Genomic DNA, 57,169 nt, shown 5'->3' with positions numbered 1-57,169 from the left:
AGCAGCTCGTCCGGCGGGGTGCCGTCCAGGCCGAGCAGGCCGTGCACGCCCTCGGCGGGCGCGTTGCGGGGCGTGCCGCTGTCGACCACGACGACGGAACGGCGCGAGCGGGCCAGCACCAGCGCGCCGTTCAGCCCCGCCGCGCCACCGCCGATCACCACGGCGTCGACCGTCCGGTCCGGCAACGGGTCTGTCGGTGTCACGGGCATGGCGCACTCCACTTCGTCGGGCCGGGGTCCCTGCGCCACGACCGTATGCGCACCTTGCCACTAGCGCATACACTCTTGCGCATGGAGCAAGAAGATGGCGAGCTGGACAGCCTGGTGCGCAAGCGGATCCGGGCGCTGCGGATGGCGCAGGGCTGGTCCCTGGACGACCTGGCCGCCCGTGCGCGGATGAGCCCGTCCTCGCTCAGCCGCATCGAGAACGGGCGGCGGCGCCTCGCGCTCGACCAGCTCGTCGTCCTCGCCCGCGCCCTGGACACCTCGCTCGACCAGCTCGTCGAGACGGCCACCGACGACGTGGTCTCCAACCCGATCGTCGACGGCGCCCACGGGCAGCTGCGGTGGCCCGTCAAGGCGGACCCCGGCATGACCGTCGTGCGCCAGCGCATGACGACCCCGCCGCCGGACAACCCCGCCCGCCTGCGCGCCCACCCCGGTCGCGAGTGGCTGGTCGTGCTGTCCGGCACCGCCGTGCTGCTGCTGGGAAACCGCCGCTTCCGCGTGGAGACCGACCAGGCCGCGGAGTTCCCGACCATGCTCCCGCACGCGATCGGCGCCGAGGGCGGACCGTGCGAGGTCATGGGCATCTTCGACCGCGACGCCCGCCGGGGACACCGCTCCTCCCCCGAGGAGCCCGTGCCGAGTTGACCTTGCGCGTGCGGCAGCGGGAGCACCCACCTTCTTGCGTTTTACGCAAACCCCCGTGCGCATGGCGCATGACCGACCTACCGTGGTCGCATGACCCACACGCACCACACCCACCAGCACGGCCACGGTCACGGCCACCAGCACGGCGACACCCAGGCCGAGGTGCTCGACCTCGACGCGGAGGTCCTCGCCGAGCACACCGCGTCCATCACCGCGTGGCTGCCCGTGCGCACGAGCCCCCGGCGGATCGTGGACCTGGGCTGCGGCACGGGTGCGGGCACCTTCGCCCTGCTCACCCGCTTCCCCGACGCCCACGTCACCGCCGTCGACTCCTCGGCCGACCACCTGCACCGCCTGCGCGACAAGGCCGAGGCGGCCGGCGTGGCGGACCGGGTGGACCTCGTCCAGGCCGATCTCGACGCGGACTGGCCGGACCTCGGCTCCCCCGAGCTGGTGTGGGCGTCGGCCTCCATGCACCACATGGCCGACCCCGACCGGGCGCTGCGCCGGGTCCACGACGCGCTCGCGCCGGGCGGCCTGTTCGCCGTCGTCGAGCTCGCGGGCTTCCCCCTGTTCCTGCCCTCCGACGCCCCCGCCGAGCGCCCTGGCCTGGAGGAGCGCTGCCACGCCGTGAGCGACCGCTTCCACGCGGAGCACATGCCCCACCGCGGCGCCGACTGGGGACCCAAGCTGACCGGCGCCGGGTTCACCCTCGAAGGCGAGCGCACGATCACCGTCCACATCGAGCGGTCGGGGTCGGAGGTGATCGGCCGCTACGCGCTGAACAGCCTCCAGCGCCTGCGCGGCTCCGTCGCCGACGCGCTCCCGGCCGACGACCTCGCCGCGCTGGACCGGCTGCTCGACGCCGACGCCCCGGACAGCGTGCTGCGCCGCGACGACCTCGTCGTGCGCACCGAGCGCAAGGTGTGGGCCGCACGCCGAGCCTGACCGCGCCCCGGCGGAGGTCGGCTTAGGCTGTCGGGGTGGCAGGCCCCGGAATCCGCGAGATCAAGAAGGCGCGCACCCGACGGCTCATCGCCGACACCGCGGCCAGGCTGTTCGCCGAGCGCGGCTACGAGAACGTGTCGGTCGGCGACGTGGCGCGCGCGGCCGAGGTCGCCGAGCAGACGGTCTACAACTACTTCCGGTCCAAGGAGCACCTGGTCACCGACCGCGAGCAGCAGGTCCAGGACCGGCTGTGCGACCTGGTCCGCTCCCGGCCGCCCGGCACGAGCCCGGCGGCGGCCATCCGCGAGTTCACGCTCCGGTCGGTCGCCGCGATCCGCGACGTCCCGCCGGAGGTGTGGCGGGGCGAGCTCGGCCACCTGGCGGCGGTCAGCCCCGCCGTGCACCGACTGGCGCTGGAGCTGACCGACCGCCAGGCCGCCGCGCTCGCCGCCGCCGTCGCCGAGACCACCGACGTCGCACCGGAGGTGGCCGAGGTGCGTGGGATCGCGCTCGCGGGCGTGTTCCGGATCATCATCGGCGACGCCGGGCGGCGCACCCGCGAGGGGCAGGACCAGGAGCGGATCGCCGCCGAGCTGTACCCGGTCGTCGAGAACGTCCTCGACGAGCTCGACCGGTGGTTCGGCGGCGCGGCACCGCGGTGATCGTCAGACCTCGCTGACGACCTCCCCCTATCACCCGATCGGGCCACAGGGGTCGTGGCAACGCGTCCGGTGGTTCGCGCGTCCTCTTCCCGGACGCTGACCGCGTCGTGGACAAGCGGCTCCGCAGGGGGATCTGCGCGGGGCCGCGCCATCGAGGGGGAACTCGATCATGAGGACTACCGCACTGCTGCTCGCTCTCGTCGCCTCCGCCACGTTCGCCGCGCCGGCGAACGCGGCGGTCCAGGAGTCCGTCCAGGCCGACCTGGACGGGGACGGCGTCCTGGAGACCGTCACCACCGAACAGGTCGCGGGCGACTCGACCAAGCAGCTCCTGAGCACCACCATCCGGGGCTTGCGACTGACCGCGCTCGTGCCGCTCGACTCACACGTGGGCCCGCTTCCGTTGCGGGTGGTCGACCTGGGCGGTGACGGCACCGACGAGGTCGTGGTGGCCGAGTCGGTCGGCGCGAACACCGTGGGCTTCGGCGTCTGGGGGCTGTTCGGCGGACTTCGGCCGGTGACGGCGTCCGACGGTTCGGCGCTGCGGGTTTGGGAGGGCGGCGGCATCAGCGCCCTCAACGGGTACGGCTGCGAGGACAGCGGAGGTGGCCGCTCGCTCGTCACCGTCGACGCGCGGCTGACCAACCGGCCGCAGGGCATCTACACCGGCAAGCGCGTGACCTACTCCGTCGTGGACGGCGTGGCGACCGAGACGTCGCGTGCCGCGGTCGCCGGAGCGTGGGACGCGCCGGGCTTCCAGGTGGACCCGGCCGCCTGCGCGTGACACCGGGCCACGGCCGCCGCGGGACGCCGCGGCGGCTGTGGCGCCGGTCACAACGAGAACCGCAGCATCGGAACCCGGCGTCTTGCCGGGCATGACCACCACGAGCACCTCGCGACGAGCGCTCGCCGCCGTCGCCGCACTGACCGCGGGTCTCCTCACCGCGACCGCCCCGACCGCGTCCGCCACCGGGCACCCCCTTCAGTGGGCGGCCTGCCCGGACGTCCCGGAGGCGGACTGCGCGACCCTCACCGTCCCGGTCGACTGGTCGGACCCGCACGGTCCGACCGTCGACCTCGCCGTGGCCAGGCGCGCGGCCACCGACCCGGCCCGCCGGATCGGCGTGGTGGTGGTGAACCCCGGCGGCCCTGGGGGCTCGGGCGTGGAGTTCGCCCAGGACGCCCCGTCGACGTTCAGCCCGGAGGTGCTGGCCCGGTTCGACGTCGTCGGGTTCGACCCGCGCGGTGTCGGCGCGAGCAGCCCGATCCTCTGCGACCTCGGCGCGGTCGGCGTCGCCTACCCCGACGGCAGGCCGGACACTCCCGAGCGGTTCGACCAGCTGGCCGCCTACAACCGGGCGCTGGCCGCCGAGTGCCGCACGCACACCGGTCCCGTCTTCGACCGCGTCGACGCGCAGAGCGCCGTGCGGGACATGGACGCGCTGCGCGCGGCACTGGGCGAGCGGAAGATCAGCTACTTCGGGCAGTCCTACGGCACGCTCTACGGCCAGGAGTACGCCGAGCGCTACGGCGACCGGCTGCGCGCCATGGTCGTCGACAGCGTCGTCGACGCCGGCTCGGGCCAGCCCGGCCTGCTCGTCGCGAGCGCGCGGGCGGCCGAGGACGTCTTCGCCACGTTCACCCGCTGGTGCGACGCGACCCCGTCCTGCGCGCTGCACGGCCGGGACGTCCCGGCCCTGTACACCGACCTGCGGGGCAGGGCAGGGCGCGGCGAGCTGCACGAGCCGGGCAGGCCGGACTACCCGCTCACCGCCGCGAAGCTGGCCGACCGGACCGTCCGCGCGGGCTACGGCCCCGACTGGGCGCGGCTCGCCGACTTCCTCGTCGAGCTGGAGACGCAGACCCCCGAGACCGCGTCGGTCGAGAGCTCCGGGCCCGACGAGCCCCAGCTGTCGCGCAAGCCGGGGTTCGCCGTGCTGTGCCAGGACTTCGGCGGGCACGCCGGGTCCGCCGCGGACGTCGCCCGGCTCGACGCCGAGGTCCGCGCGGCCGCTCCGACGATCCAGGCCGCGCCGATCTGGGACCTCGCCCTGCTCTCCTGCGTCGGCTGGCAGGGCCCCGAGCTCAACCCCGCCGCCCCGTGGACGCCGCGCCGCGCGCCGGAGGTCCTGATGCTCAACTCCCTGCACGACCCGGCGACCGGCTACGAGGGCGCGGTCGAGGCGGCCCGGCAGGCTCGCGGCAAGGCGACCCTGGTGACCTACGAGGGGTCCGGCCACGGCGTCTACACCCGCACCGACTGCACCCGCGCCACCGTGGACGCCTACCTGCTCGACCTGACCGTCCCCGCCGCGGGCACCCGCTGCCCCGCGGCCGGATGAGCACGGGCCGGGCCCGTCGGCTTCCCGACGGGCCCGGCCCGGTTTCCGTTTCGGTCACACGGTTCCCAGCACGGGCTCCGGTCCACTGTGGAGCCTTGGGGCGAGGAGCACGAGGAGCAGGTTCGCCGCCGCGGCCGCGCCGAGGATGGCCGTGAGCGGAGCCATCAGACCGGGAAGCGCGGCGGAACCGAGGAAAGCGCCCACGAGCGCCGCGCCGACCGAACCGGCGAGAGCGGCCCGGCGGGCCTGGACGGGCACGTCACGGCGGACCCAGGTGAGGTAGGCACCACCGCCGATCAGCAGACCCACGCCGGGCGCGATGACGGTCGCGCTGGCGACGAAGTCGTCCGGGTTGACCGTCCACACCAGCAGGACGCCCAGGAACCACCCGCCCAACCCCAGCGGCACCACCGTCAGGACCCGCAGCCACACACCCGCCCGCGGCCCGAACCCACCACGGCGACGCCGCCTGCGGGCCATCAGTCCGAGCACGGCCAGCCCCAGGACCACACCCGCGAGCGCGACACCGACCAGCAGCCTGGCGATCGTGGACATGCTCAGCGGCACGGCGCCGAAGTCGACGGGTCGGGTGTCGTACTTCGAGCTGTCGGCCTGCCCGGTGTCGTAGAAGCTCGTCAGCAGCTGCTTGCTCGCCTCCGGGCGGTGCTCCCAGAAGTCCGCGGTGTGCCCCAGCTCCGGCAGGACGACCTGCTTGCCGCGCGTCAACGACGGCAGCAGCTCCTTGGCCGCCAGCTGCGACGGGGTCGAGAAGTCCACCGAGCCGCTGACCAGCAGGGTCTCGACGTCCGTCGGCCGCACGGTGCGGTACTGCGCGTTGTCCGGGCTGTCCGGCCACACCGTCGGAAACCCCGAGGGCCCCGTCCACAGGAAGTCCGTCGACGCGTTGCCGAGGATCGACCCCGGATCGCCACCCGCGGCGTAGTACGCCTTGGCCGCCGGGGCGTCGATCATCGCGAACGAGGCGAACTCGCCCCACACGATCGAGCTGGGCAGCGTGACGTCGCCGAGGAACGACATCGCCCACAGGGCACCGGCGTCACCGCTGAGGTAGGCGTCGATGAGCGTGGGCGCGTTGTTGGGCGCCGAACCGGGACCGTTGTGGTGCATGGCGTACTGGCTCAGCACCCGCACGTTGGTGTCCTTGATCCGGAACGGCCCCCACCGGTCGGGGATGGCCGCGGCGGCCTGCCGGACCGTCGCCGCAAGGTCCGGGGTGCGCGCGGCGCAGCCCGCGTCCGCCCGGCACAGCTCGGCGTACTGCGCGAACTGCGAGTCGGTGATGCGCGGGTCCCAGACGAAGTGGCCGGGCGGGTTGACCGACACCATCGCCGAGCGGTGCAGCGAGTCGGGGTGGCGCCAGGAGTAGACCATCGCGGTCCGCGTCCCGGCGCTGGAGCTGAGCAGGTCGATCCGCGAGTACCCCAGCGCGGTGCGGGCGGACTCCATGTCCTCGACCCGTTGCACCACCGAGTAGGCGTTCAGGTCGACGCCTTCGCGGGTCAGCCGGTCCGCGCACAGCTTGAACGCGCGGGTGGTCGCGGGCAGGGCCTTGGCGGCGGTGAGGTCGTCTGCCCCCTGCATCGCGCCCGCGACCTCGGGGCAGTCCAGGCGGCGCGACCCGTCGACACCGCGGTAGCCGACCAGGACGACGTCGTGCTTGTCGGTCAGCCGACTCGCCTGCGGGAACACCATGTTCGTGCCGCCGGGACCGCCCGCCAGCCGGAAGACCGGCTCGCCGGGATCGGACCCGGTGGCGCGGATCCTCGTCACCGGCAGCGCGATCAGCTCGGACGACGGGTCGTCCCTGGTCTCCCGGACGACGAGCGTGCCGCACTCGGCATCGACGGTCCCCGACTCGGCGGCGAAGTCGCACGGCCGCAGGGAGATCGACCCCGGAGCGGCACCGTCGGGCACCGCCAGTGCCTGCTCGGGGCGGACGGCGAGGTAGCCGAGGGACAGGAGGGCGACGCCGGTGACCACCAGGGCGACGACGCGGGAACTGGGCTTGGACAGGGCCATGGGAGAACCGTAGGAACTCCGCCCGGTCCGATCTTCCCTCCGCGGGTTTACCACCTCTCCCCCGCGAGGGTGACGCGCTCCGGGCCGGTGATCGGGACGGCGACGGGCTTGTCCGCCGTGCAGACGTCCGGACCGGCTCTTTTCACCGCGCGCTCAAGCCTTTCCGGCACGGCGGCCTCGACAATCCCCACCATGGCACGTCAGCGCGTCCTCATCATCGGCGGTGGCATGGCGGGGGTCTCCCTCGGCAGCGAGCTCGCCCTCGACCACGACGTGGTCCTGCTCGAGGCGGAGTCCTCGCTCGGCGTCCACAGCACCGGCCGGTCGGCCGCCCTGTTCCTGTCCGGGTACGGCCCGCCGCCGGTGCGGGAGCTGACCCGGCGCAGCGAGGCGGCCTTCGCCCGGCTGTCGGACCTGCCCGGAGTGCCCGCGCTGCTCCGGCCGCGCGGCGGGCTGTTCACCGCGTGGGACGAGCCCGCCGCGGCCGCGCTGGCTGCCACCGTCTCGCGCCGCCCGACCATGACCGTGCCGACGGCCGACCGGGTCCGGGAGCTGTGTCCGGTGCTGCGCGTGGACGACGTGGTGGCGTGCGCCTTCGACGAGGACGTGCGGGACATCGACGTCGCCGCCCTGCACGGCCACTACGCGACCGCGCTGCGGCGGCGCGGCGGGCGGATCACGACCGGTGCGCGCGTGGTGGGGGCGACCAGGTCGGGGTCCGGGTGGGAGGTCCGCACCGCCGACGGCCGGACGTGGCGGGCCGACGCCGTGGTGAACGCCGCGGGCGCGTGGGGCGACCGGGTCGCCGAGCTGTGCGCCGGGATCGGACACGGGCTGTCGCCGCGGCGGCGGACCGTGGTCGTCGCCCGCACGTCCGCCCCGGTCCCGGCCGACTGGCCGGTCGTCGCGGAGGCCGGGGAGGCCTGGTACTTCCGCCCCGAGGGCGGGGCGCTGCTGATGTCCCCCGGCGACGAGACCGAGGTGCCGCCGGGGGACGTCCACCCCGACCCGCTCGACGTGGCGCTGGTGCTGGAGCGGGTGAACGCCGCGACGACGTTGGACCTGCGCGGCGTGCGGACGAGCTGGGCCGGGCTGCGGACGTTCACACCGGACCGGGCGCCGGTGGTCGGCCCGCACCCCGAGGAGCCGACGCTGTTCTGCTTCGTCGGCCAGGGCGGCTACGGGATCCAGACGGCACCGGCGCTGGCCGAGGTCGGGGCCGAGCTCTTCCGGACCGGCACCCTCGCCGACACCGCGCTCGCCGCCGCCATCGACCCCGACCGGACGCGGGTCCTGGTCGCGGAGGAGCTGGCACGACCGGCAAGTCCGCGCTCACCAGCGTGATCCACGACGGGACCGTCCACAACGGACTCGGCGACGAACCGCGCCGCGCCGACGTCGGGATCGCGGCGCCCGCCACCGGGCTGGTCGTCGCGCCCGACCTGGTCACCGTGCTCAGCCGCGCCCGGCAGTCGGTCCAGCTCGACGGCGGCTGCCGGCCGGACCTCGCGCGGGGCGTCACGACGGAGGACTTCGGGGAAGCGGTTTCCCTGGGCCCCAGCGGTGAGGTGCTGCTGGACAAGGTGCCGGTGCTCGCCCACGGTGAGGTGCTGCCCGTCCCGGCAGACGGCTGCGCCGCGGGACCGTCAGCCGCGGCCGGACAGGTGCGCCTTGAGCCGGATGTCCACCATCAGCGCGAACCGGGTGTCGGCGTCGGTCAGGTCGAGGCCGAAGATCTCGTGCAGCCTGCGCAGCCGGTAGCGCAGGGTGTTGGTGTGCACGTTCAGCGCCTTCGACGCCGCGGTCGGGTCGCCGAACGAGGCCAGGTACACCCGGAGCGTGCGGCCGTAGTCGGCGGCGTGCGCGGCGTCGTGGTCGTCGATGTCGTCGAGCACGTTGCGCTGCCCGGCACGCCGGGCCGACTCCAGGTCCGCCAGGCGCAGCACGCTGACCGCCAGCCCGACCTCGCCCACCTCGGCGCACCCCTCGTGGCTCCGGTCGCGGGCCAGGACCTGCAGGACGCGGTCGGCCTCCTCCCTGGCCTCGCCCAGCTCGGCCAGGGTCGTGACCGGTCCGCTCATCCCGATGGTGACCAGCTCCGGGGAGTCGGGACGGGCCGCGGTCCGGACGGCCAGCAGCACCGCGCGCAGCTCCCGCAGGCTCCTGGCCGGGTCGGCGGGACCGGGGACCACGCCGTACACGGTGTCCGCGATCCGCGCGGTCGCCCCGACCGTGCGGGCCAGCGACAGCCTCCGCACCAGAGCGGTCGCGCACTGGTCGAGCAGCCGGTCGTCGCGCCCGCCGCCCGCGCGGACGGCCGTGATGGCCGCCAGCCGGTAGCCGGGGCCGGTCATCCCCAGCCGGTGGCCCGCCTCCACCGCCGCGGACCCGCCGCGCAGCAGCAGTCCCATGGTCGCGGTCCGCTGCTGGTGCTGGAGGTCGGTGGTGAGCCGGTGGTGGGCAAGCCGGATCGCGATGTTGCGCGCCGCCTCGGCCAGCGCCGCGGTGCGCGGCTCGTCCAGCGGGGTGTCGGTGACGGCCCAGATCGAGCCCAGCAGCTCGTCGTGCGCGCGCAGCGCGACCACCGTGCGGGAGCAGATGCCGGGGGTCGTGGAGAGCAGGAAGAAGGGCTCGGTCTCGGTCAGCAGCCTCTTGACCACGCCGAGGCGGCGCACCTGCCTGAGGAACGCGTCGGGCACCCGGTGGCCGAGGATCGTCCCGGACCGGGCCACGTCCGCCACGTCGTGCAGCGCGGAGTAGGCCAGCAGCCGCGACTGGTTGTCCTCGATGGTGACCGGCGCGCCGAGGGCGTCGGCGAGCGCGTTGGCGACCACGAACAGGTCGCTGACCAGCTCCGAGCCGGACAAGGAGTCTGCGCGCACCGGTGGCATCCGCACGGGCAGCGAGGTCGCGATGGTGTGCAGGTGCGACCAGCCGCACCCGGCGGGCACGACGAGCAGGCACACGCCCGCGCTCAGCGCCTCGGCCAGCAGCGCCTGCCCCAGCGGACCGTCGTGGCGCAGCACCAGCACCGCGGGCCTGGCCGCCGCCAGCCGGAGCGCCTGCGGCGACGCCTCGTGCACCCCGACGGCCAGCACCAGGTCGCCGGGGTCGAACGCGGGCACGTCCAGCGGGTCGTGCACGACCACCGAGGTGAAGTCGACCGCGAGGTCGGCGGGGCCGACCGGTGCGGTGACCAGGTCGGGTCCGAGCCGCGTCACGAGATCGCGCACGGATGGCAACTGGCCCCCTCCTCGACAGCCGCGACGCGGCCACTCGTCCACAGCCGCGACGCGACTCCTGCCGGAGGCAGCGAACCACCTTCGACGGTCAGGCGCTCCCCTGGGTCTCCACCCCACGCCATAGACCCCCACGCGCGCTTGGTGGCGAGGCACAAACCCCGACCGCCGGAGTTGTGCCCGCGCACAAGGACGCTGGTGGGGCCTCGCGGATAGCTTGCCTGCATGACCCTCCGCACCGGGGAGCCGCCGATGACCACGGCGTTCCGGTGCCCCCGCCCGACCGGGCATCGGCGTCCCGGCCGAGCTCGGCCAGGACGGCGCGGTGGCCGGGCTGGTGGTCGACACCGTCGGTATCTTCGTCAGGGAGGCGTGATGGACCAGCTCGCACTGCGGGACCGGCTCGCCGGGCTCGCCGAACGGCACCACGTCGTCGGCGCGAGCGTCGCCGTCGCGGTCGGCGACGACACCGCGACCGCCGCGACGGGCGTGCTCAACCTGCGGACCGGCACGCCCGCGACCGTCGACAGCGTGTTCCAGATCGGGAGCATCACCAAGATCTGGACCACCACGCTGGCGCTGCAGCTCGTCGACGAGGGCCTGCTCGACCTGGACAGGCCGCTGGTCACCTACCTGCCCGACTTCCGCGTCCTCGACGAGGCGACCACGGCGGCGGTGACCGCCCGGCACCTGCTCAACCACACCAGCGGCATCGCCGGGGACTTCTTCCCCGACACCGGCCGCGGCGACGACACCCTGGCCCGCTTCACCGCCGAGCTGGCCGACCTCGCCCCGAGCCACCCGCTGGGCGCGACGATGAGCTACAGCAACTCCGGGTTCACGCTGCTGGGCAGGCTCGTCGAGGTGCTGCGCGGGGCGACGTGGGACGCGGTGCTGCGCGACCGCCTCCTCGACCCGCTCGGCCTCGACGCCGTGGGCACCCTCCCGGAGGAGGCCCTGCTCCGGGGCGCGGCCGTCGGCCACATCGGCGGCGAGGTCACGCCGACGTGGGGGCTGCCCCGGTGCGTCGGCCCGGCCGGGCTCATCCACGCCCGCGCCGCCGACCTGGTCACCTTCGCCCGGCTGCACCTCGCCGACGGCGTGACGGCCTCCGGCGAACGGCTGCTCTCGGCGGAGTCCGCGGCGGCCATGCGCGAGCCCGAGGTGGCGATCCCGGAACCGTGGACGTCCGGTTCGCACGTCGGGCTCGGCTGGATGCTGTTCGACTGGGGCACATCGGTGTACGGCCACGACGGGTCGACGCTCGGGCAGCACGCCTACCTGCGGGTCGTCCCCGGACCGGTGCCGGTGGTCGTCGCGCTGCTCACCAACGGCGGCGACCACGACCAGCTCTACCAGGACCTGTTCACCGAGCTGCTGGCCGAGCACGCGGGTGTCGCCGTGCCGCCGCCGCTGCGACCGCCGCCGGGGCCGTCGGACCGGACCGCCGACGACATCGCGGGCACCTACGAACGCCCCTCCATGACGCTGGTCGTGCGGGAGCACACCGACGGGCCGGTGCTCATCGCCCGGCCCAGCGGCGTGGTCGCCGCCTCCCTGGGCACCGACGAGATCCGGGGCCCGCTGGTCCCGTTCGCGCCGGACGCCTTCCTCACCCGCTTCCCCGGCCACCCCGGCTGGCTGCCGGTGGTGTTCCACCGGCTCGACGACGGGACCCGCTACGTGCACGTCAGCGGTCAGGCCACCGCACGCAAGGAGACGTGATGACCTCGCTCGACCAGCGCTACCTCGCCACCGAGGGCGTCGTGCACCTGACCGGCGTCCAGGCGCTGGCGCGGCTCGCGCTGGACGTCCGGCGGGCCGACGAACGGGCGGGCCACGACTCCGCGGTGTTCGTCTCCGGCTACGAGGGCTCGCCCCTGGGCGGCTACGACCTGGAGCTCAACCGGCACGGCGACCTGCTCGACGCCCACCGCGTGGTCTTCCGGCCGGGGGTGAACGAGGAGCTGGCCGCGACCGCCGTGCAGGGCACCCAGCTCGCCGCGACGATGGCCGACAAGGTCGTCGAGGGCGTCACCGGCTTCTGGTACGGCAAGTCGCCCGGTGTCGACCGCGCCTCCGACGCGCTGCGGCACGCCAACCTGTGCGGCACCCACCACTCGGGCGGCGCCGTCGCGTTCGTCGGCGACGACCCCAGCGCCAAGTCCTCCACCGTGCCCGGCGCCTCCGAGATGCTGCTCGCCGACCTGGGAATCCCGACGCTGTACCCGGCCGACCCGCAGGAGGTCCTCGACTTCGGCCTGCACGCGGTCGCGATGTCGCGCGCCAGCGGGCTGTGGACGGCGTTGAAGATCGTCACGAACGTCGCCGACGGCTCCGGCACCGTCCGCGTGGACCCCGACCGGCTGACCCGGCGGGCACCCGACCGCGAGGTGGACGGCGAGCCGTTCGCGCACACCGTCACCGCGAAGCTGCTCGGGCCCACCCTGCTCGCGCTCGAACGCACCCGCAACGGGCAGCGGCTGGAGCTCGCCCGCCGCTACGCCGCGCTCAACCACCTCGACACCATCAGCGGCGCCACCGCGGGCGCGCGGGTGGGGATCGTCGCCGCGGGCAAGACGTTCGCCGACGTGCGGCAGAGCCTGCGGACGCTCGGGCTGGACGAGGCCGAGCTGGCCGCGCGCGGCATCAGGCTGCTGAAGCTGGGCATGATCCACCCGCTGGAACCGGGCATCGTCACCAGGTTCGCCGACGGGCTCGCGGAGATCGTCGTCGTCGAGGAGAAGCGGCCGTTCATCGAGGCCGCGGTCAAGGACCTGCTCTACGGCCGTCCCGACGCCCCGGTCGTGACCGGCAAGAGGACCCCCGACGGCGGTGAACTCCTGGCAGCGCAAGGAGAGCTGGGCCCGGACGCCATCGCCACCGCGCTCGCGGCGCGGATCCTGGCCACCGTGGACGCGCCGACCGTCACGGCCTGGCGGGAGAACCGCCGCCCGCTCACCCCCCGCTTCCCCCTCCCCCTCGCGGTCCGCACCCCGTACTTCTGCTCGGGGTGCCCGCACAACAGCTCCACCAAGACGCCCGCCGGGTCGATGGTGGGCGCCGGGATCGGCTGCCACGCGCTGACCCTGGTGATGAGCCCCGACCTGGTCGGCGACGTCACCGGGCTGACCCAGATGGGCGGCGAGGGCGCGCAGTGGCTCGGGATGGCGCCGTTCCTGTCCCGCGACCACCTGCTGCAGAACCTCGGCGACGGCACGTTCCACCACTCCGGCAGCCTGGCCGTGCGCGCGGCCGTGGCGGGCGGCGCGAACATCACCTACAAGCTGCTCTACAACTCCGCCGTCGCCATGACCGGCGGGCAGCGGGCCGAGGGGCAGATGACCGTCGCCGAGATCACCAGGGCGATGACCGCCGAGGGGGTCAGGAGGATCATCGTCACCACCGAGGACACCAGGGCCTACCGGCGTCAGCGGCTCGCGCGCGGGGTGGAGGTGTGGCACCGCGACCGGCTCGTCGAGGCGCAGGAGGCCCTGGCCGCGGTCGAGGGCGTGACCATGCTCATCCACGACCAGGAGTGCGCGACCGAGCTGCGCCGCAAGCGCAAGCGCGGCCTGGCACCGGATCCGGCCGAGCGGGTCGTGGTCAACGAGCGCGTGTGCGAGGGCTGCGGGGACTGCGGCGTCCAGTCGAACTGCCTGTCCGTGCAGCCGGTCGACACCGAGTTCGGCCGCAAGACCCGGATCGACCAGTCCTCGTGCAACAAGGACTACTCCTGCCTCAAGGGCGACTGCCCGTCGTTCCTCACCGTCACCCCGGCGAAGAACGGGTCCGCGCGACCGGCCGCGTCCACTGTGGACAGTTCTTCGCTGCCGCAGCCGCCGACGACCCTGCCCCGGACCGGCCATCACACCACCCGCGTGCTCGGCATCGGCGGGACCGGGGTCGTCACGGTCGCCCAGATCCTCGGCACCGCCGCCACCCACGCCGGTCTGCACGTCCAGGCGCTCGACCAGACCGGTCTGGCGCAGAAGGGCGGCGCGGTCGTGTCCGACGTGAAGATCGGTCGCAGCGCACCCGACGGCGCCAACAAGGCCGCGGCCCGCGAGGTGGACCTCTACCTCGGCGCCGACCTGCTCGTCGCGGCCGACCCTGCCCACCTGGGCGCGGCGGACCCCGGCCGCACCGCCGCCGTCGTCTCCACCGGGAAGGTCGCGACCGGCGGCATGGTCTCCGACCCCAGCAGGACGTTCCCGGACGTGGCGGCGCTCGTCGACCGGGTCCGCGAGTCGACCGACGGCGAGCGGGGCGTGTTCCTCGACGCCCGCGCGGTGTCGAGCGCGTTGTTCGGCCACGACCAGTACGCCACGCTGCTGCTGGTCGGCGCCGCCCACCAGTCCGGCGCGCTGCCGATCCCGGCGGAGTCGATCGAGCACGCCATCGGGCTCAACGGCGTGCAGGTCGCGACCAACGTGCAGGCGTTCCGCCGGGGCAGGCAGCTCGTGAGCGACCCCGCCGCCTTCCACGCCGCGGTCGGCCCGCTGCCGGGAGGCGCGCTCCCCGCCCCCGCCGTCCCGCCGGAGGTGCGGCGGGTGGTCGACCTCGTGGCCGCGCCGCCGGACTCCGAGCTGGCCAGGCTGGTCGCGATCCGCGTCCCCGACCTCGTCGGCTACCAGGACGCCCGCTACGCCGAGGAGTACGCCCGCCTCGTCGAACGGGTTCGCGGCGTCGAGGCCCAGCGGGTCCCCGGATCCACCGCCTTCACCGAGGCCGTCGCCCACCACCTGCACCGGCTGATGGCGTACAAGGACGAGTACGAGGTGGCGCGGCTCTCGTTGCTGCCCGACGTGCTCGACTCCGTGCGCGCCCAGTTCGGTCCCGACGCCCGGATCTCCTACCGCCTGCACCCACCGGTGCTGCGGGCGATGGGCCTGCGCGGCAAGATCACCCTCGGCCCGTGGTTCCGCCCCGTCTTCCGGCTGCTGGCCGCCATGCGGCGCGTCCGGGGCACGCGGTTCGACCTCTTCGGCTACGCCGGGGTCAGGAAGGTCGAGCGCGCGCTCGTCACCGAGTACCGGGAGGTCGTCGAGGCGTTGTCGGCGACGCTGAGCCCGGAGAACGTCGACCGGGTCGTCCGGATCGCGAACCTGCCGGACGGCGTGCGCGGCTACGAGGGGATCAAGCTCGCCAACGTCGAGACCTACCGGCGCGAGCTCGCCGCAGCCCGCCACGAGCTCGACGCCGTCCTCCACTAGCGGTTCCCCTTGCCCGGCATCGCCTGCCGGGCAAGGGTTCCAGTCCGGTCGACGTACGGTCAGCCCAACATCCACAAGCGACCCGCCCGCCCGTCCCCCGCCGAACAGGCCGCGGCAGAACCACCCCCGTGGTCCACTGTGGACCCGTCAGGTCGGAAGCCGCCTCAGCGGTCCCGCGTGATGAACTCCATCACGAGCTTCGCCCCGTCCGGAGTCGACGTGGGCGTGTGCCCGGCGTCCCGCACCTCCGCGAACTCCGCGTGCGGGAACTGCCCTGCCGCCTCCTTCGACGACGCGGTGGACGTGTTCGCGTCCAGATCCCCGGACAGCACCAGCACGGGCACGTCCGGCAGCTTCGTCCCCTTGGCGACCGGAGCCGTCGCCGTCGGGTCGTCGGGCCACTCCAGGCAGGCGCCGACGTCGTAGAGGTCCCTCGTCAGCCAGGCCGTGGCCGAGAAGGGCGCGAAGTCCTGGGAACCCTGCCGCCCCAACGACTCCGCGAGGTCCCGCTTGCGGTCCTCGGCGCCGTCGGAGTAGGCGAAGTCGCGCGGGTAGTCGTGGCACGAGGTGGCCCACAGCTGCGCCACCGACAGCGCCCCCGGCCCCAGGGCGAAGATGTCCGCGATCTCGACCAGGTGCGCGGTCACCAGCGCCCGCACGGGTCCGAGGTCACCGGTCCTGGCCACGGCCAGTGCCTCGACCAGCTCCTGCTGCTTCGCCGGATCGGCGGGTCCCGAGTGGATCTTGCCGACCACCCCGGCCAGCCGCGCCTCGTCCAGGAGCACCGGGTGGCTCTTCCCACCGTGGGTCACGTCCACGGTCACCGGTGCGGTGCGGAGCGCGGCCGCCAGTGCGCCGAGGTCGTCGAGCACCGCGGCGCCGGAACACGAGCCGGACCTCTCGCACACCAGCCCGACCGCGCGCTTCAACGCCGCCAGGGCGAACGGGCCGGAGGGGTTGTTGTCGGTGTTCACCGGGTACGCTCCGGACAGCACGACGGACCGCACGTGCTCCGGGTGCCGCGCGGCGTAGGTCGCCATCAGGTACGTCCCGTAGGAGTCGCCGAGGAGGTCGACCCGGTCCAGCCCCAGCGAAGCGCGCACGTCGTCGAAGTCGTCGGCGACGGCCGCGGTCCCGTAGTAGCGGGCCTTGTCCCCCAACTGCTTCCCGCACTCCCCGATCGCCGCGCGCTGCGCGTCCACCGGGCCGAAGAAGAAGTCCGGTGTGGACAGTGCCGGACAGGAGAGCGGATCGGACCTCCCCACACCGCGGGTGTCCACCAGCAGCAGGTCACGCCGGTCCAGGATCGGCTTGAGGCCTTCCGCGTAGCGGTGGCCGACGAGGTCGACGGTCGCGGTGCCGGGCCCTCCGGGGTTGATCACGACGGTGCCCAGCGAGGGGCGGGACTGGTCGGTGCGCGGGACCAGGGCGAACCCCACCTCCGTGGTCCCCACGTCCGGATGGGCGCGGCCGAGCGGGACCGCGATGCTGCCGCACCTCGCCGTGGGGATCTCCGGGACCTCGCACGGGGACAGCTCGACGGGCGCGGCCGAGGACACCGGGGCGGCGGGCGACACCGCGTCCTCACCGCAGCCCGCCACCACCAGGACGACGGCGCCGAGGACAGCCGCGACTCTTCTGCTCATGGGGAATCCCTTGTGGTCGTTCGTCGGACAGCGTCGGACCCCGCTGGGTCCGCGCCGGGTGATCGCACGGCGGCACCAGGGCTCGCCGGCTCCTCCGAACCTATCGAGCCGATCACCGCGGCGGTTTGGGCTCGGGCGCAAACCCGCGCGGCCGGGTTGTGCGCGGACGACCAGCCGCGCCGGCCAGATCCCGGTGCGGGCCTCCCCGGCGGCGCGCTCCCGTCCTCACACCGCGCGGTGGCCCCGTCTCACCCGCGGGGGTGACTACCGGCAAGTGGTGGGGAGGCAGACTGTGCCGCGGAAGACGAGCGCCGAGCGGGAGAACGCCCAGATGACCACGACAGCGAGCACCATCGACCGGTTCGTCGAGAGCTTCAACGTGCAGGACCTCGACCGGGCCATGGAGTTCTTCGCCGAGGACGCCGAGTACCTGCCCGGCGACGGGAAGACCCACCGCGGGCGCGGTGAGATCAGGGCGGCGTTCGAGCCGCTGTTCTCGGGGCGGTTCGGCCTGATCACGTTCGACGAGCACGACCGGCTCATCGACGAGCCCGCCCGGCGGGCGGCCATCCGCTGGACGTGCAGGATCGACCTCGCGCCCGAGCACACCCGCGGTTCCGGTGCGGTGCTGCGCTGGTTCCTCCGCGCGGGCTACGGCAGGCGGATGAGCTGGGAGGGCACGGACCTTTTCCACTTCGACGAACAGCTGCGGATCACCGGGAAGTACACCTACGGCAGCTTCCGCCGTCCGATCATGAACCGGGAGCGCTGACGGCGACGGGGTGGCGCGGACCGCCCGCGCCACCCCGTCCACCACGCGCCCCGACCGGGAGCGCGCGGCCCGGTCAGAACCTGATGTCGCGCAGGTACTTGTACCCGACCTCGGCCGTCACGAGCGCGTCTACCGGCTCGTCGTTCTCGACGATGTACTCGTCCACGTGCTGGTGCCAGGTGCCGCGGAAGATGCGGGCGAAGTCGATCGTGCCCTTGCCCAGGTCGGCGAAGCTCCCGTCGGGCTTGCGGTCCTTGACGTGGAACTGGCGCACGCGCGGCAGGTTCTGCCGGAACACCTCCACCGGGTCGACCCCGGCCGTGATCGCCCAGTACAGGTCGATCTCGAGGTGGACGTCCCGGCGGGACGTGCCCTTGGTGATCACGTCGTAGGGGCGCTTGCCCTCCAGGAGCGCGAACTCGTGTGCGTGGTTGTGGTACCCCAGCTTCAGCCCGGCCTTGCGCAGCACCTTCGACGCCGCGTCCAGCCGCTGGGTGAACGACACCCACTCGGCCAGCGTCGGGTAGTTCACGTAGGGCACCACGACGTAGGTGTTGCGCAGCGCCTTCGCGTCGGCGACGACCTTGTCCAGGTCACCGTCGATGCCCACGTGCGCGGACGTCGACGCCAGGTGGTAGCGGCGCAGCAGCTTCGCCAGCTCCTCCGCGGTGCGGCCGTAGGTCCCGGCCAGCTCCACCTTGCGGTAGCCGATGTCGGCCAGCGCCTCGAAGACCGGCGCCGGGTTGTCGCCGATGATCCCGCGCAGCGTGTAGAGCTGGATGCTGATCGACTCGCGGGGCACGCGGTGGTGGCCGCCGCCGGTCGCGGCGGCGGCGCCGGGGAGCGCCGCGACGGCCGCGGCCGCCCCCAGTGCGCCGAGAACTGCTCTTCTGGACGGGCTGTGCGTCATTGCAGGCTGTCCTCTCAGGATTCTTCGCGGGTGGCGAACGCGGCGTCGAACGCCGCGGCGGGCGGGTCGAACACGAGCCCCCTGATGAACTTCACGGCCTCCTCGGCGCCGCGCAGCCGGTCCATCCCGGCGTCCTCCCACTCGACCGAGATGGGTCCGGTGTAGCCGATGGCGTTGAGCGCGCGGAACGACTGCTCCCACGGGACGTCGCCGTGGCCGGTCGACACGAAGTCCCAGCCGCGCCGCGGGTCCGCCCAGGCGAGGTGGGAACCGAGGCGGCCGTTGCGGCCGTCGAACCGCTTCTTCGTGTCCTTGCAGTCGACGTGGTAGATCCGGTCGGCGAAGTCGAGGATGAAGCCGACCGGGTCGAGGTCCTGCCACACGAAGTGCGACGGGTCCCAGTTCAGGCCGAAGGCCGGGCGGTTGCCCAGCGCGTCCAGCGACTTGCGGGTCGTCCAGTAGTCGTAGGCGATCTCGGACGGGTGGACCTCGTGGGCGAAGCGGACGCCCACCTCGTCGAACACGTCGAGGATCGGGTTCCACCGGTTGGCGAAGTCGGTGTAGCCGTCGTCGATCACGGCCTGCGACACCGGCGGGAACATCGCCACGTACTTCCAGATCTTCGACCCGGTGAAGCCGACGACGGTGTCCACGCCCAGCTTCGCCGCCGCGCGGGCGGTGTCGGCGATCTCGGCGGCGGCGCGCTTGCGCACGCCCTCGGGCTCGCCGTCGCCCCAGATGCGGGCGGGCAGGATGTTGCGGTGCCGCTCGTCGATCGGGTCGTCGCACACGGCCTGGCCGACGAGGTGGTTGGAGATCGCGAACACCTTGAGCCCGTGCGACTCCAGCTGCGCCAGCTTGGCGGGCACGTAGTCGGGCTCGGCCAGCGCCCGGTCGACCTCGAAGTGGTCGCCGGAGCAGGCGATCTCCAGCCCGTCGTAGCCCCACCCGGCGGCGAGACGGCAGACCTCCTCGAACGGCAGGTCGGCCCACTGGCCCGTGAACAGGGTGACGGGTCGGCTCATCACAGCTCTCCTCTCGTGTGCACCGCGGGTGCCCGCAGTCCCTGCAGTTCCAGCAGGAAGTCCTTGACCTCGGTCGCGGCGATCCTCTCGCGCGGCCCGACGGTGGTGTCCGAACACAGCAGCACAGGTCCGTCGGCGGCGCTGTCCGGGAGGCGGCCGTGGGTGCCGCGCACGGGTGCGGGGTCGAGCGGCACGACGTTCATCGCGTACCGCAGCCCGACCTTCTTGCGCACGAGGTTCAGCCCCGCCTTGGCCTTGGCCAACGGGTCGGCGGGGTCGAAGAACAGCTCGGCCGGGTCGTAGCCGGGTTTGCGGTGGATCTCCACGCCGCGCGCGAAGTCCGGCGCGCGGTCGTCGTCGAGCCAGTAGTAGTAGGTGAACCACGCGTCGGGCTCGGCGATGGCGACGAGCTCGCCGGAGCGATCGTGGTCGAGCCCCTCCGCGGCTTGCCCGGCGCGGTCCAGGACGCGGTCGACGCCGGGCAGCGCCTCGACGACCGCCTTGGTCCTGGGCAGGTCGGCGGGGTCGGCGACGTAGACGTGCGCGACCTGGTGGTCGGCGACGGCGAAGGCCCGCGACGTCCACGGGTCCAGGTACTCCATGCCCGCCTGGGTGTAGACCTCCAGCAGGCCCTCCGCGCGCAGCGCCCGGTTCACGTCCACCGACCGGCGCGCCGCGGTGATGCCGTACTCGGACAGGGCGACCACGGTGGCGCCCGCGCCGAGCGCGTCGACCAGCAGGGGCGTGACCTCCGCGTCCACGGCCCTCGCGGCGGCCACCGCCTCCGGCGAGTCGGGGCCGAAGCGCTGGAGGTCGTAGTCCAGGTGCGGCACGTAGACCAGGAGCAGGTCGGGGTGCTGCTCGGCGAGGATCTTGCGGGCCGCGCCGACGATCCAGCGGCTGGAGGCGATCGACGCCGTCGGCCCCCAGTACTGGAACAGCGGGAACTCGCCGAGGTCCGCCACGAGCCGGTCGTGCAGCTCGGGCGGCCGGACGTAGGCGTCGGGCGACTTGCGGCCGTCGGCGTGGTAGATCGGCCTCGGGGTGATCGTCACGTCGGTGGTCGCGCCCATCGCGTACCACCAGCAGACGTTGGCGGCGGTGTAGCCGGGGTGCGCGCGGCGCGCGGTCTCCCACAGCTTCTCCCCGCCCACCAGGCGGTTGTGCTGCCGCCACAGGTGCACCTCGCCGACGTCGCGGAAGTACCAGCCGTTGCCGACGATCCCGTGCTCGGCGGGCGTGAGGCCGGTGAGGAACGTGGACTGGGCGCTGCACGTGACGGCGGGCAGCACGGTGCCCAGCTCCGCCCGCCAGCCCAGTCCGGCGAGGTTGGGCATGTGCGGCAGCAGCGCCGGGGTCATCCCGACGACGTCGATCACGACCAGCGGTTTCACGGGCGCGCTCCTTCTCCTGCTGTCGACGGGACGGTCTCCAGTGCGCCGAGGTGCTCGCGCGCCCAGCGCAGCTCGGCGGCGATGCCGCGCACCAGCCCGGTGTCGTCCTGCCCGACGGCACCGGGCAGGACGCTCCACGTGTAGGTCTCGACCTCCACGTGCGGCAGCGGCCCGGTGGCGGCCAGCGCCCGCACGGCCTCGCGCAGCACGTCGGTGGTCGCCGACAGGGGCGCGGCGGGGCGGGCGTGCAGCGGCACGTGGAAGTGCACCCGCCACGGGTCGCGGCCGGGCAGCTCGCGGCGGGCCTGCGGCAGGTCGTCGGAGGCCAGTACCACTCCCCCGCTGAGTTCGCGGACCTGGTGCAGGTAGCGCGGTTCGGTGAACGCGGCCAGCGCGCGGCGGCCCTCCGGCGTGCCGGGCCGGGTGACCTCCAGCGCCGCGGACGCCTGCACCTTGACCACGCGCAGCCCGGCGGCGGCGATCTCGGCCACGGCGGCGGCCGGGTCGGCGAAGGACACAGCGAGGTGGCAGGTGTCCAGGCAGATCCCGATGTGGTCGGGGTCCACCCGTCCGGCGAGCCGGGTCACCGCGTCGTGCACGGTGTCCAGCACGCACCCCGGTTCGGGTTCCACGGCCAGCGCGATCGGCTTGCCTGTCCACGCCGCCTGCGCGCGCAGCACCCGCGTCAGCTCGTCGAGCGCGGCGAACGCGGCGGCGTCGTCGGCGGAGGTCCACGGGGTGCGCCAGCCCAGCGGCAGCGTGGAGATCGTGCCGTCCACGGCGGTGTCGGGCAGCAGGTCGGCGAGCACGGTGGCGCAGTCGGTGGTGTAGCGCAGCCGTTCCGGGTCGGTCCAGCGCGGCCGGTACACCGAGTGCTTCACCACGGCGTCGTGGAAACCGCCGTAGGGGAAGGCGTTGAGGGTGCGGACCTCCAGTCCGCGCGCGTCCAGCTCGGCGCGCAGCCGCCGCCGCGACGCCGGGTCCCCGGCGAGGCCCCCGGCGACGTCGGCGGACAGCCACAGGCCGAGGCCGAGGTGGTCGGTGCCGAGCAGGCGGCGCACCGGCAGGGCGAACCGGTCGAGCTGGGCGAGGACGCCGCGCAGGTCCTCGGCGGGGTGGACGTTGGTGCAGTAGGACAGGTCCATCACCGGTCACCCCCGCGCGGCGCGAAACCGGGGAACAGGGCCGCGGCGCCGGGCAGGTCGTCCGGCACCGGCCTGCCGCTCCACCCCGGGAAGCCGGCGGGATCGGGTCGCGGCGCGCCGTCCACTTCGGACTGGACGAGGCCGTCCGCCGGTGCCGTCACGGGCAGGTCGGCATGGCACATCTCACTCACCCCTCCCGAGCAGGCGGGCCGCGTCGGCGGGCACGTCGCGCCCCGCGGCGGTGCGTTCGGCGGCGTAGTCGGAGACCATGCGCAGCAGCTCGTCGTCGGTGCGCCGGTCCAGCCCGGCCACCGCGGTCAGCGGCACACCGGTGAACAGGCACTTGAGCACGCCGTGCCGCCAGCCGTGGTCGTCGAGGTGCCCGGCGGCGAACGGGCCGAGCGCGGCGGCGACCAGCCGGGTGTCGTTGGCGCGCAACGCGTCCCGGACGATCTCCAGGCCCGCGGCCACGGCCCGGTCGCCGACCAGGGCGAGCCCCCGCAGCACGCCGCGCTTCTCCGCGTCGTCGCCCTGCCGGTAGAGCGAGAGCAGCTCGGCGGACAGCGCGGCGTCGTCCAGCACGGTGGCCAGCGCGCCGAGCAGCTCGGCGCGGGCGGCGTCCTCCACGCCGCCGTGCACCAGGCCCTGCGGGTCGTCGTCGGGCCGGGCGGGACCGCGGCCGACCCGGCGGCCCACCGCCGGGAACAGCCTGCCGACCACGGCGGGGTCGCGGCGCACCGCGCGCTGGGCGTCGGCCAGCCACGGGTGCCGGGGCCGGGCGGGCTCGTCGGGCATGGCCGCGCGCAACGCCTCCACCGCCCGCCGCGCCACGTCGGGCGCGGCGTGGCTGTGCCGGGGCAGCTCCACCGCGGCCACGCCGACGTAGCCGACGGAGGCCAGCGCGGCGAGGGTGCCGCGCAGGTCCAGCTCGCCCTCGCCGAACTCCAGGTGCTCGTGCACGCCGGGCAGCATGTCGTCGAGCTGCACGTTGACCAGCAGCCCGCCGGCGCGGCGCACGCAGGTGGCCGCGTCGTCGGGTTCCACGGCCACGCAGTGCCCCACGTCGAGGGTGACGCCGAACAGCGGCGGCGCGCCCAGCTCCTCGCGCAGCCGCAGCGCCTGGGTGAGGTGCTGCACGAACATCCCCGGCTCGGGTTCCAGGCCGAGGGTGACGCCGAGCGGTTCGGCGCCCTCCAGGACGGCGGCGACGCCGGAGCGCATCCGCCGCCACGCCTCGTCGGCGGGCACGTCGGAGGGTTTGATGCCGGACCAGAACGACACGCAGTCGGCGTTGAGCTCGGCGGCGATCCGCACCGCGCGCAGCAGGAAGTCCACCCGGACCTCCTGCGCCTCGCTGACCAGCGTCGGGTGGTGCTTGCGCAGCGGGTCGAGCAGGAACCGGGCGCCGGTCTCCACGACGCAGCGCAGCCCGAGCCGGTCGAGCTTCGCGGCGACGTGGGCCACCCGCGCGGGCAGGTCGTCGGCGAACGGGTCGAGGTGGTGGTGGTCCAGCGTCAGGGCAACCGACGTGCAGCCGAGGCCGGCGATGATGTCGAGGGCGTCGTCGAGGCGGTGGTTGGCGAAGCCGTTGGTGCCGTAGCCGAGGTGGAAGGTCATGTCGGGCTCACCTTCCGGCTCAGCCGCCGGGCCAGCGGCAGCGCCAGCGCCACGGCGGCGGCCGCCACGACCGACCCGGCGCGCGCCGCGAGCGCGGACTGGAGCGGGACCATGCCGTGGATGCCCGCCTTGGTGGCGGTCCGCACGGACGCCGCGTCGGGCGTGCGCGCGGCGGCGAGCTGGGCGCGGCCGACGGTGACGGCGTAGCCGGTGGCGGCGGTGAGCCCGGCGAGGCGGTGCCGCCAGGACGCCGACGGCCCGACGACGGCGGCGACCGCGCTGAGCGCCGTGCCGCCGAGCACCGCGCGGGCCACCGACGCGGACGCGCCGTGCACCTCGCCGCGCGACAGCGCCGTCACGCCGAGGGTGTGCCCGGCCACGGCCGCCGCGGCGGGCAGCGCTCCCCCTGCCCCGCTCGCGCCGAGCAGGACGTCCAGTCCCCGGCACGCGGCCATGCCGAGCGGTCCGGCCGGAGTGGACTTCAGCACGGTGTCGTAGGACCAGATGGCCAGCGCGAGCGGCACGGCGACGCTCAGCGAGTCCCGGCCGCCCGCCCACGCCGCGATCCCGAGACCGGTGGCGCTGAGCCCGGCGGCCACGGCCAGTGCGCGGTTCGGCGTGATCCGCCCGGACGGCACCGGCCGCTCCGGGCGTTCCACGGCGTCCAGGTCGCGGTCGGCCCAGTCGTTGAGGGCCATGCCCGACCAGTACAGCGCCACCGACGCCAGCGGCAGCAGCACCCGCCTGCCGCGCAACGGGTTCCCGGACGCGGCGGCCCCGGCGACGGTGTCGCCCAGGACGGTGAGCGCGGCGGGCGCGCGGACGAGCTCGACGTAGGCCCTCACGCGCCGTACCTCCCCAGCCCGCGGGCCCACGCGTGCAGCTCGCGGGTCTGCTCGGCGAAGCGGTGCTCGTCGTGGCCGAGCGGGTCCTTGAAGAAGAACGCCAGCGCGCCCAGCGCGCCGGACTGCCCGTCGGCGTGCGCGGCGGCCACCAGCCGGGCCAGGTCGAGCACGAGCGGCGCGGCCAGCGAGGAGTCCAGGCCGGTCCAGGTGAACTGGAGGCTCATCCGCGCGCCGAGGAACCCCTCGAACGACACGTGGTCCCACGCGGTCTTCTGCTCGCCGAGGTCGGGCACGTTGTCGATGTGCAGCGGCGCGGTCACCGGCTCGCCGAGCAGCGCGGCCAGGCCGCGCGCCTTGGACTCCAGCTTGCTCGCGGCGTGCTCCGCGTCCTGCAACGTCGCGCCGTCGCCGCCGCCGAGCAGGTTGGTGCCCGACCACGAGCGCACGCGCAGGCCGCGCGCGGTGAACATGGGCGCGAGGACGGTGCGCAGCAGCGTCTCGCCGGTCTTGCCGTCGCGGCCCGCATAAGGCAGACCGAGGTCCACGGCCAGCCGGTCCAGCGCGGGCAGCGCGACGCCGGCGGACGGGGTGAAGTCGACGAACGGGCAGCCCGCGCGCAGCGCCGCGTAGGCGGCCAGCGAGCTGGGCGGCAGGACGGCCCGCTCCGGGTCGGCCAGCGCGGCCTCCAGCAGCGCGAGGTCGTCGTGCTCTGGCACGTGCGGCACGGGCGGTTCGGTGGAGGACACGTTGACCACGACGACGCGCGCCAGGCCGTGCCGCTCCCGGAAGGACACGAGGTCGGCGGTGAGCCGGTCGGCCGCGGTCGCCTGGGCGCCGCGGTGGGTGGCCGGGTGGTAGCCGTCGCGGATCTCCGCGTCGGCCGCGCGCAGGCCCTCGGCCAGCGACGGCAGCAGGTGGTGCGGCAGCACGCCCGCGTGCGCGAGCTGCTCGGCGCGCTTGTCCAGCGAGGTGGTCACGACGTCGTGGCCGCCGACAACGATGTCGTCCCACGACGGCAGGTCCACCTCGGCCAGCTCCGGTCTCGCGGTGACGCACCCCGTGGGCGGCGCGAGCCCGGCCCGCAGCGCGAGCAGCCCGCTCACGGCGGTGGTCGCCACCGATCCGCGCGCCCCGATCAGCCACAGCCCGGTCCGTTGGTCCGACATCACGACCGCCCTTCTCGCAGGGGAAAGCTGGGTGGTGCCGGGTCGGGCGGACGCGGGGTGACCGCGCCCGCCCGACCCTGTGTGCGACCTACTCCCGTCGCAACGGCGCAGGGTCGCCGTTGATCAGGGCGATCACCGCGTCGGTGTCGCGGACCAGCACGGAGCGCACGCCCGTGTCCGCGACGCCGACGGCCAGGGTGCGGAACGCCCGCAGCTCCTGGAGCGCCTTGTTGTCCTTGCCCTCCGCCTCGGCCTTGCGCGCCTTCGCCAGCTGCTTGGTCAGCTGGTCGTAGGAGGCCTTCGGCAGCCTGTTGGTGGCCTTGAACCGGTCGAGCAGCTGGGACACGTCCCGCAGCGACGTGGTGACCGCGAACGGCACCGTCCTGGTGGTGGTGTTGCCCGCGACGTCGGCCGCGGTCACCCGCAGCTCGTGCACGCCCAGCGGCAGCTCGTGCAGCGCCACCGCGTACCCGGAGGTCAGCGTCCGCCCGGCGAGGGTCGCGGTGACCGCGCCGACGCCGGAGGTGGCGTCACCGGCCTCCCACGACACCACCACGTCGGTCGCGTCCCCGTACACCCGGCCGTCGGCCACGCCCGTGAGGAGCAGCGTGGGTGCCGTGCCGTCGATCTCGATCGTCGCGGCCCGGTCGACCTCGGCGTTGCCCGCGGTGTCCACGGACCGGTGCAGCAGGGTGTGCGAGCCGTCGCCGGACACCGGGACCGGGCGCAGGTAGCCCGTCCACGGCCCGCCGTCCAGGCTCCACTCGGTCCGCGCCACCCCGGAGGTCGGGTCGGCGGCGGTCAGCACCACGGACACCGCGCCGGTGTGCCAGCCGCTCTCGCCGGGCGCGGCGAATGTGGCGGTGGTGACCGGGGCCGTGCCGTCGAGCTTGACCTCCAGGGACTTGACCTGCTCGACGTTGCCCGACGTGTCGGTCGAGCGGTACTCCACCTTGTGCACGCCGTCGCCGGTCAGCACGACCGCCTCGGTGTAGGTGGTCCAGGCACCGCCGTCGACCCGGTACTCGGTGCGGGCGACCGCGCCGCCGGCGTCGGTGGCCGACAGCTCCACCGAGACCGGAGCCGCCGTGTACCAGCCGGAGCCGCCGGGGGCGGTGCCGGTCGTGGCGGTGGTCACCGGGGCCACCACGTCGAGGTCCTTGACCCGCACGTTGCGGAACTTCACGTCGTCGGAGGCGCCGTGGTTCTGCAGCCCGATGAAGCCCTTCGTCAGGTCGCGGGCCGGATCCGTGCTCGTGTAGTCGTTGATCTTCACCCCGTTGAGCAGCACCTCGATGCGCTGGCCGGTGACCACGATCTCGTAGGCGTTCCACTGCCCCGCGGGCTTGAGCGCGGCGTCGCGGGCGGCCAGGTCGGCGGCCTTGAAGGTGTAGACCGACCCGGTGGTGCGGTCGTCGGCGTCGGTCGGGTCGATCTGGATCTCGTAGCCGTGGTCCACCGCCACCCACGGGTCGTCGCCGGGGTCGGGGAACCCGATGAACACGCCGGAGTTGTCGTCACCGGCGAGCATCCAGTCGAGCTTGAGGCTGTAGGAGCCCAGCTCGGCCTCGTGCCACAGCAGGCCCATCCCGCCCTCGGAGCGGATGGAGCAGTCCGGCTGGTGCACGAAACGACCGGGACCGGCCTGGTTCCACGCCTCCAGGCTGCCGGGCGTGCCGTCGTAGAGGCTGCGGTAGCCCTCCTCGGGCACCACCGGCGTGCAGCTGGCGGGCGGGTCCGTGCTGAAGGTGAACGAGTCCACGTCGAACAGCGCGCCCGAGCCGCCCTTGAACACGAAGTACATCTCGTGCGTGCCACCGGGGTCGCTGACCGGTGTCGGCGCGAGGTCGACGTAGTTGTCCCAGCCCCCGGTGTTGGCCACGTACGTGGACTGCACCAGCGGGCCGTCCGGCGCGTCGAGGCGCACCTCGAGCGTGCCGCCGGAACCGTCCGAGGAGACCCGGTAGCCGATGCCGGTGACACCGACGAGGTTGACCGGGCCGAACTTGATCCAGTCGCCGTTCTCGATCTCGCCGACCCGCTTGCGGCCCTCCGCGGTGTCGCGTTCCAGCGCCCGCGCGCCCTGCGCGCCGGTGTAGAACTCGGCCTGCTTGTGCTTGGGCTGCAGCACGGCCTCGTCGGACCCGGTCAGCGCCGGGGCGCCCGGCGCGCCGTTGTCGGTGTAGGTGGCGTTGATGACGCCGAAGACGTTGGCGTCCGCGCCGTGACCGCCGTCGGCCGGGGTCGGGATGGTGCCCTCGCAGCCGGTGGCCCGGCTGAGCGGGTGGCCGTGGCTGTCGTGGCCGAGGATGTACTCCACGACCACCTTGGAGCAGTCGACCGGCTGGTCCTCGGGGTCGACGACCGTGACCGAGAACGGCACCTGGTCGCCGAAGCTGAACACCGAGCCGTCGAGCGGGGTGTTGAGCGTGACCACCGGCGCGGTGTTGCCGACGTTGACCACCACGCTGGCCGAGCCGGTCAGCCCGGTCGGGTCGGTCACCGACAGCTTCGCGCTGTACTGGCCCACCGTGGTGTAGGTGTGGCTCACCGGTCCGGCCTGCGTGGAGTCGGTGGTGCCGTCACCGTCGAAGTCCCACGCCCAGGTGAGGTCGGGGCCGTCCTCGTCGGTCGTGCCGGCGGGGTCGAAGTTGACCGTCAGCGGCGCCGGGCCCGACGTCTTGTCGGCCGCCAGCTTCGCCACGGGCGTGTGGTTGCCCTGGGTGTAGTCGATCCGGTAGACCGCCGAGTCCGCGGCCCCGCCGAAGTAGCCGCTGCCGTAGTCCAGGACGTAGAGCGAGCCGTCCGGCCCGAACTCCAGGTTCATCGGCCTGGTCAGCGTCATCGAGTCGAAGAACGGGGTGATGTCGCCGCGCTCGCCGTCCGGGCCGACGTCGATGGTCTTGATCCAGCCGCGGTCCCACTCGTAGGCGAAGTTCTTGCCGTCGAAGTACTCCGGGAACTTCGTGACCTTGTTCAGGCCGGGGTCGAAGTGGTAGGTCGGGCCGCCCATCGGCGACTCGCCGCCGGTGCCGAACTCCGGCACGGACCCGCCGTCGTAGGGGATCCACGCGGCCTTGGCGGGCGGCAGGTCCACCAGCCCGGTGTTGTGCGGGCTGTCGTTGCGCGGGTGGGCGCAGTCGAACTTCGGGCCCGACGTGCCGGTGGCGAAGTCGTAGTCGTTGTAGGCCAGGTTGTCCCCGACGCACAGCGGCCAGCCGTAGTTGCCGGGCTCCTTGATCAGGTTGAACTCGACCGTCCCACCGGGACCGCGGTCGGGGTTCGCCGCACCGGCGTCGGGACCGTAGTCGCCGAGGTGGATCCAGCCGGTCTGCCTGTCCACGGAGAACCGGAACGGGTTGCGGAAGCCCATCGCGTAGATCTCGGGACGGGTCTTGTCCGTGCCCGGCGCGAACAGGTTGCCCGCGGGCACCGAGTACGAGCCGTCCGCGGCCACCGCGATCCGGACGATCTTGCCGCGCAGGTCGTTGGTGTTGGCCGAGGAGCGGCGGGCGTCGAACGCGGGGTTGCGGTCGGCGCGCTCGTCGATCGGGTTGTAGCCGTCCGAGGCGAACGGGTTGGTGTCGTCGCCGGTGGACAGCAGCAGGTTGCCCTGCGCGTCGAAGTCGATCTCGCCGCCTGCGTGGCAGCACAGGCCGCGGTCGGCCGGGATCTGGATGATCCGCTGCTCGCTGCCCAGGTCGAGGGTGCCGTTGTCGGCCAGCTTGAACCTCGACAGCTGGTTGTGGCCCTTGAACGGCGCGAAGTCCGCCGCGGTGCCGTTCTCCGGCGCGTCACCGGCCGGGGTGTCCAGCGGTGGCGCGTAGTACAGGTAGACCCACTTGTTCGTGGCGAAGTCCGGGTCGACGGCGATGCCCTGCAGGCCGTCCTCGTCGTGGTTGTAGACCGCCAGCGTCCCGGCCAGCGACGTCGTCGCCTCCGGCGTCGTCAGCCACACGCGACCGTCGCGGGAGGTGTGCAGCACCCGGCGGTCGGGCAGGACGGCGAGCGCGATCGGCTCACCGGTCTTCTCCTCGCCCAGCGCCAGGGTGATCTGGTCGAAGTCGGCGTCGGTCGGCGGCTGGTTCGGCGTCGTGCCGTCCGGCGCGCAGTCGGCCGCGACGGCCCCCGCGGCGTACCTGATGCCGCCCAGCAGGTGCTGCCGGAACGCGGGGTCCGAGTAGGACTCCTTGGTGTGCCCCATCCCCGTGTACCAGGACCGGCCCGAGCCCTGCGGGTGGCACCACGCGATGGGGTGGTCGCCCGCGGGGTCGGTGGGCGTGTAGCTGTGCTCGTCCAGCGCCGCCAGCACGTGCACGTCGGTGCGCGGGTTGCTGCGGTAGCTGTACCACTCGTCGGTGCGGGTCCACTTGTCCGGCAGGTGCGCCGTGGACGGGTGGTCGTGGTCCTCGACCACGACGTCGGCCTGCTGGATGGCCGGGTGGGACTTGAAGTAGGCGCCCACGAGGTCGCCGTACCAGGGCCACGAGTACTCGGTGTCCGCCGCGGCGTGCACCCCGGCGTAGCCGCCGCCGTCCTGCACGAACCGCTCGAACGCGGCCTGCTGCTGGTCGTCGAGCACGTCACCGGTCGTGGACAGCCACACGACCGCGTCGAACCGGTCCAGGTTGGCGTCGGTGAACGCGCCCGCGTCCTCGGTGGCCTCCACCGAGAACTCGTTGGCCGCCCCGAGCGCCTGGATGGCGGCGATGCCGTCCGGGATGGAGTCGTGCCGGAAGCCCGCGGTCTTGGAGAACACCAGGACGTGCTCGCCGTCCGGGTGGGCCGCGGCGGGCGCGGCGGCGCCGACGAGAGCGGTGCCCACTCCGGTCAGCAGGGCGAGAGCGGCGACGCCGAGCCGCCGCACCGATCGGGTTGGGTTCGGGGGTGGAGGTCGCAACTGCGGTTCGTGATGGACGCTTCGGTTACCACGCACGGGTACTCTCTCCTCGTTCTCACGGAACTGGGGACCGCGGAAGGCAGGGCTTTCCTTCGGGGAGACCTCCTCTCGTGTCGCGGTACCGACCCGGCCCGTCCGCCGGGTCGGTACCGCCTTCTCAGCAGGGCGTGCGATTCCGTCGTCTCAGGCGGGGACCGACTGCCAGCTCCCCGCCGCCGCGCTGTCCTCGACCGCGGCGAGCACCCGCTGCACCCGGAGCCCGTCGGCGAAGCTCGGCGCCGGGTCGGTCCCGGCGGCGATGGCGCCCACCAGGTCCACGACCTCGTGGACGAACGTGTGCTCGTAGCCGAGCAGGTGGCCGGGCGGCCACCACGCGCCGACGTAGGGGTGGTCGCCCTCGGTGACCAGCACCCGGCGGAACCCCGCCTCCGCGCCGGGGGCGTCGCCGTCGAAGAACTGGAGCTCGTTCATGGACTCGAAGTCGAAGGCCAGGCTGCCGCGCGACCCGTTGACCTCCAGCCGCATCGCGTTCTTGCGGCCCAGCGCGTAGCGGGTGGCCTCGAAGCTGCCGACCGCGCCGCCGTCGAAGCGGGCCAGGAACAGCGCCGCGTCGTCCACGGTGACCTCGCCGGTGCCGCCCGCGCCGTCCGGGCGCGTGGTCGTGAACGTCTCGGTCAGCGCCGACACCCCGGTGATGGTCAGGCCGGTGACGAACTGCGCGGCGTCCACGATGTGCGCGCCGAGGTCGCCCAGCGCGCCGGAGCCCGCCTTCTCCCTGTCCAGCCGCCACGTCAGCGGCGAGGCCGGGTCGGACAGCCAGTCCTGGAGGTACACGGCCCGGACGTGCCGCACCTCGCCGATCCGGCCGTCGGCCACCAGCCTGCGGGCCAGCGCCAGCGCGGGCACCCGGCGGTAGTTGAACGCCACCATCGACCGCACACCGCGCGCGGCGGCGGCCTCCGCGGCCGCGGCCATCTTCTCGGCCTCCGCGACCGAGTTCGCCAGCGGCTTCTCGCACAGCACGTGCTTGCCCGCCTCCAGCGCCGCCACCGCGATGTCGCAGTGCGTGTCGCCGGGCGTGCAGATGTCGACCACCTGCACGTCGTCGCGGCGGACCAGCGCGGCCCAGTCCGTCTCCACGTCGGCCCAGCCGTACTTGTCCGCCGCGGCCCGCGTGCGGGCCTCGTCCCGTCCGCCGAGCACCGAGAGCCTCGGCACCAGCGGAAGGTCGAAGAAGCGGTGCGCGTTGCGCCAGGCCTGGGAGTGCACCGCGCCCATGAACGCGTGCCCCACCATCCCGACGCCGATCTGCTCGTTCATCCCTGGCCCTTCGTCGATCGTGTGTTCCCACCACGGCCCGGAAGGCCCCGGCGCCGCCGCGCTGCGACGCCGGGACCCGGTCAGGAGTCGAAGCCGACGTCGAGGTAGGAGTCCACGTTCTCCTTGCTCACGACGGCGGAGTAGGTCGTGATGAGCGCCGGGATCTCGTGCTCGGCGAGGTCGCCGATCCCCTTGGCCTGGCCCAGCATCCGGGCCAGCGCGATCGCGGAGGAGGCCATCGACGGGCTGTAGAGCACCGTCGCCTTGACCACGCCGCTGTCGGCCTTGATCAGGTTCATCATGTTCCGCGACCCGGCGCCGCCCACCATGATGAAGTCCTTGCGGCCCGCGCCGTCGATCGCCGCCAGGACGCCGATGCCCTGGTCGTCGTCGTGGTTCCACAGCGCGTCGAGCTTGCTCGCGCCCTGGAGCAGGTTCGCGGTCTGCTGCTCGCCGGACTCCGGGGTGAACTGGGCGGACACCCGCGGGCCGACGGAGAAGCCCGCGCGGGCCAGCGCGTCCTTGAAGCCCTTGCTGCGCTCCTGGGTCAGCGGCAGCGAGTCGATGCCCGCGACCTCGCCGATCACCGGGCTGGAGATGTTCTTCGCCTTCATCTGCGCGGCGATGTAGTTGCCCGCGTTGACGCCCATCCGGTAGTTGTCACCGCCGATCCACGCCCGGTAGGCCAGCGGCGTGTCGAAGATCCGGTCCACGTTGACGACCTGGATGCCCGCGTCGGTGGCCTGCCTGCCGACCTCGGTGAGCGCCTTGCCGTCGAACGGCAGGATCACCAGCACGTCGACCTTGTCGTTGATCAGCGTCTCGACCTGGGCGATCTGCTGGTTGACGTCGTTGGTGCCCTCGGTGGCCTTCAGCGTCACGTCGGAGAACTGCCCCGCCTGCGCCTTGGCGTTCTTCGTCATGGCCGCCATCCAGCCGTGGTCGGCGGCGGGCGCGGAGAAGCCGATGGTGACGGCCTTGCCGGGCTGGCTGTTCGCCCCCGACGCCCCGGCCACGGCGGCGTTGGAGGCGCCCGCCTGCGGCGCCTCGTTGGACGTGCAGCCGGCCAGGACGGCGGTGGCGCCGAGCGCCGTGGTGCCCCACAGGAAGCGGCGGCGGTCGAGTGATGGCATGGCGAACTCCAGCGGTGTGAGGTGGTGAGCGGAGCGGTCGGGCGGGTGCGGGCCGTGCCCGGTGGGCGGGCCGGGGTCGCGCGGGTCAGGTCTTGCGGATCCGGCGGCGCAGCTTCGTGCTCTGCAGCAGCACGGCGGCGACGATGATCACGCCCTTGGCGATGTTCTGGATGTCGGTGTCCAGGTTGTTCTGGGTGAAGATGCTGTTGAGCACCGTGAAGATCAGGACGCCGACCAGGGTGCCGATGAGGCTGCCCCGGCCGCCGGTGAGCAGGGTGCCGCCGATGACGACGGCCGCGATGGCGTCCAGCTCGTAGAACAGGCCGTTGGTGGAGGCACCGGAGGTGGTGCGGGCCACGACCATGATCGCGGCGATGCCGCAGCACAGGCCCGCGATGCCGTAGACGAGCGCGGTGTGCCGCTTGACGTCGATGCCCGCCAGGCGGGCGGCCTCGGCGTTGCCGCCGACCGCGAGCGTGCGGCGGCCGAAGTTGGTGCGGTTGAGCAGGACCCAGCCGACCGCGAACACCAGCGCCAGCATCCAGATGAGCACCGGGATGCCGAGGAAGGCGCCGCGGAAGAAGGTGGTGAAGCCCGTCTCGGACACGACCTGCGTGCGCCGCCCGGACAGCCGTTCGGCCAGGCCGCGCGCCGAGGCGTACATGGCGAGGGTGGCGATGAACGGCACGATCTTGCCGTAGGAGATCAGCAGCCCGTTGACCAGACCGCAGGCCAGGCCCACGAGCAGCCCGCAGAGCACCATCACCACGGGCCCGTAGGACTGGGTCGCGAGCGTGGTCATCCACACGCTGCTCAGCGCCACGATCGACCCGACGGACAGGTCGATGCCGCCGCTGATGATCACGAACGTCATGCCGACGCTCACCACGCCGATGGCCGCGGCGAGGCGCAGCATCGTGGAGATGTTGGCCTCGGTCAGGAAGCCGTCCGGGCGGGTGATGTAGCCGACCAGGCACAGCAGGAGCAGCACGCCCACCAGGCCCGCGAGGCGCACGTCCACGGGGAAGCCGCCGCGGCGCGGGCGTTCCCGCTGCCGCGGTGGTGGTGTCGGGTCGTCGGTGCCGGTGGCCAGCACCGGGGTCGAGGACTTGCTGGTCACGACGAAGCCTCCTCTGCGACGCCCGCGAGCTCGGTCGCGGCGCTGCCTTCCATCACGATGTCGAGCACGTCCGCCTCGGTCAGCTCGGCGGCCGGTCGGTCGGCGAGCACCTCGCCCTCGCGCAGCACCAGGACCCGGTCGGCGAGGCCGAGCACCTCGGGCACCTCGCTGGACACCAGGACCACGGCCACCCCGTCGGCGGCCAGCTCGTGCACGAGCCGGTACAGCTCCGCCCGCGCGCCGACGTCGACACCGCGGGTGGGCTCGTCGAGCAGCAGGACCCGGCAGCCGCGCACCAGCCAGCGCGCGACGACGGCCTTCTGCTGGTTGCCGCCGGAGAACGTGCCCACCAGCCGACGCGGGTCGGCGGGCCGCAGCTCCAGCTTCTCCAGCACCGCGCGCGAGTCCGCCATCTCCCGCGCCCGGTCGGTGAACCCGGCCGTGCTGTAGGTGCCCAGGCTGGCCAGCGTCACGTTGTGCGCGACCGGCAGGTCCAGCAGCAGGCCCTGGCTCTTGCGCTCCTCGGGGGCCAGCCCGATCCCGGCCTTGACGGCGGCGGAGACGCTGCCCGGTTTGAGCCGGACCCCGTCGACGCTCACCGTGCCCGCGTCGGGCCTGCGGGCCCCGAACACGGTCTCCAGGATCTCGCTGCGCCCGGCGCCGACGAGCCCGGCGATGCCGAGCACCTCCCCCGCGTGCACGGTGAAGCTGACGTCGGCGAACTCGCCCGCCCTGGTCAGCCCCTCGACCTTGAGCACCTCGACCCGCTCGTCGGCCGCGGACTCCTCGCGGACCGGAAACACCGTGCTGACCTGGCGGCCCGACATGAGGTTCACCAGCTCCCCGGTCGGCGTGCCCGCCGGGAGTCCGGAAGCGACGGTGCGGCCGTCCTTGAGGACGGTCACGCGGCTGCCGATGCGGCGGATCTCCTCCAGCCGGTGCGAGATGTAGACGACGGACACCCCGTCGGCCGCCAGCTCGCCGACGATGCGGAACAGGTTGTCCACCTCGTCGGAGGCCAGCGCGGCGGTCGGCTCGTCCATGACGATGAGCCGCGCGTCGTGGGCCAGCGCCCGCGCCATCGACACGAGCTGCTGCCCGGCGGCGGACAGCAGGCCGACCTCGCGCTCCGGCGGGATCTCGGCGTGCCCGAGCCTGCGCATCAGCGCGGCGGCCTCGGCGCGCGCGGCGCCCCGGCGGCTGAACCCGAACCGGGACCTCTCGTGCCCGAGGAACACGTTCTCCGCGACGGAGAGCCCCGGCACGAGGTCGAGCTCCTGGTACATCGTCGCGATCCCCAGGCGCAGGGCCGCGACCGGCGACGCCAGCACCGCGGGCTCGCCCCGCCACAGGATCTCGCCGTGGTCGGGCCGGTGCGCCCCGGCGAGGACCTTGATCAGCGTCGACTTGCCCGCGCCGTTCTGGCCCAGCAGGCAGTGCACCTCGCCCGGCAGCACGCTCAGCTCCACGCCGTCGAGCGCCCGGACACCGGGGAACTCCTTCACGATGCCGGTCATCCTCAGCAGCGGCTGCCCGAGGTCGTCCGGTCCGACGTCCTGCCCTGGGTGGGCCAGTACGGGGTCGTCCGCGCCAGCGGTCACGGGGCCACCATCCCTTCCGGCACGTTCGCCGTGTTCTCAGCGTGTTCGTCGACCGGGACCACGGCCGGCTCGTCCAGCACCCGGCGCAGCGCGTGCACGGCGCCACCGGTGGACGGGCCCCGGAACCCCAGCCGGGACGCGACGACCGTCGCGCCCCCGGCGCCCTCGGCGAGGACGCGCGCGGCGACCTCGGAGCGGACCGGTTCCACCAGCCACTCGGGCAGGGCGGCGAAGTAGCCGCCCAGCACCACGGCGGCCGGGTTGAGCAGGTTGACCAGCACCGCGGCGCCCGCGCCGAGCGCCGCGCCGATCTGGTGCAGGGCGTCGAGGGTGCGCCGGTCGCCGGTCTCGGCCCGCGCCCTGACCAGCACCATCCGGGCGTCCGGGTCGAGCGCCGGGTCGTGGACCGGGTCGTCGGGGGTGGCGCAGGCGTGCAGCAGCGCGCCGAGGCCGACCTGCGTCTCCCAGCAGCCGCGCCGTCCGCACGAGCACCACGGGCCCAGCGGGTCGAGCATCATGTGGCCGACCTCGCCCGCGTAGCCGAGGTGGCCGCGCACGAGCTCGCCGCGCGAGAAGACCCCCGCGCCGACGCCGTGGCCGCCCGCGAGGTGCACGAAGTCGTCGAGGCCCGCCGCCGCGCCCGCGTCGTGCTCGGCGACGGCAGCCAGGTTGGCGTCGTTGTCGGCGCCGAAGAAGTCGAGGGCGAGCCCGGTGCGGGCGGCCAGCCCGTCGCGCAGGGCGACCTCGCGCCACCGCAGCCGGGAGGCGAACCGCACCACGGCGCCGTCGGTGTCGACCAGACCCGGCACGGCGGCCGTGGCCCCGACGACCCAGCCGCCGCGCGCCCGCACGTCGTCCAGCACGCCGGTCAGCACGTCCGCGAGCAGGTCCAGCACGCGCTCGTGGCCGGAGGAGGGGACGTCGCAGGCGATCCGCCTGCGCAGCAGCACCTCGCCGGTGAGGTCCACGACGGTCGCGCCGACGTGGTCGACCTGGAGGTCGAGACCGACGCCGCAGGCCGCGGCCGGTCGCAGCTCGACCAGCTCACCGGGCCTGCCCTGCCCGCCCGCGGTGATGCCCGCGGGCCGGACGACGCCGCGCCGGGCCAGGTCGCCGACCAGGGAGGAGACCGTCGCCTTGGAGAGCCCGGAGTGCACCGCGAGCTGCGCGCGGGAGACCTGACCGCGCTCGCGCAGCATTCGCACGAGGAGGTCCAGGTTCGCCCTGCGCAGACCTGCGCGGTCCGCCGGGCCCGGGGTGTGCGGCACGGACGCTCCACTTCGTTGAGGAGCCGATCGAACTTGGGTGTTTCAGCTCACAAAGGAGCCTGACCTACTGCCCATATCGGACGCAATAGGCCATCCAGAGCAAGAAGTAGGGGGTACTTTCGCTTTTTTTAGACGAAAGCCGGTCGGAAAGGCGCGAAACTTCTCACCGATGCCGGGAACACCCCGTCGACCGCCCTGGCGATGACAACGTTGTCAAGATCCAGGCCCGCACGCCGGGAGTCCACCGGGAGGGGAATCAGGTGACGGTGCTGAACGCCCGGTCGGTCGCGGACCAGGCCGCGCCCGTCACGCCCGCCAGGTCGCCCAGCTCGGACAGCACGATCGGCAGGTTGCCCGTGGCCAGCGGCAACGAGCGGCGGTAGACGGCGCCGCGGACCTCGGCGAGCAGCGAGTGCCCGAGCCGGGACACGCCGCCGCCGATCACGACCATGCCGGGGTTGAGGAAGCTGACCAGCGACGCCACGACGTGGCCGAGCCGCCTGCCGCCCTCGCGCACGAGGCTGGCCGCGGCGAAGTCGCCGGACCTGGCCGCCATGCCCACGTCCTCCGCCGTCAGCTGGCCGCGCTCCTCCAGCACGGCGGCGAGCAGCGTCGACCGGCCGCTGCGGGCCAGCGTGAGCCCTTCGCGGGCCAGCGCGGCACCGCCGAAGTACGCCTCCAGGCAGCCGACCTCGCCGCACACGCACGCGGGGCCGAAGTCGTCCAGCCTGATGTGGCCGATGTCCCCGGCCGTGCCCGCGACGCCCCGGTAGACCCGGCCGCCGAGCACGATGCCGCAGCCGATGCCCGTGCCGACCTTCACGAAGATCAGGTCGTCGAGGGACCGCGCGACCCCGGCGTGCCGCTCCCCCAGCGCCATCACGTTGACGTCGTTGTCGACGGTCACCGGGCAGCCCCACTTGCCCGCCAGCTCGTCGCGCACCGGGTAGCGGTCCCAGCCCGGCATGATCGGCGGCGCCACGGGCATGCCGTCCCGGAAGCTCACCGGCCCCGGAAGCCCTATCCCGGCCCCGATCAGCCGCCCCGGCGCCTGCGCGAGCACCTGCTCGGCCAGCGCGGTCACCCGGCCCAGCACGGCCACCGGCCCTTCGCGGACCGCGCACTCCTCGCTCAGGTGGGCCAGCACCTCGCAGCGCCCGTCGGTGACCGCCACGGTGATCGAGGTCGCCCCGACGTCCACGCCGAGCAGGCGCAGGTCGTCGGCGAGGTGCACGAAGTTCGAGCGCCGCCCGCCCCGGCTGGCCGCCGGGCCGCCGACCTCCACCAGGCCCGTGTCCACCAGCTTGCCCAGCTCCGCGGTCAGCTTCGCGCGCGGCAGACCGACCCGTTCACCGAGCGCGACCCTGGAGGTGGCGCCCTCGTCGCGCAGCAGTGCGAGCAGGTCCGCCTGCTGGCGCGACCCGACCCGCGGCTGCCGCGCCGTGCCCGCTGCGCCCATCGCGCCGCCCTCCCGAGTGCTGCTGATCACCGTCCAGTGTGCAGGTTCCCCGCCCGTCCGCGACGACACGGCCCTCGCCACGCCGCCAGGACGACCCGAACAGAGCACGGCCGGGGCCCTCGCGACCCCGGTCCCGCACCGCTCGGCGGCGCGGCCGCGTGGCCGTGGCCACCGGTCCGCCGCCACCGGGTCGGCGCAGGTCACCCGGTCGGGTGACACCACCGGGGCCGCCCGTCCACAGAGGACCGATCGGTCGGTGCGCGACCGGAAGGCCGCGCACCGACCGGGAGCCGGCCCGCGCGTCCTGTGTGGGCGATGGACGTGGCGCGGCTCACCAGGCGTTCCCGACGCCGTGCCGGAGTTGATCATCCGTAGGATGGAGGCGGCCTCACCGGGGCGCGTTCCGCACGACGGACGCCGGAGCACCGGGACCGGGGCACCAGCCGACCTGCTCGAAGGGGTTAAGCGTGAAGCCGCTCGGAGCGTCCGACCCGACCACGATCGGGCGGTACCGGATCCTGGCCGAGCTCGGCCGGGGCGGGATGGGCCGCGTGCTGCTGGGGTCCGGCCCGGACGGGCGGCTGGTCGCGGTCAAGCTGATCCACGGCGCGCTCGTCGCCGACGAGGGGTTCCGGGTCCGGTTCAGCCGCGAGGTGGAGGCGTCCCGGAAGGTCTCCGGGGCCTACACCGCGGCCGTCGTCGAGGCCGACGCGGACGCGGACGTGCCGTGGCTGGCGTCGGTGTTCGTGCCCGGCCCGTCGCTGCACGACGCCGTCGCGGTGGCCGGCCGGCTGCCGGAGGCGTCGGCGCTGCGCCTGGCGGCCGGGCTGGCGACGGCGTTGCAGGAGATCCACCGGGTCGGGCTGGTCCACCGCGACCTCAAGCCGTCGAACGTGCTGCTGACCGACGACGGCCTGCGGGTGATCGACTTCGGCATCGCCAAGGCCGTGGACGACCCCGGCAACAACCTCACCCACACCGGCTCGATGGTCGGCTCGCCGGGGTTCATGTCCCCGGAGCAGGTCGAGGAGGGCGTGGTCGGCCCGGCGAGCGACGTGTTCGCCCTGGGCGCCGTGCTCGCCGCCGCCTGCACCGGGCGGAGCCCGTTCACCGGCGCGTCCACGTTGCAGACGCTGAACAACGTGGTCGGCGTGCGACACGACCTCTCGGCGCTGCCGCCGCGGGTGCGCCTGATCGTGGAACGCTGCCTGCAGAAGGACGCGAGCAGGCGCCCCACACCGGACCAGGTCCTCGACCTCGCCCACCCGGTCCCGCCGTCGGTGCAGCCGTGGCTGCCCGCCGTGCACCGGATGATCGACGACCAGCGCGCCGCCGTGGCCCGGTTCCTGCCGCCCGGCCCGCACAACGTGCCGATCGCGGAGCGGACGGACCGCATCGCCGTGCCGCCCCCGCCCCGCCCGAACCCCACGTCGATCTTCGCCCCCGGCGAGCAGCTGCGCACCGGCGCCCCCGCCACGCCGCCACCGCCGGCCCGCCGCCGCCCCGGCTGGGTGGTGCCCACGGTCTCGGCCGTCGCCGTCGTCGCCGTGGTGGGCGCGGCCGCCGTCGTGTGGCAGACCTGGCCGTGGTCGGCCACCGCCAGCGGCGGCCCCGCCCCGACGTCGCAGAGCACGACCTCCTCCAGCACGACCAAGTCGTCCGCGTCGTCGGCGTCGTCCTCGGCGCCACCGTCGTCCTCGTCGAAGCCCACGCCGACGTCCGCCTCCAACGCGCCCGCCCAGAAGGAGCTGCGGCTCTACTGGAACGGCACCCTCCAGGACAACGCGACCTGCTTCGACGAGGGCTGTCTCGGCAAGCACCGCGCCGAGTACGGCGTGGCCACCGCCGAGGGGCGGCTGCTGTCCTCGCGGCAGGACGGCGCCGTGCCGCTGAAGACGTACTGGAACGAGGCCCGCGGCGACATCGCGAGCTGCGCCACCGACGCGTGCGTCCACGAGCAGGAGCTCGTCGGGTACGTCTTCGTGCGGGACGAGGGTTTCGTGTACCCCACCCAGCGTCCCGGCACGGTCCCGCTGCGGCTGTTCTGGCACTCCGGGCGCGAGGACAACGCGACCTGCGTGTCGGACAAGTGCGCGGCGGACCAGACCGAGGTCGGCTACACCTACGTGCGCGACGAGGGTTTCGTCTACCCGGCCCCGTGACCGGTCAGTCGAGCCGGTAGACCACTTCGGTGATGGTCTGCTGCCGCGCCTCGGCGAACCCCTCCGCGGTGCCGATCCGGACGAACCCGTTGCGCTCCAACACCCGGATCGACCCTTCGTTGTCGTGCGCGGCGCTCGCGTGCACCGGCCGCACCGCCAGCTCGGCGAGCAGCAGCGCCAACGCCCCGGTCGCCACGCCCTGACCCCAGCAGTCCTTGCGGATCCAGTAGGTGACCTCGGTGCGACCCTCCAGCGGGAAGGCGGACACGCTGCCGACGACCTCGCCGTCGCGCTCGACCACCTTGTTCACGGTGGCCTCGGCCGCCAGGTTCCGCCGCGCCTTGACCAGGTAGGACTCGCGTTCACGGGCGGCCTCGCCGACGAACGCCGCCATGTGGTGGGCGGTGTCGTCGAGCTGGATCTCGAACAGCACGGGGAGGTCGTCCTCCCGCATGTCCCGGATCGACAGGGGTCCCGCCACGGTCCTACCTCCACGTCAAGGGTCGTCCCGACCGACCTGCACCCGGAAATCATTGGGAGGGCGGGAGATTAGCACGGCGGCGCATGGTTCCGCGGTGGAACGGAACGGCATCCCGAAGTTGCCCAAGAGGTAACATCGAGGCTCGGCTAGGTCGGCGGTGCCGTCGACCCGCGCGGTGGCCTAGGGTCGGACCCCGGTAGACCGAGGAGGTCCGCGCGTGCGGTTGCATCCGGGTGAGGTCCAGGCGACGGGGTGGCGGGTCGAAGCACTGGCCGAGGTCGTGCGACGACTCCGGTCGGCGCCGGTCACCGGACGCCCGTCGCTGGTCGCGGTCGACGGTCGCGGCGGCGCGGGCAAGTCCACGCTCGTCGACCGGCTCCGCGCGGCGGTCCCGGTGTCCGGCGTCGTGCACACCGACGACATCGCCTGGAACCAGGCCTACTTCGACTGGGCGGACCTGCTCACCGAGCACGTCCTGCGCCCCCTGCACCGCGGCGCACCGGTGCGCTTCCGCCCACCCGCCTGGGTCGCGCACGACCGCCCCGGCACCATCGACGTCCCCGCCGGGGCTGACGTCGTGTGGGTCGAGGGCACCGGCGTCATCCGCACCGCCCTCGCCCCGTGGTTCGACGCCTCGATCTGGGTCCAGGGCGACCTCGACGATCAGGAACGCCGCCTGGTCGCGCGCGACGGCGACTCCGAGGAGCAGCGGCGGCACATCACCGCGTGGCTGGCCGAGGAGCTGCCGCTCCTGCTGCGCGAACAACCGTGGCGCAAGGCCACGATCGTTGTCGCGGGCACGCCCGACCTCCCCCACGACCCCACCACCGAACTCGTCACCGCTCCCCCGGTCGACAGCTAGACCAGCCCGGTTGGGCCGCCACCGGTCGGCGCGGCTAGACCGGTGATGCGCAACTCGCGGCCAAGACCCAGGTGATCGGCAGTAGCCGTAGTCCGCCCAGCCAGCCCGAACTCGGAGCTCTGCGGTGGAGCGGGATCGGACTGGCCGGGTAGGTGCGGAAGCGCTCCGGACATCCGGACGGCGGGAATCGCGGCCACCTCGCCTCGAAGGTGAAGCCCAGCAGTGCTCGGGCCACCGCCAGGGTGACCGGTTCCGCGTCGGCGAGCTTCGGCGGTCTGCCTACGCGCATTACTCGTCGAAACCACCCGGCCACCTAGACCACCAGGGCGGTCCGCCATCGGTCGGCGCGGCTAGACCACCCCCGTCTCCCGGCGGGCGGCGGGAAGCGGTGTGGAGCCGAGGGCGGTTTCCAGTTGTTCCCACCGGACCACCAGGTCCTTCATCATCAGCATCAGGACGTCCGGGAAGGCGTAGAGGAAGCTCTGGTAGCGGTAGTGGTCCAGGTAGAACACGACCACGTCATCGCCCAGCGCCGTGACGGAGGTGGTGCGGGCGTCGAAGAACAGGTCGTGGTGGCCGAGCAGGGCGCCGCGGCCGAGGACGGCGCGGTCGTAGATGCCGCCGAAGTCGACCTCGACCTGACCGCTCGCGACCAGGAACACGCCGTGCGCGGCCTCGTCCTCCCGGCAGATCGCGTCGCCCGCGGCGAACGGGATCTCGTCGAACATCGACGCGAGCGTCTCCAGCTCGGAGTCGACCAGCGACGTGAACAGCCGGACGCCGTGCGGGTCCGCGCTCTCCCGCAGGCAGGCCACGCGTTCGGTCAGCTCGCGGTCGGTGATGTGCGCCATCCGCATCCGCACGAACCGCAGCATCCGGTCGGTGTTGCGCGACTGGCGGCGGGACGTCCCGGCGCTCGGCGGGGTGTAGACGCCGGAGTCGCCGCTGATCCGCGCGGCCTCGCGCCTGCCGGTCTCGTACGCGCTGTGCACGCAGCCCCAGTGGTAGGGGTTCGTGCCCTCGCCGGCGAAGAACAGCCGGTCCCCCACGGGTTCGGCGAGCGTGGCGATGTCCTTCGACGAGGCGTCGACACCGATGCACGTGTAGGAGCCGAGCGCGAACGGGTCGGTGGACCACGCGGTCCGCGAGACGTGCTCGGGCGCGGGGGCGTCGGCGCCGAAGACGTCCTCGACGACCGTGGTGGCGTAGGCGGTGACGTCGTCGTCCGACCAGGACTCCATCCCGCGGCCGAGCGAGGCGCCGAGCAGCATCACCAGGACCGGTTTGCCGTGGGACCTCCACATGCTGATCACGACCGTGGGGTAGCGGTCGGTGTCCCGGCACAGGTAGCCGAAGACGTACTGGTCCTTGGGCCAGAACGGTTCCCGGAAGTGCAGGGCGATCTTGTTGAGCGTGCCGAAGCCGAGCCGCGCGATCGCCGACCGCTTCGCCTCCGGCAGCGGCGGCTCGAACCGCACCGCGTCGGCCTTGAGCACGCCCAGCGGAAGGGTCACCAGCACCTTGTCCGCCTCGAACACGCCCCGGTCGGTCACGACCCGGACCCGATCGCCGCCGGTGTCGACGCCCGTGACCACGTGCCCCAGCCGGACGTCCAGCCCCTCGGCCAGCGCGTCCACCACGGACTGGTAGCCCTGGTGCAGGGTGCTGTCACCGTAGCCGTAGACCAGGTAGCCGTCCTCCCAGTACTTCAGCGACAGCTTGTCCGCGTCCTCGCCCACGTCCTCGCGCAGGATCACGTTGAGGTGGAACCTGACCGCCTGTTCGTCCTCTGTGGACATTCGCCGTTCGGCCATGATCCGCCGCACGGCCTCGCCGAGCGGCATGTCCGGGTGCCCGGCCTTCCGGGCCGCCGCCGCGCGCTGCTCCAGCTCGTGCAGCACGTCGTCGGCCAGCGCCAGCGTCCGGCTCTTGCGCCGGTGGCCCGCCACCCGGTTGTCCGCGCCGACCAGGTCCATGCTGTCGAAGCCGCCGGTGTACGCGCTGTCCCCGCCGACGTAGCTGTACGGGATCCCCAGGTCCTCCACCAGCTCCGTGATCGGGTTGCCGTCCGTCCCGTGGATCCAGTGCGCCCCCAGGTCGACCCCGTGCTCGTCGGTCCAGATCCGACCGCCGACCCGGTCCCGCGCCTCCAGCACCACGACGGGGTGCCCGAGCTCCCCCAGCACCCGCGCCGCCGCCAACCCCGCCATCCCGGCCCCCACGACCAGAACCTCGGACAACCCGCCCTCGCCAGCGTTTTCGGCCATGGTCCGATTGTCGACCGGCCCGCACCGCCCGGACAGTCCCGGATCGTGTGCCGGCACTGGTCCGTCCGGGTAGCCTTCGCGACCGTCCGATCAGGACCGCGGGGAGCGCTTCGCCTCGAACCGGCGCACCAGCTCGCGTCCGCGCGCCTCCTGCACCTTCTTCGCCTGCCCCACCGCGAACCGCAGCAGCCCGAACGGCGCCGACAGCCGGTAGTGGTCGGTCACCCTGGTCCCGCCGGGGACCGGTTCGACGCGGTAGGCGTAGGCCACCCGCACGCCGCCGGGGCTGACGACGTCGCCGGAGATGGTGCCGTCGCCGAGGTTCAGGGTGACCTCGATGACGTTGTCGTGGTGCAGAGGGCCGAGGGCGAAGCGCTCGACGGCGGTGAAGCGGACCGCGTCCGGCTCGCGGCGGATATCGCGCACCTCGACGACCAACGGCGAGAGGCCCACATGGTTGTCCGGGTCGGCGAGGTGGTCGAAGACCTCGTCGGGTGGGGCGGGCAGGGTGGTCGTGGTGCTGAACTCGACGCTCTTCACGTGGCTTCCCGGTAGAAGGGCCTGCGACGGCGCGGTCGGGTTCCCGCCGCCCGCCACGACCGTAGTGCAGCGGGGGCTGTGCCCGGTCGGGGCCCTCAGGGGGGTGGAGAACCCCGACCGGCGATCCGGCGGCTGGGGGGTAGCCGCCTAGGCGATTGTCGCGCATCCGCGGACTTCCGTTACCCCTATTTTTGCGGACTTTCCGGTCTACCGGACTCCGACCGCCCGGTAGACCTCGGTGACGTACTCCGCGGCCCGCGCGGACCCGAGGACGTCCGGGCCCATCCGGTTCATCACGTACGCGACGGTCATCCGCCGTTCGGAGTCCACGATCGCCATCGACCCGCCCCAGCCGCCCCAGATCGAGAAGACGGTGGTGATCGTGTCGCGTTCCCACGGCAGCGACCGGGCGACGTCCCGGTACCCGCCCCACACGTCCAGCACGAGCTCCCCGTCGACCTCGACCGCGATGGACGCGCCGAGCTCCGCACCACTCGCGAGGTTGCGCTCCAGCGCCGCGTGCACCGCGGCGAACCGCTTTCCTGTCGTCATGCGGCCGGCCTCCGGGTTCACACCGGTGGGAAGGTCGACCCCGCATGGCCGAGATCACGTCGGCGAGCTCCGGGAGCGCCGCCCGCCGCGCGGGCAGCTCCTCGACGCGCGTCCGCAGCGCGGCGGCCTTTCATCGGCCCGGTGTCCACTTCCGCCAGCAGGCTCGGCGACCTACCGTGACGCACGTGGACGAGGCGCTGTCGAGCGGTGAGCGGCTGCACGGGATCAACGGCGTGGAGCTGTGCGTCGAGACCTTCGGCAGGCCGGGCGACCCGGCGGTGCTGCTCGTCGCGGGCGCCGCGGCGTCGATGCTGTGGTGGGAGGCCGAGCTGTGCGAGCGGATCGCCGCCCACGGCCGGTTCGTGGTCCGCTACGACCACCGGGACACCGGCCGGTCGACGAGCTACCCGCCGGGGCGGCCGGGGTACGCGTTCACCGACCTGACCGCGGACGCGCTCGGCGTCCTGTCCGCGGTCGGCGTCGAGCGCGGGCACCTGGTCTGCCAGTCGATGTTCGGCGGGATCGGGCTCATCGCCGGGGTGGACCACCCGGAGCGGGTGGCCTCCCTGGTGTTCGTCAGCACCTCCACCGGAGGGCCCGACCTCCCGCCACCCTCGGCGGACCTGGCCGCGCACTCCCCCGCCCAGCCGGACCCGGCCGACCACGCGGCGGTGGTGGACTACGTCGTCGCGTCGGCGAAGGCGTACTCGGGCGGCTCTCCGCACTTCGACGAGACCGCCGTGCGCGCGCTGGTCGAACGGGACGTGGCCCGCGCGAACGACATCGCGTCGACCCTGGCCAACCACTACGCCGCCGACTTCGACGGCCCGGCCAGCGGCGGGTTCGGCGACATCACCGCGCCGACGCTCGTGGTGCACGGCGGCCTGGACCCGGTCTTCCCCCTCCCGCACGGCGAGGCGCTGCGCGACGCGGTCCCCGGCGCGGAGCTGCTGGTGCTCGAGGGTGCCGGGCACGACCTGCCGAAGGCGCTGTGGGACGTGCTCGTCCCGGCCCTCGTCCGGCACACCGCCGAGGACCGCTGACACCGGGCGTCAGCCGGACAGCAGCGGGAGCAGCACCTCGTCCACGACCCGGACCACCTCGTCGTCGCCGACGGCGTCCGAGCGCCACGCCTCCACCAGGAGCAGCCGGGGGCCGATCGAGGCCGTCCGCTCGGTGACCCGCGCCGGGTCCGCCTCACCCCGTTCCACCGCGTCGCCCAGCACCCGCATCAGCACCTCCTGCGCGGGCCGGGTCACCGACTCCCACACCCGGTCGAACAGCCCCGGACTCTGGTGGCGGTAGGCCAGCAACGGCCGCAGGGCCCGGCCGCGCGGCTCGTCGAGCGCGTGCACGAAGCCGGTGAGCAGCGCGATCAGATCGGCTCGCAGGGAACCGGTGGCGGGTGGGACGGGCGGCCGCCCGAAGCCGGTCGCGGGGTCGGTGAGCGCGGCCAGCACCAGCTCCTCGGGGCTGGACCAGCGCCGGTACAGGGCCGCCTTGCCGGTGCCCGCCGCCGTCGCGATCCGGTCGAACGACAGCTCGGCGAAGCTGGTGCGGGCCAGCTCCTCCAGGGTGGCGAGGTGGATCGCCGCGGTCAGCGCGCTGCCTCGACGACGGGTCGCGGGTGGCGGGGTCACGACCCCATGATGACCGCCCGTGGATATAGTGAACAAATCTGTTCACTATGACGTCCGGGAGGACCACGATGTACCGCATCGCCAACGTCTCCGTCGTCGATCCGCGCGACGGCGCGGTCACCCCTCACCAGGACGTGCGGATCGCGGACGGGCGGATCGCCGGGATCGGCGCCACCGAGGGGCCAGACGGCGACCCGACGACGGTCGACGGCCGGGACCGCTTCGTCGTGCCGGGGTTCGTGGACATGCACGCCCACCCGCTCAACCTCGCCGACCCCTCCGCCGAGCTGGGGCTCATGCTCGCCTTCGGCGTCACCGGCTACCGGCAGATGAGCGGCACCCCCGAGCTGCTGCGCCTGCGCCGCCAGGACCGGGTCCCCGGCGACGGCGCCTCAGCGCCGAGGCTGCTCGCCACGCCCGGCACGGTGCTCACGCCGCTCAACGCGGGCAAGCCGGACGCCGCGGTCGCGGAGGTGCGGCGCCAGGCCGAGGACGGCGCGGACTTCATCAAGGCGGGCCTGGTCACCCCCGAGGTCTACGCGGCCGTCCAGGTCGAGGCCGACCGGCTGGGCGTCCCGGTCGTCGGCCACCTGCCCGCGGGCATCGACGTGCGCGCGGCGTCCGACGCGGGCTTCCGGTCGATCGAGCACGTCGGACCGGGGATCGGCCTGCTGACCGGCTGCTCGTGCCACGAGGAGCACCTGCGCGCCGCCGGCGCCCGCGGTCCGATCAGGACGCCGCCGTTCCGGATCCCGTTCGCCGACAAGGTCGCCGCGAGGGTGCTGGGCCGGATCGTGGTCAACCCCTCCCAGCTGGCGGGCCCCGACACCCTGCGCGCCGCCCGTGACGCGGTCGACAGCTTCGACGAGGAGAAGGCCCGCGAGCTCGCCCGGCGGTTCGCCGCGAACGGCACCTGGAACTGCCCCACGCTGATCCGGGTCAAGGCCCAGTACTCCTGCGACGACCCGGCGTTCGCCGCGGACCCCGACCTGCGCTACGCCACCGCGAAGGAGCGCAAGGCCTGGACCGCCGCGGCCGCCGCGTTCGGCAAGAAGTTCGACGAGGCCCAGCACGCCGTCTTCGCCGACCAGTTCGCGCTCCTGCTGCGCGTGGTGCGGATCCTCGACGAGGAAGGGCGCCCCTCTCCTGGCGGGCACCGACGCGGTCGGCGCGGCCTGGGTGGTCGCGGGCGCCTCCCTGCACGACGAGTTCGACCTGCTCGCCCAGGCCGGGCTCGGCCCGCTGCGGATCCTGCGGAGCGCCACCACCGACCCGGCCCGGTTCCTGGGGCGGGAGGCGGACGCGGGCACCGTCGAGGTCGGCAAGGAGGCCGACCTCGTCCTGCTCGACGCCGACCCCACCGCGGAGGTCGCCAACCTGCACGCGGTCAGCGGTGTCGTCCGCGCGGGCGGGCACCACGACGCGGCGGCGCTGGCCGCCTTGAAGGAGCGGGCCGTCGGGCGGTAGCGGGACCGGCCCACCCCGGAGTTGCCGTCGACCGCCCCACGGGGCAGTGTCCTGCGGTGGCGCGGCCCGCGGATCTCCCCGCGGTCGCCGCACCCACCCAGGAAGGAAGATCCGCCATCCCCACCAAGACCGCCACCATCCCCACCGCCGACGGCCTGGCCGACGCCTTCGTCGCCTTCCCCGACGGCGGCGGGACGCACCCCGGCGTGCTGATGTACTCCGACGCCTTCGGCCTGCGCCCCGTGATCGAGGACATGGCCCGCGAACTGGCCGGGCACGGGTACTACGTGCTCGTCCCGAACGTCTACTACCGGCACGGCCCGCCGCCCGTGGTCGAGCTGCCCGAGCACATCACCGCCGAGCTGCGGCCCGCGCTCTTCGCCGAGCTGATCCCGTTGATGCAGGAGCACACCCCCGAGCGGGCGCTGGTCGACGCGGAGGCCTACCTCGGGTTCCTCACCAGCCAGCCGGAGGTCAGCCCCGGACCGGTCGCCGTGACCGGTTACTGCATGGGCGCCGTCCTCGCGGTGCGCACCGCGGCGGCGCACCCCGACCGGGTCGCCGCCGTCGGCGGGTTCCACCCCGGCCCCCTGGTGACCGACGCGCCCGACAGCCCGCACCGCCTGGTCGGGCCGCTGACCGCCGAGGTCCACCTCGGCCTGGCCGTGACCGACCTGGCGCCCGAGGCCCTCAAGGAGCTCGAGCAGGCGTTCGACGAAACGGGCGTCACCTACTCCTGCGAGGTCTACCCGGACACCGTGCACGGCTTCACGATGGCCGACACCGACGCGTTCGACGCCGACGGGCTGCGCCTGCACTGGGACCGGCTGCTGGCACTGCTGGGCCGCGCCCTGCCGCGGGGCTGAGGTCCACCGGGCGGCGTGCGACCACCGCACGCCGCCCCCGCGGGCGGCTACACCGCCAGGTCCGACAGCGGCCGGAGAACCAGGTCGAGGGCGGGGGTGGCCGTCCAGCCGCGGACGGCGGCCTCGGCGATCAGCGCGGCCTCCCCGAGGTAGTCGGCGGCGGCGACCGGCGGGTCGGGCAGCAGCTCGGCCCTCCCCTGCTCGCCCGCCACCTCGACCAGCACCTCGGCCAGCGCGCGACCGGTGCGACGGGCCCTGGTGGCCGCCTCGTGGACCAGGTCGTGCGCGTGCTCGCGGCCCATCGCGGCGGCCAGCGACATCATCCGGGCCTCGGCCATGACCAGCCCGCCGTCCAGCTCCAGGTTGGCGCGCATCCGGTCTGCGTCGACCCGCATCCCGCGCACGACGGCCAGCGTCCCGGCGAGCGCGGACCCGGCCAGCACGGCGAGCTGCGGCACCACCTGCCACTCGACCTGCCACTCCCCCGCGGACCGCTCGTGGCCCGCCTCCTGGATCCGCGCCAACGAGGACGCGAGCGCGCCCGCGGCGCCGGACAGCCCGATGACGACCTCCGACGAGATCGGGTTGGCCTTCTGCGGCATGGTCGAGGACGCGCCGCGGTGGTCCCCGGACGGCTCGAAGACCTCGGCGATCTCGGTGCGCGACAGGTCGACGACGTTGCGGGCCAGCCGGGCGCAGGTGGCGGTGATCGTGGTGCAGAGCCAGCCGAACTCGGCCACGCCGTCGCGGTCGGCGTGCCACGGCACGTCGGCGGGGAACAGGTCGAGCCCACGCGCCATGCTCGCCCGGACCGCCGCGGACCGGGGTCCGAGCGCGGCCGCCGTGCCGCCCGCGCCGAACAACGACACCACGGCGACCCTCGGCACCGCCTGGGCCAGCCGGTGGCGCTGCCGGGTGAGCTGCGCGAGCAGGCCCGCGAGGGTGGCGCCGAACGTGGTGGGCACCGCCTGCTGGGCGTGCGTCCTGGCGGCCATCACGGTGCCGGCGTGCTCGGCGACCCGGACGGCGAGCGCGTCGCCGACCTCGCCGAGCCGCCGGTCCAGCGCGGCCAGCGACCGCGCCAGCTGCAGGGCCAGCCCGGTGTCCATCACGTCCTGGGTGGTGGCGCCGTAGTGCACCCGACCGTCCGGGCCCTCGGGCAGCGCGGCGCTGATCTGCCGGACCAGCCCGAGGATCGGGTAGCCGACGGTGCGGGCGGTCGCCCACAACGCGTCGGCGTCGACCGTGCCGACCACGGCGGCGCGCGCGATCGCGTCGGCGTCGGCCTGGTCGATCACGCCGTGCTCGGCCTGGGCGCGGGCCAGGGCGCGCTCGGCGGCGAGCCAGCTCTCCACCGCGCTGCCCGCGGAGAAGAGCGCCAGCTGCTCGTCGTCGCCCGCGAGGTGGGTGAGCAGGGAGAACGGCGACCGTCCCGAGTGGAGGGTCGCCGGTGGCCTCGCGTTCCGTTCCATGTCACCAGTGTGCGGCGCGGAACGCGGTCGCCGCCCGGTGGACGTGGCCCTACCGGGACGAGGACTGCCGGACCCGGGACCCGCAGACCCCGTTGTGCGCTCCCGGAGTGCTCCGGGGACTGGTTGCATCGACGGTGGCGGTGACCGGCCACAGCGGACGGACCGCGCCTGCGAGGAGGGAACCCCCTTGAGCACGATGACATCCACCTCCGACCCCGGACCGGTCGACCGCGTCCCCAAGTTGCTGTTCATCGGCGGGCGGTGGCGCGCCGCCACCGGGGGCCGGACCTTCGCGGTGGAGGACCCCGCCACCGAGGCGGTGCTGTGCGAGGTGGCCGACGCGTCACCCGAGGACGGCCTGGCCGCGCTCGACGCCGCCGCGGCCGCCCAGCCGGGGTGGGCCGCCACGGCACCGCGCGACCGCGGCGAGGTCCTCCGCCGCGCCCACGACCTCCTCGTCGGGCGCACCGAGGAGATCGCCCTGCTGATCACGCTGGAGATGGGCAAGTCGCTGGCCGAGTCGCGCGCGGAGGTCGCCTACGCCGCCGAATACCTGCGCTGGTTCTCCGAGGAGGCACCGCGGATCTCCGGCGAGTGGCGGGTCAACAGCGCCGGGGACGGCCGGATCGTCACCCTGCGGCAGCCCGTCGGCCCGTGCCTGCTGATCACGCCGTGGAACGCGCCGCTGGCGATGCCCGCGCGCAAGGTCGGGCCCGCGATCGCGGCCGGGTGCACGATGGTCGTGAAGCCCGCCGAGCAGACGCCGTTGACCACTCTGGCGCTCGCCGCGGCGCTGGCCGAGGCCGGACTGCCGGACGGCGTGCTCAACGTGGTGCCCACGACCGCGCCCGGCCCGGTCACCGCTCCCCTGCTGCGCGACCGGCGGCTGCGGAAGGTGTCGTTCACCGGGTCGACCGCCGTGGGCCGGACCCTGCTGGGAGCCGCGGCGGGCAACGTCCTGCGCACGTCGATGGAGCTGGGCGGCAACGCGCCGTTCATCGTGTGCGCGGACGCCGACGTGGCCGCCGCCGTGGACGGCGCGATGACCGCGAAGATGCGCAACGTCGGCGAGGCGTGCGTCGCGGCGAACCGGTTCCTCGTGCACGCCGACGTCGCCGACGAGTTCGTCGCGGGGCTGACCGCGCGGATGGCCGCGCTGACCGTCGGGCGCGGCGTCGACGACGGCGTGCGGGTCGGGCCGCTGATCGACGCCGTCCAGCGCGACCGGGTCGCGGGCCTGGTCGACGACGCGGTGAGGCGCGGCGCGCGGATCGCGACGGGCGGGCGGGTGCCGGAGCGCGCCGGGTACTTCTACCCGCCGACCGTGCTCACCGACGTCCCGGCGGGCGCCCGGCTGGGCAGCGAGGAGATCTTCGGGCCGGTGGCGCCGATCACGACGTTCACCGACGAGCAGGAGGCCGTCCGCGCCGCCAACGACACCGAGTTCGGCCTCGTGGGCTACCTCTACACCCGTGACGTCGGTCGGGCGGTCCGGCTGGCCGAGCTGCTCGAGACGGGCATGGTCGGGCTGAACCGGGGGCTGGTGTCGGACGCCGCCGCCCCGTTCGGCGGGGTGAAGCAGTCCGGTCTCGGCCGCGAGGGCGGCACCGGTGGCATCGACGAGTACCTGGAGGTCAAGTACGTGGCACTGGGCCTCTGAGCCGAGCCGGCGCCCGCCCGCTCCGGGAAGCGGGCGGGTGCGTCCGCAATGGACTGTCCGAAAAGGATGAACGGATGCTCACTGGTCCGCGGCGGAACCCAGGTGCTCCACCGGGACCGGCCGACCGGACCCGGTCCAGCTCGCGAGGAGGTCCATGGCCCGGCGCGAGGGAGACCCGGCCTCGGTAGTGTAGACGAACAGCGTGGTGTCGGGGTCACCCGGCGGGGTGAGGGACTCGTACTCGACGGTCAGGTCCCCGACCAGCGGGTGGCGCAGGCGCTTGGTGCCGTGGGTGCGCTGGTGGACCCGGTGCTGCTCCCACCACTGGTCGAACTCGGCGCTGTGCTCGCGCAGCTCGGCGACGAGGGCGACCGTGGTGTCGTCGTGGGGGTCGCGGCCGATCTCGAACCGCAGGCTCTCGACCGCGGCGCGGGCCTGGTCGCGCCAGTCCGCGAACAGCGCCCGCGCGTGCTCGTCGAGGAACATCCAGCGCGCGTAGTTGCGCTGCCTCGGCGGCATCCCGTCGAAGTCGGCGAACAGCGCCTTGGCCATCCGGTTGGCGGCCAGCACGTCGGTGCGGCGCCCGAGGACGAGCGCGGGCTCGCCGTCGAGGGAGTCCAGGAGCTGGTAGAGGCCGGGCCGCACGCGCTGCACGGCGCGGGACGACCGCGGCGCCGCCACCGCGGTCAGCCCGATGAGGTCGTCGAGGTAGGCGCGGCCCGCCGTGTCGAGCCCGAGCGCCCGGCCGATCGCCTCGACCACGGCGGCCGACGGCGTGATGCGCCTGCCCTGTTCGAGCCGGGCGTAGTAGTCGGTGGACACCCCGGCCAGCAGCGCGACCTCCTCGCGCCGGAGTCCGGGCACCCGGCGCACGCGCCCGTCTGAGGGCAGGCCCGCCCGTGCCGGGTCGACCTGGCCACGCGCCCGGCGCAGGAAGTCGGCGAGTTCGCGGTTCGTCCGTGCCACGGCGTCGATTGTCCACCACGTCGCGCGATCGCGAGTGGACCTGCGAGTCCTAGGCAGCCGGGTCCGAGGTCGCGCAGGGCACGCGATGGGCGTCCACGGCGGCTTGTGCTCGACCAGGCTTGAGCCGTGCCGGAACCGGGCTCCACCCGGTCCGCGCCGATCCCGGACTCCTGACCGCGAAGGACGAAGATGAGCTTCCCGACGACCCGACCCGCGACCTGGTTCGTGACCGGCACCTCCCGCGGCCTCGGCCTCGAACTGGTCCGGATCCTGCTGGAGCGGGGCGACGACGTGGCCGCGACCACCCGGTCGACCGAGCGGCTGCTCGCCGCGCTCGGCGACCGGGTCGACACGTCCCGACTGCTGCCGCTGGCCGTCGACCTGCGCGACGCCGAGGCCGTCACGCGGGCCGTCCAGCGGACGACCGAGCGCTTCGGCGGTCTCGACGTCGTCGTCAACAACGCGGGCTACGGCTTCCTGGCCGCGGTCGAGGAGACCGGCGACCGCGAGGTCCGCGACATGCTCGACGTCCAGGTCGTCGGCGTGTGGAACGTCCTGCGCGCGACGCTGCCGGTGCTGCGCGGCCGCGGGAGCGGCCACGTCGTGAACGTGTCGTCGGTCCTCGGGCTGACCGCCGTACCCGGCTGGGCGCTCTACTGCGCGGGCAAGTTCGCGTTGGAAGGGCTCAGCGAGGCCCTTGCCGCCGAGGTCGCCGACTTCGGCGTCCGGGTCACCGTCGTCGAGCCCGGCTACTTCCGCACCGACTTCCTCACCGCCGACTCGCTGGCGCTGCCCGCCGACACCACGGACGCCTACCCGGCCGTCCGCGCGATGACCGCCGACCACCTCGCCCTGCAGGGCTCCCAGCTCGGCGACCCGGTCAAGGGGGCGCGGGCGATCGTCGAGCGGGTCGTCCACGGCGGTGACGGCCCGTTGCGCCTGCTGCTCGGGTCGGACGCCCACGCCTACGCCACCGCCAAGGTCGACGCCCTGCGCGCGAACCTCGACGCCGCCGCGCCGACCGCGGGTGCCACCGACTTCCCGACCTCCTGAAGTCCCACCACCATCCGGAAGGACCAGCTCATGAGCAAGATCCTGATCGTCATGTCCGCCGCCGACACCTGGGAGCGCACCGACGGGTCGTCCTACCCGACCGGGTACTGGGCCGAGGAGCTGGCGGCCCCGCACGAGAAGTTCGTCCGGGCCGGGTACACCGTCGACTTCGCCTCCCCCGGCGGTGTGGCGCAGCCGCTCGACCGGCACAGCGCCGACCCGGAGGTCGCGGGTCCCGACTGCGCGCACTACGTCGAGCACGCCGAGCGCGCCCTGCGCGAGTTCGGTCCGCTGCTCAAGCTGGAGGAGGTCGACGTCGCCGACTACGCCGCGATCGTGCTGCCCGGCGGCCACGGACCCGTGGTCGACCTCTACCGGGACGCCGACCTCGGCAGGCTGCTCACCGCCGCGGACTCGTCCGGGAAGCTCATCGGAGCCGTCTGCCACGGGCCCGCGGCGCTGCTCTCGGCCGTGGACCAGGACGGGAGGTGGGTGTTCGCCGGGCGTCGGATGGCGGCGTTCACCGACGAGGAGGAGCAGCTGTTCGGCACCGCCGAGGGCGCTCCCTGGCTGTTGGCGAGCAGGCTGCGCGAGATGGGGGCGGAGCACTCCGGCGGCCCCGCCTACCAGCAGTACACCGTGGTCGACGGGACCCTGTTCACCGGTCAGAACCCGGCGTCGAGCGGACCGCTGGCCGACGCCATGATCGCCGCGCTCGCGGGGTAGCGCACCGGTCCGGCGGGCCGGAACCCTTACCGGACAACGATGTGGTCCAGGGGCGACCGGTCCTCGTACGTGCGCCGTCCACAACGGACCAGTCCGCGACACGGGCTCGCGTGGTGGCGACTTCACGCCAGTTCCGTTGCGCCGCAGCGGAGATCGACATCCGCCATCGCGGCAGGACAGCGGGGAGGGCGGCGCCGAGACCGCCGCCGGCCTCCCCGCGCCGCGACGTTCCCCCTGTCCCGCAAGCGTTCCACGCCACTCCCGCCGGACCGCAGTCTCCGGTCATGACCGACGTGATCATCCTGCACGGGGCCTGGCACCGACCCGCCCACTACGACGACCTCGCCGGGCTCCTGCGCTCGCGCGGCCTGACCGTGGAGGCACCCGACCTGCACGGCCTGCCACCCGACGACAGCACCGCACTGGTCGAGGAGGTCGTCACCGCCTCCGCGCGACCGACCTGCTCCGGCCGGAGCCCGTCGCCATCATCGCGGCGACACCGAGCCGGGTCACCTGGCACGACACCCCGACGCACTACATAGCGGGCTCCGACGACCGGGCGATCCCCGCCCCGCTCGTCACCTGCTTCGCCGCGCGGTGCTTGTCGTCGCGCACGTGGGAGGCGGGGCACTCCCTGCACCTGGGCCGCACCGACCGGCCCGACGGCTCAGTCCTCGGACGGACGCCAGCGGTACTCGCCGAGGTCGACGCGCTGCCCCTTGGCCAGCACGCCCTCCGCCCGCAGCCTGGTCAGCTGCTCGTGCGCGAGGTGCGGCGCCGGTGTGCCGTTGGCCCGCAGCACCCGGTGCCACGGCAGGTCGTGGCCGTCCTCGGAGAGCAGCGCCCCGACCATGCGCGGCGACGGCGCGCCGGTCAGCGCCGCGATGTCCCCGTAGGTGGTCACCCTGCCGGGCGGGACGTCCAGGATGGCGTCACGGATGCGGTCGTGCAGGACTTCGTCCACGGTGTCTTCCAGCGGTCGGGAGGGGTGGGACGAGGTCGGCCGTCCCGGCCGGACCACCCTACTACCGGACACCGTCCGGCCTGCTCAGCCCGCGGTCCCCGACCAGGTGACCGGCAGCGCGTGCACGCCGTAGATGTTCATGTCCGCCTTGACCTCCACCTCCTCGGCGGGGACCGCCAGCGCGAGCGTCGGGAACCGGCGCAGCAGCCCGTGGAAGCCCGCGCGCATCTCGACGCGGGCCAGCTGCTGGCCGAGGCACTGGTGCACGCCGTGGCCGAAGGAGACGTGGCCGCGGGCCGTGCGGCGGACGTCCAGGGTGTCGGGGTCGTCGAAGCGCAGCGGGTCGCGGTTGGCGGCCAGCAGCGAGACGATGACGGTCGACCCGGCGGGGATCGTCTCGCCGCCGAGCTCGACGTCCTCCACGGCGTAGCGGTAGAAGATGTCGGCGATGGACAGGTAGCGCATGAGCTCCTCGACGGCACCGGGCAGCAGGTCCGGGTCGGCGCGCAGCCCGGCCGCCTGCGCGGGGTTCTCCAGGAGCGCGAAGGTGCCCAGCGCCAGCATGTTCGCGGTGGTCTCGTGGCCCGCGAGCAGCAGCAGGAACGCGATGCCGGTCAGCTCCTCGACGCTCAGGTCCTCGTCACGGGCGAGGTCGGACAGGATGTCGTCGTCGGGTGCGGCGCGCTTGCGCGTGACCAGGTCGGCCAGGTAGCCGGTCAACCCCGTGTAGGCCGCCATCTTCTCCTCCAACGGCTGGTCCTTGACCAGGAACTTGGCCGAGTCGGCCTGGAAGCCGCCCCGGTCGGCGTACGGGACGCCGAGCAGCTCGCAGATCACCAGGGACGGCACCG

At 73.9% G+C, this 57,169-nt stretch carries 50 protein-coding genes and 1 pseudogene (2 of these 51 cut by a window edge); 18 read left to right on the top strand and 33 right to left on the bottom strand.

Annotation, left to right across the window (positions count from 1 at the left end; translation table 11 throughout):
• Positions 1-209, bottom strand: partial view of an NAD(P)/FAD-dependent oxidoreductase gene (locus CLV43_RS25400; RefSeq protein ID WP_106189755.1) — the beginning only. 763 nt of this gene lie to the left of the window's left edge; the window shows 209 of its 972 coding nt (coding positions 1-209); its start codon is at positions 207-209; its stop codon lies beyond the left edge, outside the window.
• Between the two features lie 81 nt (positions 210-290).
• Here CLV43_RS25400 and CLV43_RS25395 point away from each other — a divergent pair, with 81 nt between their 5' ends.
• The 5 genes from CLV43_RS25395 to CLV43_RS25375 all read left to right on the top strand — a co-directional run bounded on the left by CLV43_RS25395 (position 291) and on the right by CLV43_RS25375 (position 4,824).
• Positions 291-872 (top strand): XRE family transcriptional regulator, encoded by a 582-nt coding sequence (locus tag CLV43_RS25395; protein ID WP_170156001.1) that lies wholly within the window; start codon positions 291-293, stop codon positions 870-872.
• 90 nt (positions 873-962) lie between these two features.
• Entirely contained in the window at positions 963-1,820 is an 858-nt protein-coding gene (locus tag CLV43_RS25390) for a class I SAM-dependent methyltransferase (RefSeq protein WP_106189753.1), read from the top strand.
• Positions 1,821-1,855: 35 nt separating this feature from the next.
• Complete coding sequence (locus tag CLV43_RS50110) at positions 1,856-2,482, top strand: TetR/AcrR family transcriptional regulator (RefSeq protein ID WP_106189752.1); 627 nt, start codon at positions 1,856-1,858, stop codon at positions 2,480-2,482.
• Between the two features lie 169 nt (positions 2,483-2,651).
• Entirely contained in the window at positions 2,652-3,266 is a 615-nt protein-coding gene (locus tag CLV43_RS25380) for a hypothetical protein (protein ID WP_106189751.1), read from the top strand.
• Positions 3,267-3,357: 91 nt separating this feature from the next.
• Complete coding sequence (locus CLV43_RS25375) at positions 3,358-4,824, top strand: alpha/beta hydrolase (RefSeq protein WP_106189750.1); 1,467 nt, start codon at positions 3,358-3,360, stop codon at positions 4,822-4,824.
• Between the two features lie 54 nt (positions 4,825-4,878).
• Here CLV43_RS25375 and CLV43_RS25370 read toward each other — a convergent pair whose 3' ends face one another.
• Both CLV43_RS25370 and CLV43_RS47920 read right to left on the bottom strand, forming a co-directional pair.
• Positions 4,879-6,864 (bottom strand): alpha/beta fold hydrolase, encoded by a 1,986-nt coding sequence (locus CLV43_RS25370; protein WP_106189749.1) that lies wholly within the window; start codon positions 6,862-6,864, stop codon positions 4,879-4,881.
• Between the two features lie 47 nt (positions 6,865-6,911).
• Positions 6,912-7,058, bottom strand: a complete 147-nt coding sequence (locus CLV43_RS47920; RefSeq protein WP_170156000.1) for a hypothetical protein — start codon at positions 7,056-7,058, stop codon at positions 6,912-6,914.
• Here CLV43_RS47920 and CLV43_RS25365 point away from each other — a divergent pair.
• A complete protein-coding gene (locus tag CLV43_RS25365) occupies positions 7,057-8,208 on the top strand; it encodes an NAD(P)/FAD-dependent oxidoreductase (RefSeq protein WP_106189748.1) in 1,152 nt (383 codons plus the stop codon). The genes CLV43_RS47920 and CLV43_RS25365 overlap by 2 nt on opposite strands.
• 302 nt (positions 8,209-8,510) lie before the next feature.
• Here the strand turns inward: CLV43_RS25365 and CLV43_RS25360 are convergent, their stop codons facing one another.
• Positions 8,511-10,097: a PucR family transcriptional regulator gene (locus CLV43_RS25360; RefSeq protein ID WP_146174895.1), complete on the bottom strand. Its 1,587-nt coding sequence runs from the start codon at positions 10,095-10,097 to the stop codon at positions 8,511-8,513.
• A 381-nt stretch (positions 10,098-10,478) separates the two neighbouring features.
• On the opposite strand from CLV43_RS25360, the gene CLV43_RS25355 reads away from it, so the two are divergent.
• Both CLV43_RS25355 and CLV43_RS25350 read left to right on the top strand, forming a co-directional pair.
• Positions 10,479-11,828, top strand: coding sequence for a serine hydrolase domain-containing protein (locus tag CLV43_RS25355; protein ID WP_106189746.1), 1,350 nt, complete (start codon positions 10,479-10,481; stop codon positions 11,826-11,828).
• A complete protein-coding gene (locus CLV43_RS25350) occupies positions 11,828-15,319 on the top strand; it encodes an indolepyruvate ferredoxin oxidoreductase family protein (RefSeq protein WP_106189745.1) in 3,492 nt (1,163 codons plus the stop codon). Before CLV43_RS25355 ends, CLV43_RS25350 begins: the two co-directional genes overlap by 1 nt.
• A gap of 164 nt (positions 15,320-15,483) precedes the next feature.
• Here CLV43_RS25350 and CLV43_RS25345 read toward each other — a convergent pair whose 3' ends face one another.
• Positions 15,484-16,965, bottom strand: a complete 1,482-nt coding sequence (locus CLV43_RS25345) for an alpha/beta hydrolase (RefSeq protein ID WP_106189744.1) — start codon at positions 16,963-16,965, stop codon at positions 15,484-15,486.
• A gap of 292 nt (positions 16,966-17,257) precedes the next feature.
• Between CLV43_RS25345 and CLV43_RS25340 the strand changes: the two genes are divergently transcribed.
• Entirely contained in the window at positions 17,258-17,737 is a 480-nt protein-coding gene (locus CLV43_RS25340; protein WP_211304538.1) for a YybH family protein, read from the top strand.
• A gap of 73 nt (positions 17,738-17,810) precedes the next feature.
• On the opposite strand, the gene CLV43_RS25335 is transcribed toward CLV43_RS25340, so the two are convergent.
• The 15 genes from CLV43_RS25335 to CLV43_RS25265 all read right to left on the bottom strand — a co-directional run bounded on the left by CLV43_RS25335 (position 17,811) and on the right by CLV43_RS25265 (position 38,640).
• The gene (locus CLV43_RS25335; protein ID WP_106189743.1) at positions 17,811-18,647 is read right to left on the bottom strand and encodes a sugar phosphate isomerase/epimerase family protein; all 837 of its coding nucleotides are present in this window, start codon (positions 18,645-18,647) and stop codon (positions 17,811-17,813) included.
• Between the two features lie 14 nt (positions 18,648-18,661).
• Complete coding sequence (locus CLV43_RS25330) at positions 18,662-19,672, bottom strand: sugar phosphate isomerase/epimerase family protein (protein ID WP_106189742.1); 1,011 nt, start codon at positions 19,670-19,672, stop codon at positions 18,662-18,664.
• Positions 19,672-21,066 (bottom strand): alkaline phosphatase family protein, encoded by a 1,395-nt coding sequence (locus CLV43_RS25325; protein ID WP_106189741.1) that lies wholly within the window; start codon positions 21,064-21,066, stop codon positions 19,672-19,674. Before CLV43_RS25325 ends, CLV43_RS25330 begins: the two co-directional genes overlap by 1 nt.
• Entirely contained in the window at positions 21,063-22,211 is a 1,149-nt protein-coding gene (gene eboE / locus CLV43_RS25320) for a metabolite traffic protein EboE (protein WP_106189740.1), read from the bottom strand. Before eboE ends, CLV43_RS25325 begins: the two co-directional genes overlap by 4 nt.
• Positions 22,211-22,393, bottom strand: coding sequence for a hypothetical protein (locus CLV43_RS25315; protein WP_106189739.1), 183 nt, complete (start codon positions 22,391-22,393; stop codon positions 22,211-22,213). Before CLV43_RS25315 ends, eboE begins: the two co-directional genes overlap by 1 nt.
• A 1-nt stretch (position 22,394) precedes the next feature.
• Positions 22,395-23,828, bottom strand: a complete 1,434-nt coding sequence (locus CLV43_RS25310) for an EboA domain-containing protein (protein ID WP_106189738.1) — start codon at positions 23,826-23,828, stop codon at positions 22,395-22,397.
• Positions 23,825-24,673, bottom strand: coding sequence for an SCO3242 family prenyltransferase (locus tag CLV43_RS25305; RefSeq protein WP_106189737.1), 849 nt, complete (start codon positions 24,671-24,673; stop codon positions 23,825-23,827). Before CLV43_RS25305 ends, CLV43_RS25310 begins: the two co-directional genes overlap by 4 nt.
• On the bottom strand, positions 24,670-25,839 hold the full coding sequence (locus tag CLV43_RS25300; RefSeq protein ID WP_106189736.1) for an inositol-3-phosphate synthase: 1,170 nt from the start codon (positions 25,837-25,839) through the stop codon (positions 24,670-24,672). The genes CLV43_RS25305 and CLV43_RS25300 overlap by 4 nt, the downstream gene beginning before the upstream one ends.
• Positions 25,840-25,927: 88 nt before the next feature.
• A complete protein-coding gene (locus CLV43_RS25295) occupies positions 25,928-30,706 on the bottom strand; it encodes a ThuA domain-containing protein (RefSeq protein ID WP_106189735.1) in 4,779 nt (1,592 codons plus the stop codon).
• Positions 30,707-30,922: 216 nt separating this feature from the next.
• Complete coding sequence (locus tag CLV43_RS25290) at positions 30,923-32,059, bottom strand: Gfo/Idh/MocA family protein (RefSeq protein ID WP_245886947.1); 1,137 nt, start codon at positions 32,057-32,059, stop codon at positions 30,923-30,925.
• A gap of 80 nt (positions 32,060-32,139) precedes the next feature.
• Positions 32,140-33,192, bottom strand: a complete 1,053-nt coding sequence (locus tag CLV43_RS25285; protein WP_106189734.1) for a substrate-binding domain-containing protein — start codon at positions 33,190-33,192, stop codon at positions 32,140-32,142.
• Between the two features lie 85 nt (positions 33,193-33,277).
• A complete protein-coding gene (locus CLV43_RS25280; protein ID WP_245886964.1) occupies positions 33,278-34,213 on the bottom strand; it encodes an ABC transporter permease in 936 nt (311 codons plus the stop codon).
• A 95-nt stretch (positions 34,214-34,308) separates the two neighbouring features.
• The gene (locus tag CLV43_RS25275) at positions 34,309-35,829 is read right to left on the bottom strand and encodes a sugar ABC transporter ATP-binding protein (RefSeq protein ID WP_106189846.1); all 1,521 of its coding nucleotides are present in this window, start codon (positions 35,827-35,829) and stop codon (positions 34,309-34,311) included.
• 80 nt (positions 35,830-35,909) lie between these two features.
• On the bottom strand, positions 35,910-37,181 hold the full coding sequence (locus tag CLV43_RS25270) for an ROK family protein (RefSeq protein WP_245886945.1): 1,272 nt from the start codon (positions 37,179-37,181) through the stop codon (positions 35,910-35,912).
• Between the two features lie 256 nt (positions 37,182-37,437).
• Positions 37,438-38,640, bottom strand: coding sequence for an ROK family transcriptional regulator (locus tag CLV43_RS25265; RefSeq protein ID WP_106189733.1), 1,203 nt, complete (start codon positions 38,638-38,640; stop codon positions 37,438-37,440).
• Between the two features lie 467 nt (positions 38,641-39,107).
• On the opposite strand from CLV43_RS25265, the gene CLV43_RS48575 reads away from it, so the two are divergent.
• Positions 39,108-40,802 (top strand): serine/threonine-protein kinase, encoded by a 1,695-nt coding sequence (locus tag CLV43_RS48575; RefSeq protein ID WP_211304537.1) that lies wholly within the window; start codon positions 39,108-39,110, stop codon positions 40,800-40,802.
• Positions 40,803-40,806: 4 nt separating this feature from the next.
• On the opposite strand, the gene CLV43_RS25255 is transcribed toward CLV43_RS48575, so the two are convergent.
• Entirely contained in the window at positions 40,807-41,283 is a 477-nt protein-coding gene (locus tag CLV43_RS25255; protein WP_245886943.1) for a GNAT family N-acetyltransferase, read from the bottom strand.
• Positions 41,284-41,500: 217 nt separating this feature from the next.
• Between CLV43_RS25255 and CLV43_RS25250 the strand changes: the two genes are divergently transcribed.
• Entirely contained in the window at positions 41,501-42,145 is a 645-nt protein-coding gene (locus CLV43_RS25250) for a uridine kinase family protein (RefSeq protein ID WP_211304536.1), read from the top strand.
• A 137-nt stretch (positions 42,146-42,282) separates the two neighbouring features.
• Here CLV43_RS25250 and CLV43_RS50505 read toward each other — a convergent pair.
• The 4 genes and pseudogenes from CLV43_RS50505 to CLV43_RS48570 form a co-directional block, all read right to left on the bottom strand.
• Positions 42,283-42,431: pseudogene (locus CLV43_RS50505) on the bottom strand (IS982 family transposase); the annotation flags it as partial.
• Between the two features lie 64 nt (positions 42,432-42,495).
• Positions 42,496-44,412 carry an FAD-dependent oxidoreductase gene (locus tag CLV43_RS25240; RefSeq protein ID WP_106189732.1) on the bottom strand — a complete coding sequence of 639 codons (1,917 nt, stop codon included), beginning with the start codon at positions 44,410-44,412 and terminating at the stop codon, positions 42,496-42,498.
• 90 nt (positions 44,413-44,502) lie between these two features.
• Positions 44,503-44,952: an SRPBCC family protein gene (locus tag CLV43_RS25235; RefSeq protein WP_106189731.1), complete on the bottom strand. Its 450-nt coding sequence runs from the start codon at positions 44,950-44,952 to the stop codon at positions 44,503-44,505.
• A 207-nt stretch (positions 44,953-45,159) separates the two neighbouring features.
• On the bottom strand, positions 45,160-45,504 hold the full coding sequence (locus CLV43_RS48570; RefSeq protein ID WP_211304535.1) for a serine hydrolase: 345 nt from the start codon (positions 45,502-45,504) through the stop codon (positions 45,160-45,162).
• A gap of 44 nt (positions 45,505-45,548) precedes the next feature.
• Between CLV43_RS48570 and CLV43_RS25220 the strand changes: the two genes are divergently transcribed.
• Positions 45,549-46,547, top strand: coding sequence for an alpha/beta fold hydrolase (locus tag CLV43_RS25220; protein ID WP_106189730.1), 999 nt, complete (start codon positions 45,549-45,551; stop codon positions 46,545-46,547).
• A gap of 9 nt (positions 46,548-46,556) precedes the next feature.
• Here the strand turns inward: CLV43_RS25220 and CLV43_RS25215 are convergent, their stop codons facing one another.
• From CLV43_RS25215 to CLV43_RS50490, 4 genes are all read right to left on the bottom strand, one after another.
• Positions 46,557-47,144 (bottom strand): TetR-like C-terminal domain-containing protein, encoded by a 588-nt coding sequence (locus CLV43_RS25215; RefSeq protein ID WP_106189729.1) that lies wholly within the window; start codon positions 47,142-47,144, stop codon positions 46,557-46,559.
• A 124-nt stretch (positions 47,145-47,268) separates the two neighbouring features.
• Positions 47,269-47,442: a hypothetical protein gene (locus CLV43_RS50500; protein ID WP_425445772.1), complete on the bottom strand. Its 174-nt coding sequence runs from the start codon at positions 47,440-47,442 to the stop codon at positions 47,269-47,271.
• A gap of 21 nt (positions 47,443-47,463) precedes the next feature.
• Complete coding sequence (locus tag CLV43_RS50495; RefSeq protein ID WP_106189728.1) at positions 47,464-47,670, bottom strand: hypothetical protein; 207 nt, start codon at positions 47,668-47,670, stop codon at positions 47,464-47,466.
• 9 nt (positions 47,671-47,679) lie between these two features.
• Positions 47,680-48,087 (bottom strand): hypothetical protein, encoded by a 408-nt coding sequence (locus CLV43_RS50490; RefSeq protein WP_106189727.1) that lies wholly within the window; start codon positions 48,085-48,087, stop codon positions 47,680-47,682.
• Positions 48,088-48,323: 236 nt separating this feature from the next.
• Here CLV43_RS50490 and CLV43_RS50485 point away from each other — a divergent pair, with 236 nt between their 5' ends.
• Both CLV43_RS50485 and CLV43_RS25195 read left to right on the top strand, forming a co-directional pair.
• On the top strand, positions 48,324-48,611 hold the full coding sequence (locus tag CLV43_RS50485) for an amidohydrolase family protein (RefSeq protein ID WP_425445771.1): 288 nt from the start codon (positions 48,324-48,326) through the stop codon (positions 48,609-48,611).
• Between the two features lie 116 nt (positions 48,612-48,727).
• The gene (locus tag CLV43_RS25195) at positions 48,728-49,477 is read left to right on the top strand and encodes a dienelactone hydrolase family protein (protein ID WP_106189842.1); all 750 of its coding nucleotides are present in this window, start codon (positions 48,728-48,730) and stop codon (positions 49,475-49,477) included.
• Positions 49,478-49,524: 47 nt separating this feature from the next.
• Here the strand turns inward: CLV43_RS25195 and CLV43_RS25190 are convergent, their stop codons facing one another.
• Positions 49,525-50,949, bottom strand: a complete 1,425-nt coding sequence (locus CLV43_RS25190; RefSeq protein ID WP_106189725.1) for a lyase family protein — start codon at positions 50,947-50,949, stop codon at positions 49,525-49,527.
• A gap of 196 nt (positions 50,950-51,145) precedes the next feature.
• Here CLV43_RS25190 and CLV43_RS25185 point away from each other — a divergent pair, with 196 nt between their 5' ends.
• The gene (locus CLV43_RS25185; protein ID WP_106189724.1) at positions 51,146-52,609 is read left to right on the top strand and encodes an NAD-dependent succinate-semialdehyde dehydrogenase; all 1,464 of its coding nucleotides are present in this window, start codon (positions 51,146-51,148) and stop codon (positions 52,607-52,609) included.
• A 78-nt stretch (positions 52,610-52,687) separates the two neighbouring features.
• On the opposite strand, the gene CLV43_RS25180 is transcribed toward CLV43_RS25185, so the two are convergent.
• Positions 52,688-53,575, bottom strand: coding sequence for a helix-turn-helix domain-containing protein (locus CLV43_RS25180; RefSeq protein ID WP_106189723.1), 888 nt, complete (start codon positions 53,573-53,575; stop codon positions 52,688-52,690).
• Positions 53,576-53,764: 189 nt separating this feature from the next.
• Between CLV43_RS25180 and CLV43_RS25175 the strand changes: the two genes are divergently transcribed.
• The 3 genes from CLV43_RS25175 (at position 53,765) to CLV43_RS25165 (ending at position 55,896) form a co-directional block, all read left to right on the top strand.
• The gene (locus tag CLV43_RS25175) at positions 53,765-54,628 is read left to right on the top strand and encodes an SDR family NAD(P)-dependent oxidoreductase (RefSeq protein ID WP_106189722.1); all 864 of its coding nucleotides are present in this window, start codon (positions 53,765-53,767) and stop codon (positions 54,626-54,628) included.
• A gap of 30 nt (positions 54,629-54,658) precedes the next feature.
• On the top strand, positions 54,659-55,354 hold the full coding sequence (locus CLV43_RS25170) for a type 1 glutamine amidotransferase domain-containing protein (RefSeq protein ID WP_106189721.1): 696 nt from the start codon (positions 54,659-54,661) through the stop codon (positions 55,352-55,354).
• Positions 55,355-55,638: 284 nt separating this feature from the next.
• Complete coding sequence (locus CLV43_RS25165) at positions 55,639-55,896, top strand: hypothetical protein (protein ID WP_211304534.1); 258 nt, start codon at positions 55,639-55,641, stop codon at positions 55,894-55,896.
• A gap of 125 nt (positions 55,897-56,021) precedes the next feature.
• On the opposite strand, the gene CLV43_RS25160 is transcribed toward CLV43_RS25165, so the two are convergent.
• Both CLV43_RS25160 and CLV43_RS25155 read right to left on the bottom strand, forming a co-directional pair.
• Positions 56,022-56,318, bottom strand: a complete 297-nt coding sequence (locus tag CLV43_RS25160; protein WP_106189720.1) for an MGMT family protein — start codon at positions 56,316-56,318, stop codon at positions 56,022-56,024.
• Positions 56,319-56,402: 84 nt separating this feature from the next.
• Positions 56,403-57,169: the 3' portion of a cytochrome P450 gene (locus CLV43_RS25155; protein WP_106189719.1), read on the bottom strand. 460 nt of this gene lie beyond the right edge of the window; 767 of the gene's 1,227 nt are visible here — the last part of the coding sequence; the start codon falls outside the window, past its right edge; it ends in the stop codon at positions 56,403-56,405.

Origin of the sequence: Umezawaea tangerina, assembly GCF_003002815.1 — a bacterium.
Lineage (GTDB): Bacteria > Actinomycetota > Actinomycetes > Mycobacteriales > Pseudonocardiaceae > Umezawaea > Umezawaea tangerina.
Note: the sequence above shows the minus strand (reverse complement) of the source record. Positions and strands in the feature narration are given on the sequence as shown.

Excerpts from the sequence above, each read along its gene's own strand:
- CLV43_RS25395 (WP_170156001.1), top strand. The coding sequence starts at position 291 with ATGGAGCAAGAAGATGGCGAGCTGGACAGCCTGGTGCGCAAGCGGATC.
- CLV43_RS25390 (WP_106189753.1), top strand. The coding sequence starts at position 963 with ATGACCCACACGCACCACACCCACCAGCACGGCCACGGTCACGGCCAC.
- CLV43_RS25380 (WP_106189751.1), top strand. The coding sequence starts at position 2,652 with ATGAGGACTACCGCACTGCTGCTCGCTCTCGTCGCCTCCGCCACGTTC.
- CLV43_RS25375 (WP_106189750.1), top strand. The coding sequence starts at position 3,358 with ATGACCACCACGAGCACCTCGCGACGAGCGCTCGCCGCCGTCGCCGCA.
- CLV43_RS25370 (WP_106189749.1), bottom strand. The coding sequence starts at position 6,864 with ATGGCCCTGTCCAAGCCCAGTTCCCGCGTCGTCGCCCTGGTGGTCACC.
- CLV43_RS25365 (WP_106189748.1), top strand. The coding sequence starts at position 7,057 with ATGGCACGTCAGCGCGTCCTCATCATCGGCGGTGGCATGGCGGGGGTC.
- CLV43_RS47920 (WP_170156000.1), bottom strand. The coding sequence starts at position 7,058 with ATGGTGGGGATTGTCGAGGCCGCCGTGCCGGAAAGGCTTGAGCGCGCG.
- CLV43_RS25355 (WP_106189746.1), top strand. The coding sequence starts at position 10,479 with ATGGACCAGCTCGCACTGCGGGACCGGCTCGCCGGGCTCGCCGAACGG.
- CLV43_RS25350 (WP_106189745.1), top strand. The coding sequence starts at position 11,828 with ATGACCTCGCTCGACCAGCGCTACCTCGCCACCGAGGGCGTCGTGCAC.
- CLV43_RS25345 (WP_106189744.1), bottom strand. The coding sequence starts at position 16,965 with ATGAGCAGAAGAGTCGCGGCTGTCCTCGGCGCCGTCGTCCTGGTGGTG.
- CLV43_RS25335 (WP_106189743.1), bottom strand. The coding sequence starts at position 18,647 with ATGACGCACAGCCCGTCCAGAAGAGCAGTTCTCGGCGCACTGGGGGCG.
- CLV43_RS25330 (WP_106189742.1), bottom strand. The coding sequence starts at position 19,672 with ATGAGCCGACCCGTCACCCTGTTCACGGGCCAGTGGGCCGACCTGCCG.
- eboE (WP_106189740.1), bottom strand. The coding sequence starts at position 22,211 with ATGGACCTGTCCTACTGCACCAACGTCCACCCCGCCGAGGACCTGCGC.
- CLV43_RS25315 (WP_106189739.1), bottom strand. The coding sequence starts at position 22,393 with ATGTGCCATGCCGACCTGCCCGTGACGGCACCGGCGGACGGCCTCGTC.
- CLV43_RS25310 (WP_106189738.1), bottom strand. The coding sequence starts at position 23,828 with ATGACCTTCCACCTCGGCTACGGCACCAACGGCTTCGCCAACCACCGC.
- CLV43_RS25300 (WP_106189736.1), bottom strand. The coding sequence starts at position 25,839 with ATGTCGGACCAACGGACCGGGCTGTGGCTGATCGGGGCGCGCGGATCG.
- CLV43_RS25290 (WP_245886947.1), bottom strand. The coding sequence starts at position 32,059 with ATGAACGAGCAGATCGGCGTCGGGATGGTGGGGCACGCGTTCATGGGC.
- CLV43_RS25285 (WP_106189734.1), bottom strand. The coding sequence starts at position 33,192 with ATGCCATCACTCGACCGCCGCCGCTTCCTGTGGGGCACCACGGCGCTC.
- CLV43_RS25275 (WP_106189846.1), bottom strand. The coding sequence starts at position 35,829 with ATGACCGGCATCGTGAAGGAGTTCCCCGGTGTCCGGGCGCTCGACGGC.
- CLV43_RS25265 (WP_106189733.1), bottom strand. The coding sequence starts at position 38,640 with ATGGGCGCAGCGGGCACGGCGCGGCAGCCGCGGGTCGGGTCGCGCCAG.
- CLV43_RS25240 (WP_106189732.1), bottom strand. The coding sequence starts at position 44,412 with ATGGCCGAAAACGCTGGCGAGGGCGGGTTGTCCGAGGTTCTGGTCGTG.
- CLV43_RS48570 (WP_211304535.1), bottom strand. The coding sequence starts at position 45,504 with ATGACGACAGGAAAGCGGTTCGCCGCGGTGCACGCGGCGCTGGAGCGC.
- CLV43_RS25220 (WP_106189730.1), top strand. The coding sequence starts at position 45,549 with ATGGCCGAGATCACGTCGGCGAGCTCCGGGAGCGCCGCCCGCCGCGCG.
- CLV43_RS50500 (WP_425445772.1), bottom strand. The coding sequence starts at position 47,442 with ATGAGCCCCAGCTCGGCGGAGGGGTCGGCGAGGTTGAGCGGGTGGGCG.
- CLV43_RS25190 (WP_106189725.1), bottom strand. The coding sequence starts at position 50,949 with ATGGAACGGAACGCGAGGCCACCGGCGACCCTCCACTCGGGACGGTCG.
- CLV43_RS25185 (WP_106189724.1), top strand. The coding sequence starts at position 51,146 with ATGACATCCACCTCCGACCCCGGACCGGTCGACCGCGTCCCCAAGTTG.
- CLV43_RS25175 (WP_106189722.1), top strand. The coding sequence starts at position 53,765 with ATGAGCTTCCCGACGACCCGACCCGCGACCTGGTTCGTGACCGGCACC.
- CLV43_RS25170 (WP_106189721.1), top strand. The coding sequence starts at position 54,659 with ATGAGCAAGATCCTGATCGTCATGTCCGCCGCCGACACCTGGGAGCGC.
- CLV43_RS25165 (WP_211304534.1), top strand. The coding sequence starts at position 55,639 with ATGACCGACGTGATCATCCTGCACGGGGCCTGGCACCGACCCGCCCAC.